At 60.9% G+C, this 56,256-nt stretch carries 59 protein-coding genes and 1 tRNA gene (1 of these 60 only partly in view); 37 read left to right on the top strand and 23 right to left on the bottom strand.

Features of this window, described 5'->3' with window-relative positions:
• Positions 1-237 precede the first annotated feature (237 nt).
• From C8264_RS17240 to C8264_RS17270, 7 genes are all read right to left on the bottom strand, one after another.
• Positions 238-990: a TSUP family transporter gene (locus C8264_RS17240; RefSeq protein WP_245893331.1), complete on the bottom strand. Its 753-nt coding sequence runs from the start codon at positions 988-990 to the stop codon at positions 238-240.
• Entirely contained in the window at positions 987-2,183 is a 1,197-nt protein-coding gene (locus tag C8264_RS17245; RefSeq protein WP_245893333.1) for a glycosyltransferase family 2 protein, read from the bottom strand. Before C8264_RS17245 ends, C8264_RS17240 begins: the two co-directional genes overlap by 4 nt.
• A gap of 139 nt (positions 2,184-2,322) precedes the next feature.
• A complete protein-coding gene (gene hisG / locus C8264_RS17250; protein WP_108462232.1) occupies positions 2,323-3,030 on the bottom strand; it encodes an ATP phosphoribosyltransferase in 708 nt (235 codons plus the stop codon).
• Complete coding sequence (locus tag C8264_RS17255; protein ID WP_162783720.1) at positions 3,027-4,091, bottom strand: ATP phosphoribosyltransferase regulatory subunit; 1,065 nt, start codon at positions 4,089-4,091, stop codon at positions 3,027-3,029. The genes hisG and C8264_RS17255 overlap by 4 nt, the downstream gene beginning before the upstream one ends.
• Positions 4,092-4,263: 172 nt before the next feature.
• Positions 4,264-5,760, bottom strand: a complete 1,497-nt coding sequence (hisS, locus tag C8264_RS17260) for a histidine--tRNA ligase (protein WP_108462234.1) — start codon at positions 5,758-5,760, stop codon at positions 4,264-4,266.
• 257 nt (positions 5,761-6,017) lie between these two features.
• Positions 6,018-6,278: a hypothetical protein gene (locus C8264_RS17265; protein WP_108462235.1), complete on the bottom strand. Its 261-nt coding sequence runs from the start codon at positions 6,276-6,278 to the stop codon at positions 6,018-6,020.
• Positions 6,279-6,742: 464 nt separating this feature from the next.
• The gene (locus tag C8264_RS17270; RefSeq protein ID WP_108462236.1) at positions 6,743-7,369 is read right to left on the bottom strand and encodes a DNA-3-methyladenine glycosylase I; all 627 of its coding nucleotides are present in this window, start codon (positions 7,367-7,369) and stop codon (positions 6,743-6,745) included.
• Between the two features lie 186 nt (positions 7,370-7,555).
• Here C8264_RS17270 and C8264_RS17275 point away from each other — a divergent pair, with 186 nt between their 5' ends.
• From C8264_RS17275 to C8264_RS17325, 13 genes are all read left to right on the top strand, one after another.
• Positions 7,556-8,179: a L,D-transpeptidase gene (locus C8264_RS17275; RefSeq protein WP_245893334.1), complete on the top strand. Its 624-nt coding sequence runs from the start codon at positions 7,556-7,558 to the stop codon at positions 8,177-8,179.
• An 18-nt stretch (positions 8,180-8,197) separates the two neighbouring features.
• Entirely contained in the window at positions 8,198-10,162 is a 1,965-nt protein-coding gene (locus C8264_RS17280; protein WP_108462237.1) for a TadE/TadG family type IV pilus assembly protein, read from the top strand.
• A gap of 244 nt (positions 10,163-10,406) precedes the next feature.
• Positions 10,407-11,723 carry a tyrosine-type recombinase/integrase gene (locus C8264_RS17285; protein ID WP_108462238.1) on the top strand — a complete coding sequence of 439 codons (1,317 nt, stop codon included), beginning with the start codon at positions 10,407-10,409 and terminating at the stop codon, positions 11,721-11,723.
• 86 nt (positions 11,724-11,809) lie between these two features.
• Positions 11,810-12,559: a hypothetical protein gene (locus tag C8264_RS17290; protein ID WP_108462239.1), complete on the top strand. Its 750-nt coding sequence runs from the start codon at positions 11,810-11,812 to the stop codon at positions 12,557-12,559.
• A gap of 113 nt (positions 12,560-12,672) precedes the next feature.
• Positions 12,673-12,897: a helix-turn-helix transcriptional regulator gene (locus tag C8264_RS17295; protein ID WP_108462240.1), complete on the top strand. Its 225-nt coding sequence runs from the start codon at positions 12,673-12,675 to the stop codon at positions 12,895-12,897.
• A gap of 58 nt (positions 12,898-12,955) precedes the next feature.
• The gene (locus tag C8264_RS17300; RefSeq protein ID WP_108462241.1) at positions 12,956-13,141 is read left to right on the top strand and encodes a hypothetical protein; all 186 of its coding nucleotides are present in this window, start codon (positions 12,956-12,958) and stop codon (positions 13,139-13,141) included.
• Between the two features lie 17 nt (positions 13,142-13,158).
• Positions 13,159-13,515, top strand: coding sequence for a winged helix domain-containing protein (locus C8264_RS17305; RefSeq protein WP_425430694.1), 357 nt, complete (start codon positions 13,159-13,161; stop codon positions 13,513-13,515).
• Positions 13,512-13,688, top strand: coding sequence for a hypothetical protein (locus tag C8264_RS22245; RefSeq protein ID WP_162783721.1), 177 nt, complete (start codon positions 13,512-13,514; stop codon positions 13,686-13,688). Before C8264_RS17305 ends, C8264_RS22245 begins: the two co-directional genes overlap by 4 nt.
• On the top strand, positions 13,685-15,106 hold the full coding sequence (locus tag C8264_RS17310; protein ID WP_108462242.1) for a replicative DNA helicase: 1,422 nt from the start codon (positions 13,685-13,687) through the stop codon (positions 15,104-15,106). Before C8264_RS22245 ends, C8264_RS17310 begins: the two co-directional genes overlap by 4 nt.
• Before the next feature lie 2 nt (positions 15,107-15,108).
• Positions 15,109-16,029, top strand: coding sequence for a DUF1376 domain-containing protein (locus tag C8264_RS17315; protein ID WP_108462243.1), 921 nt, complete (start codon positions 15,109-15,111; stop codon positions 16,027-16,029).
• Positions 16,030-16,150: 121 nt separating this feature from the next.
• Positions 16,151-16,315 carry a hypothetical protein gene (locus C8264_RS22250; protein WP_162783722.1) on the top strand — a complete coding sequence of 55 codons (165 nt, stop codon included), beginning with the start codon at positions 16,151-16,153 and terminating at the stop codon, positions 16,313-16,315.
• 11 nt (positions 16,316-16,326) lie between these two features.
• The gene (locus C8264_RS17320) at positions 16,327-17,439 is read left to right on the top strand and encodes a hypothetical protein (RefSeq protein WP_108462244.1); all 1,113 of its coding nucleotides are present in this window, start codon (positions 16,327-16,329) and stop codon (positions 17,437-17,439) included.
• 128 nt (positions 17,440-17,567) lie between these two features.
• Positions 17,568-19,472 carry a hypothetical protein gene (locus tag C8264_RS17325; protein ID WP_108462245.1) on the top strand — a complete coding sequence of 635 codons (1,905 nt, stop codon included), beginning with the start codon at positions 17,568-17,570 and terminating at the stop codon, positions 19,470-19,472.
• Here C8264_RS17325 and C8264_RS17330 read toward each other — a convergent pair.
• Complete coding sequence (locus tag C8264_RS17330) at positions 19,456-19,740, bottom strand: DUF3379 domain-containing protein (RefSeq protein ID WP_162783724.1); 285 nt, start codon at positions 19,738-19,740, stop codon at positions 19,456-19,458. The genes C8264_RS17325 and C8264_RS17330 overlap by 17 nt on opposite strands.
• A 25-nt stretch (positions 19,741-19,765) precedes the next feature.
• On the opposite strand from C8264_RS17330, the gene C8264_RS17335 reads away from it, so the two are divergent.
• The 4 genes from C8264_RS17335 (at position 19,766) to C8264_RS17350 (ending at position 23,152) form a co-directional block, all read left to right on the top strand.
• Positions 19,766-21,061: a cell wall hydrolase gene (locus C8264_RS17335; RefSeq protein ID WP_162783725.1), complete on the top strand. Its 1,296-nt coding sequence runs from the start codon at positions 19,766-19,768 to the stop codon at positions 21,059-21,061.
• A gap of 60 nt (positions 21,062-21,121) precedes the next feature.
• Entirely contained in the window at positions 21,122-21,496 is a 375-nt protein-coding gene (locus C8264_RS17340) for a hypothetical protein (protein WP_162783726.1), read from the top strand.
• Positions 21,497-22,272: 776 nt separating this feature from the next.
• Positions 22,273-22,761 (top strand): Panacea domain-containing protein, encoded by a 489-nt coding sequence (locus C8264_RS17345; RefSeq protein WP_108462249.1) that lies wholly within the window; start codon positions 22,273-22,275, stop codon positions 22,759-22,761.
• Positions 22,745-23,152 carry a hypothetical protein gene (locus C8264_RS17350; RefSeq protein WP_108462250.1) on the top strand — a complete coding sequence of 136 codons (408 nt, stop codon included), beginning with the start codon at positions 22,745-22,747 and terminating at the stop codon, positions 23,150-23,152. Before C8264_RS17345 ends, C8264_RS17350 begins: the two co-directional genes overlap by 17 nt.
• A 111-nt stretch (positions 23,153-23,263) precedes the next feature.
• On the opposite strand, the gene C8264_RS17355 is transcribed toward C8264_RS17350, so the two are convergent.
• On the bottom strand, positions 23,264-24,451 hold the full coding sequence (locus C8264_RS17355; RefSeq protein ID WP_108462251.1) for a COG3904 family protein: 1,188 nt from the start codon (positions 24,449-24,451) through the stop codon (positions 23,264-23,266).
• A gap of 4 nt (positions 24,452-24,455) precedes the next feature.
• Positions 24,456-24,785: an excalibur calcium-binding domain-containing protein gene (locus C8264_RS22405; RefSeq protein WP_205245722.1), complete on the bottom strand. Its 330-nt coding sequence runs from the start codon at positions 24,783-24,785 to the stop codon at positions 24,456-24,458.
• Between C8264_RS22405 and C8264_RS17365 the strand changes: the two genes are divergently transcribed.
• Positions 24,778-25,173 carry a thermonuclease family protein gene (locus tag C8264_RS17365; RefSeq protein ID WP_162783727.1) on the top strand — a complete coding sequence of 132 codons (396 nt, stop codon included), beginning with the start codon at positions 24,778-24,780 and terminating at the stop codon, positions 25,171-25,173. The genes C8264_RS22405 and C8264_RS17365 overlap by 8 nt on opposite strands.
• An 83-nt stretch (positions 25,174-25,256) precedes the next feature.
• On the opposite strand, the gene C8264_RS17370 is transcribed toward C8264_RS17365, so the two are convergent.
• The 4 genes from C8264_RS17370 to C8264_RS17400 all read right to left on the bottom strand — a co-directional run bounded on the left by C8264_RS17370 (position 25,257) and on the right by C8264_RS17400 (position 28,468).
• A complete protein-coding gene (locus tag C8264_RS17370; protein WP_205245723.1) occupies positions 25,257-25,583 on the bottom strand; it encodes a hypothetical protein in 327 nt (108 codons plus the stop codon).
• Between the two features lie 672 nt (positions 25,584-26,255).
• Entirely contained in the window at positions 26,256-26,540 is a 285-nt protein-coding gene (locus tag C8264_RS17380; RefSeq protein WP_108462254.1) for a hypothetical protein, read from the bottom strand.
• A 1,353-nt stretch (positions 26,541-27,893) separates the two neighbouring features.
• On the bottom strand, positions 27,894-28,217 hold the full coding sequence (locus tag C8264_RS17395) for a hypothetical protein (protein ID WP_108462257.1): 324 nt from the start codon (positions 28,215-28,217) through the stop codon (positions 27,894-27,896).
• 2 nt (positions 28,218-28,219) lie between these two features.
• A complete protein-coding gene (locus tag C8264_RS17400) occupies positions 28,220-28,468 on the bottom strand; it encodes a helix-turn-helix domain-containing protein (RefSeq protein ID WP_108462258.1) in 249 nt (82 codons plus the stop codon).
• Between the two features lie 88 nt (positions 28,469-28,556).
• Between C8264_RS17400 and C8264_RS17405 the strand changes: the two genes are divergently transcribed.
• The 8 genes from C8264_RS17405 (at position 28,557) to C8264_RS17435 (ending at position 31,630) form a co-directional block, all read left to right on the top strand.
• The gene (locus tag C8264_RS17405) at positions 28,557-28,880 is read left to right on the top strand and encodes a hypothetical protein (protein ID WP_108462259.1); all 324 of its coding nucleotides are present in this window, start codon (positions 28,557-28,559) and stop codon (positions 28,878-28,880) included.
• On the top strand, positions 28,880-29,047 hold the full coding sequence (locus C8264_RS22255) for a hypothetical protein (protein ID WP_162783728.1): 168 nt from the start codon (positions 28,880-28,882) through the stop codon (positions 29,045-29,047). The genes C8264_RS17405 and C8264_RS22255 overlap by 1 nt, the downstream gene beginning before the upstream one ends.
• Positions 29,048-29,110: 63 nt before the next feature.
• Positions 29,111-29,794, top strand: a complete 684-nt coding sequence (locus tag C8264_RS17410) for a hypothetical protein (RefSeq protein WP_108462260.1) — start codon at positions 29,111-29,113, stop codon at positions 29,792-29,794.
• Entirely contained in the window at positions 29,794-30,249 is a 456-nt protein-coding gene (locus C8264_RS17415; RefSeq protein WP_108462261.1) for a hypothetical protein, read from the top strand. Before C8264_RS17410 ends, C8264_RS17415 begins: the two co-directional genes overlap by 1 nt.
• On the top strand, positions 30,246-30,548 hold the full coding sequence (locus tag C8264_RS17420) for a hypothetical protein (protein ID WP_108462262.1): 303 nt from the start codon (positions 30,246-30,248) through the stop codon (positions 30,546-30,548). Before C8264_RS17415 ends, C8264_RS17420 begins: the two co-directional genes overlap by 4 nt.
• A complete protein-coding gene (locus C8264_RS17425; protein WP_108462263.1) occupies positions 30,545-30,880 on the top strand; it encodes a hypothetical protein in 336 nt (111 codons plus the stop codon). The genes C8264_RS17420 and C8264_RS17425 overlap by 4 nt, the downstream gene beginning before the upstream one ends.
• On the top strand, positions 30,880-31,092 hold the full coding sequence (locus tag C8264_RS17430) for a hypothetical protein (protein WP_108462264.1): 213 nt from the start codon (positions 30,880-30,882) through the stop codon (positions 31,090-31,092). The genes C8264_RS17425 and C8264_RS17430 overlap by 1 nt, the downstream gene beginning before the upstream one ends.
• A 133-nt stretch (positions 31,093-31,225) precedes the next feature.
• Positions 31,226-31,630 carry a hypothetical protein gene (locus C8264_RS17435; RefSeq protein ID WP_108462265.1) on the top strand — a complete coding sequence of 135 codons (405 nt, stop codon included), beginning with the start codon at positions 31,226-31,228 and terminating at the stop codon, positions 31,628-31,630.
• A 209-nt stretch (positions 31,631-31,839) separates the two neighbouring features.
• Here the strand turns inward: C8264_RS17435 and C8264_RS17440 are convergent, their stop codons facing one another.
• Positions 31,840-32,211, bottom strand: coding sequence for a hypothetical protein (locus C8264_RS17440; RefSeq protein ID WP_245893339.1), 372 nt, complete (start codon positions 32,209-32,211; stop codon positions 31,840-31,842).
• Between the two features lie 192 nt (positions 32,212-32,403).
• On the opposite strand from C8264_RS17440, the gene C8264_RS17445 reads away from it, so the two are divergent.
• Positions 32,404-32,745, top strand: a complete 342-nt coding sequence (locus C8264_RS17445) for a hypothetical protein (protein WP_108462266.1) — start codon at positions 32,404-32,406, stop codon at positions 32,743-32,745.
• A 1,062-nt stretch (positions 32,746-33,807) separates the two neighbouring features.
• Here C8264_RS17445 and C8264_RS17450 read toward each other — a convergent pair.
• A tRNA-His gene (locus C8264_RS17450) sits at positions 33,808-33,884 on the bottom strand.
• A gap of 365 nt (positions 33,885-34,249) precedes the next feature.
• On the opposite strand from C8264_RS17450, the gene C8264_RS17455 reads away from it, so the two are divergent.
• From C8264_RS17455 to C8264_RS17485, 7 genes are all read left to right on the top strand, one after another.
• A complete protein-coding gene (locus C8264_RS17455; RefSeq protein ID WP_162783729.1) occupies positions 34,250-36,700 on the top strand; it encodes a sensor histidine kinase in 2,451 nt (816 codons plus the stop codon).
• A gap of 201 nt (positions 36,701-36,901) precedes the next feature.
• Positions 36,902-37,948 (top strand): extracellular solute-binding protein, encoded by a 1,047-nt coding sequence (locus C8264_RS17460; RefSeq protein ID WP_108462268.1) that lies wholly within the window; start codon positions 36,902-36,904, stop codon positions 37,946-37,948.
• A gap of 179 nt (positions 37,949-38,127) precedes the next feature.
• A complete protein-coding gene (locus tag C8264_RS17465; RefSeq protein ID WP_162783730.1) occupies positions 38,128-39,699 on the top strand; it encodes an ABC transporter permease in 1,572 nt (523 codons plus the stop codon).
• 82 nt (positions 39,700-39,781) lie between these two features.
• Entirely contained in the window at positions 39,782-41,263 is a 1,482-nt protein-coding gene (locus tag C8264_RS17470; protein ID WP_108462270.1) for an ABC transporter substrate-binding protein, read from the top strand.
• A gap of 153 nt (positions 41,264-41,416) precedes the next feature.
• Entirely contained in the window at positions 41,417-42,370 is a 954-nt protein-coding gene (locus tag C8264_RS17475) for an ABC transporter permease (protein ID WP_108462271.1), read from the top strand.
• The gene (locus tag C8264_RS17480) at positions 42,367-43,206 is read left to right on the top strand and encodes an ABC transporter permease (RefSeq protein WP_108462272.1); all 840 of its coding nucleotides are present in this window, start codon (positions 42,367-42,369) and stop codon (positions 43,204-43,206) included. The genes C8264_RS17475 and C8264_RS17480 overlap by 4 nt, the downstream gene beginning before the upstream one ends.
• The gene (locus C8264_RS17485; protein ID WP_108462273.1) at positions 43,193-44,749 is read left to right on the top strand and encodes a dipeptide ABC transporter ATP-binding protein; all 1,557 of its coding nucleotides are present in this window, start codon (positions 43,193-43,195) and stop codon (positions 44,747-44,749) included. Before C8264_RS17480 ends, C8264_RS17485 begins: the two co-directional genes overlap by 14 nt.
• A 10-nt stretch (positions 44,750-44,759) precedes the next feature.
• On the opposite strand, the gene bglA is transcribed toward C8264_RS17485, so the two are convergent.
• The 6 genes from bglA to C8264_RS17515 all read right to left on the bottom strand — a co-directional run bounded on the left by bglA (position 44,760) and on the right by C8264_RS17515 (position 51,493).
• Positions 44,760-46,430 carry a beta-galactosidase BglA gene (gene bglA, locus C8264_RS17490; protein ID WP_425430693.1) on the bottom strand — a complete coding sequence of 557 codons (1,671 nt, stop codon included), beginning with the start codon at positions 46,428-46,430 and terminating at the stop codon, positions 44,760-44,762.
• Positions 46,431-46,544: 114 nt separating this feature from the next.
• Entirely contained in the window at positions 46,545-47,618 is a 1,074-nt protein-coding gene (locus C8264_RS17495) for an Mrp/NBP35 family ATP-binding protein (protein ID WP_108462274.1), read from the bottom strand.
• Between the two features lie 132 nt (positions 47,619-47,750).
• Complete coding sequence (fsa, locus tag C8264_RS17500; RefSeq protein WP_108462275.1) at positions 47,751-48,404, bottom strand: fructose-6-phosphate aldolase; 654 nt, start codon at positions 48,402-48,404, stop codon at positions 47,751-47,753.
• 84 nt (positions 48,405-48,488) lie between these two features.
• Positions 48,489-49,673 (bottom strand): amino acid aminotransferase, encoded by a 1,185-nt coding sequence (locus C8264_RS17505; RefSeq protein WP_108462276.1) that lies wholly within the window; start codon positions 49,671-49,673, stop codon positions 48,489-48,491.
• 135 nt (positions 49,674-49,808) lie between these two features.
• A complete protein-coding gene (locus tag C8264_RS17510; protein WP_108462277.1) occupies positions 49,809-50,735 on the bottom strand; it encodes an electron transfer flavoprotein subunit alpha/FixB family protein in 927 nt (308 codons plus the stop codon).
• On the bottom strand, positions 50,735-51,493 hold the full coding sequence (locus tag C8264_RS17515) for an electron transfer flavoprotein subunit beta/FixA family protein (RefSeq protein ID WP_108462278.1): 759 nt from the start codon (positions 51,491-51,493) through the stop codon (positions 50,735-50,737). Before C8264_RS17515 ends, C8264_RS17510 begins: the two co-directional genes overlap by 1 nt.
• Before the next feature lie 307 nt (positions 51,494-51,800).
• Between C8264_RS17515 and C8264_RS17520 the strand changes: the two genes are divergently transcribed.
• Together C8264_RS17520 and C8264_RS17525 are read left to right on the top strand one after the other, a co-directional pair.
• Positions 51,801-52,970, top strand: a complete 1,170-nt coding sequence (locus tag C8264_RS17520; protein ID WP_108462279.1) for a M20 aminoacylase family protein — start codon at positions 51,801-51,803, stop codon at positions 52,968-52,970.
• Positions 52,971-53,078: 108 nt separating this feature from the next.
• The gene (locus C8264_RS17525) at positions 53,079-54,149 is read left to right on the top strand and encodes an AbrB family transcriptional regulator (protein ID WP_108462280.1); all 1,071 of its coding nucleotides are present in this window, start codon (positions 53,079-53,081) and stop codon (positions 54,147-54,149) included.
• 103 nt (positions 54,150-54,252) lie between these two features.
• On the opposite strand, the gene C8264_RS17530 is transcribed toward C8264_RS17525, so the two are convergent.
• Positions 54,253-55,887: an alpha-glucosidase gene (locus C8264_RS17530; protein ID WP_108462281.1), complete on the bottom strand. Its 1,635-nt coding sequence runs from the start codon at positions 55,885-55,887 to the stop codon at positions 54,253-54,255.
• A 176-nt stretch (positions 55,888-56,063) separates the two neighbouring features.
• Between C8264_RS17530 and C8264_RS17535 the strand changes: the two genes are divergently transcribed.
• Positions 56,064-56,256 carry the 5' portion of a cupin domain-containing protein gene (locus C8264_RS17535; RefSeq protein WP_108462282.1) on the top strand. Its footprint extends 146 nt past the window's final position, so only the first 193 of its 339 coding nucleotides appear in the window; its start codon is at positions 56,064-56,066; its stop codon lies off the right edge, out of view.

Genomic DNA, 56,256 nt, shown 5'->3' on the forward strand with positions numbered 1-56,256 from the left:
GCAGGCTGCCGCGAAAATCCGATCTGGCAACCATCACCGACGAGCACCTGCAAACCATTGTCGCCCTCTACAACAACACCCCGCGAAAATGTCTCGACTTCCAAACCCCAAATGAGGTCTTCTCCAGCTTCTCTAACCGTGTTGCACTTCAAACGTGAGTCCACCTTCCCGCTTTCGCCGGAATGACGCGGTGGAAGCGAAAAGGACGGCAAACGTCCAAGGTAGACACTCCCGGCTTCAGGGGAAGAACAGCAGCTTTATCGCCATGCTGATGGAAATGACGACGACCAGCGGGCGGATGAGTTTGGCCCCGAAGCGGATGCCGGCGCGGGCGCCGGCATAGCCGCCGACCAGTTGGCCCAGGGCCATGGCGATGGCTGCAGGCCAGACCACGTCGCCGGCCGGAATGAAGATGACGAGCGCGGCCAGGTTCGAGGTGAAATTGAGCACCTTTGTGTGGCCCGAGGCGCGGGTGACGCCCAGGCCCAGCAGCGTCACGAAACAGATGGTGAAGAACGAGCCGGTGCCGGGGCCGAAAATGCCGTCGTAGAAACCCAGCACAAAGCCGATGGCCGGAACGGCAAGGGCGAACGGCAGGCGCGCGGTACGGTCGGCGTCCGACAGGCTGGGCGAAAACAGAAAATACAGCGCGATGCCGATCAGCGCGATGGGCACGGCAATTTCGAGCAGGCTGATATCGATACGCTTGACGACGAGGGCGCCGATCAGGCTGCCGCCGAAGGTGAGCGCGATGGCGGGCAGAAGCGAGCGGAGCGAGACATAACCGCGCCGCCAGAAGGTGACGGCTGCCATCGCCGTGCCCACGACACCCTGCAGCTTGTTGGTCGCCAGCGCCGAGACCGGCGGCAGCCCCACGAACAACAAGGCGGGAATGCCGATCATGCCGCCGCCGCCGGCGACCGCATCGACAAAGCCTGCCAGCATGCCGACGCCGGCCAGCGCGAGGAGAATCAGGGGATCGACGATCACAGTTTAGCCTGCTCGTTCGGCGCGTCGGGGACCCGGCGCTCGTAGATGGGGATATTGATGATGGAGGACATGAAGCCGCTCATCATCAACTGGACGCCACACACAAGGAAGGTCATGGCGAGGATTGCGGCGCGCATGGTGCTGGTGAGATTGAGCACGCCGAAATCGCGGATTGCCCATTGATTGAGGCCCCAAAGCAGGGCCGCAAAGCCGATCAGCATCAGCGCGAACGCCACCAGCAGGACGCGCTCGAGCGTGATGGCTTCAAGGATGCGATCATAACTGCCGGAGCGCGGAATGAAGCCATAGCGGGAGGCGAAGCGGCGGCTGATGATGGCGAAGGATATCGACTGCAGGCCAACGATGACGCAGAGCGAGGCCACAAGGAAGGTGTGTACGTCGAGCACCACGTGGCCATAGCGCACGGGGCCGGGAAGCAGGATGGCGCCGACGACGAGGCCCACCCAAAGCAAGGCTATGCCGGGATAGAGGAACAGCCAGCGCGGGGAGAACAGCAGGAGGAAGCGCAGATGGCGCCAGCCGTCGCGGAAGGACCGCAAATGCGGCGGGCGTGAGCGGCCGTCCTTGGCGAGGGTGGTGGGCACTTCGCGCACGTCGAGGCCGGCGAGCGTGGCCTTGACCACCATTTCGGAGGCAAATTCCATGCCCGATGTGCGCAGTTTCAGGGCGCGGATGGCGTCGCGCCGGAAGCCGCGCAGGCCGCAGTGAAAATCGCCGATCGGGGTGCGGAAAAACAGGCGGCCGGCGAAGCTCAGGGCCGGGTTGCCGATATAGCGGTGGTGCCAGGGCATGGCGCCGGGCGCTATGCCGCCCTGGAAGCGGTTGCCCATGACGAGGTCGGCGCCATCGCGCAGGGCGGCGATGAAGGCGTCGAGCCGGGAGAAATCGTAACTGTCATCGGCATCGGCCATGATGACGAAGCGGCCGCGCGCCGCTGTAATGCCGCCGCCCAGCGCTGCGCCATAGCCGCGCTCGGGGACTGGGACCACGCGGGCGCCGTTGGCTATGGCGATTTCGCGCGAGCCATCGGTGGACCCGTTATCGGCGATGAGGATTTCGCCGGCAATGCCGGTACGATCGAGGAAGCTGCGGGCCTTGGTGATGCAGAGGGCGAGCGTTTCGGCCTCGTCGAGGCACGGCATCAAAATGGTGAGTTCGAGTTCTTCCGCCAATTTGCCCCCCGCCGGATGGGCACTTGTGCCGTGATTTGGCGGGGGTGGCAATGGTTGGGGGCACGAGATCGGGGCCAGTCGCCCCCCACCCTTGATCCCTCCCCGCAGAGGGGGAGGGAGTTGACTGACGGATTAGAGGTCAGATGTGGGCGGTGGTGCCGAGCTTGGCGAGGAAGGTTTCGAGTTGGGTCTGACTGTCGGCCGAACGATCGGCCGTGCGCGATACGATGAGACAGGCTTCGCTTTGCAGCATCACGCCGTCTTCAAGGACACGCAGGCCGTTGGCGGCGAGAGTGGAGCCGGTGGTGGTGATGTCGACCACGATATCGGCAACGCCAGAGGCCGGCGCGGCTTCGGTGGCGCCGAGGCTTTCGACGGTGCGGTATTCGGCGATGCCGGCCTTGGCGAAATGCTGGCGGGTGATGGTGATGTATTTGGTGGCGATGCGCATCCAGCGGCCGTGGCGGGCGCGGAAGTCCGACGCGACGTCGGCCAAATCGTGCATGTGGGTGACGTCGATCCACGAATCCGGGACGGCGACGACAACATCGGCATTGCCGAAGCCCAGCGGCTTGGCGAAGGAAACGGCGCTTGGGCCATGTTCGCTGGTTTCGTGGATGAGATCGCGGCCGGTGACGCCGATATCGATGGTGCCGCGGATGAGTTCGCGCGCGATTTCGGAGGCCGGGAAGAAGCGCACGGTGACTTCGGGCATGCCTTCGACGGCGCCGAGATAGGAGCGCGCGCCGCCGGGGCGGGTGATGGTCATGCCGTTTTGCGAGAACCATTCGCGGGTGAGTTCTTCGAGGCGACCCTTGGAGGGGACGGCGAGGGTGATGCCGGTCATTGTGCGACCTCCGCTTCGAGCCGATCGACCCAGACCGAGCAGCCGGATGCAGCGATCGGTGCCGTGGCGCCGAGACGTTCCAGCAGGCGATCATATTGGCCGCCGGACGCCAGGACCTGTCCGTTGGCACCAGTCATTTCGAAGACGATGCCGGTGTAATAATCGAGGCGCGGCGAAAAGCTGGCGTCGAAAGTCACACGCGCTTCGCCCAGGCCATTGAGGTGACGGCGGATGGCGCGGATGGGCGCGCCGAGCATCAGCCGGTGCCGGCTGGCGAGCGCCTCGATCTGGGTCAGAGCCTGCAGCACGGGACCAGAAATAGCGAGGTAGTCACGCAGCAGCTTCAGCGTTGCTGCGGGCACATGCGCAGCATCCAGTGCCTGTTGCTCCAGGTAACGGTCGGCGATTTCCTCGGGCGTACGACCTTCCGAGAGGCTGAGGCCGGCGGCAACCATTTGCGCCGTGATGTCCTCGATCAGGGCGTCACGGCTGGGCTGTTGCTCGCGCGGCATGTCCGGCGCGGCCTCGAGGCGGGTCAGCAGGCGGTCAAGCGCCTCGGTGTGGCCGAAGCGATTGCGGATGCGCGGACGCCAGGCGTCGGGCATGTCGGCCTGGACCAGCAGTGCCTCGAAGAGGCCCACGCCGCCCAGGCGGACATGGGGCACGACGCCGAAAATGGAGAGAGCCGCACGGGCGAAGGTCAGCACCTGATCGAGCGCAATATCGCCATTGGGCTGGGCGAGGAGTTCGATGCCGGCCTGGTCGAACTCGGCGGGGCCGATTTCGCGCTGACGGAAGATGGGGCCCATATAGGAAAAAGCGGCGGGGCGCCCTACCCCATCGGCGATATAGGACTGGACGATCGGCAGGGTGAAATCGGGGCGCAGGCAGTGCTCCGCGCCGGTCGCGTCGGTGGTGAGCAGGAGGCGGCGGCCGAATTCTTCGCCGGCGAGATCGAAATATGGATCGGCGGAGAGCAGCAGGGGCGGCGTGGCGCGCGTGGCGCCCTGGGCTTCCACGAGGGATTCGAGATTGGCACGGCGGAGGGCGGCGCCGGTCATGGGGTAGCGCCCTTGGTGCAAATTGCTCTCCCCAAACTCGGTGTCGCGCCGGCGCAGGCCGGGGTCCATCCTGAGATGGTGACGGCTGCACTACCTTGTGGCCGTGGCGTGATCTCGGGATGGATTCCGGCCTGCGCCGGAATGACATCGTGATTGTGGATGGAGAGGAGACTCATTGCTCGCTCAGCAGTTTTTGCACCGCGCTGACGAGGTCTTCGCGCTTGATTTCGAACTGGCCGGGGCGGGCGGCTTTCCATTCGGCGTTGTCGGTGATGGCGGCGGCGGCCTGTTTTCCAGCTATCAGGTCCTTTACCTGCAGGATGCCCTGATCGCGCTCCTGGGAGCCTTCGATGATGACGGCGGGGGCGTTGCGCTTGTCGGCGTAGGCGACCTGCTTGCCGAAGTTCTTGGTGTTGCCCAGGAACATTTCGGCGCGAATGCCCGCATTGCGGAGTTCGGATACCATGGCTTGGTAGCCGGCCATCTGGTCCTTGTCCATGACGAGGACGACGACGGGGCCGACCGGTTCGGTGGTGCCGAGATTGCCGGTGAGTTTGAGGGCGTTGGCGAGGCGGGACACGCCGATGGAGAAGCCGGTTGCCGGAACTGGTTCGCGGCGGAAGCGGGAGACGAGACCATCATAGCGGCCACCGCCGCCAACGGAGCCGAAGACGACATCCTGGCCTTTTTCGTTTTGCACCTTGAAGGTCAGTTCGATCTCGAAGACCGGACCGGTGTAATATTCGAGGCCACGAACGACCGAGGGGTCGAGGATAACGCGGCCACCGAAACCTGCGGCGCTGACGAGGCCGAAGATGGAGGCTAGTTCCTGCACACCGGCAAGGCCGGTTTCGGAGCCGCCGATAAGACCGGCGAGCGCGTTGATTGTCGACACGACATGGGCGTTGCTGCCCGGTTCGACGCCATTGGCGGGAATGCCGCTTTCGACATAGGCGAGGATGGGATCGATCTGTTCGGGGGACAGGCCGGCGCCCTTGGTGAAATCGCCGCTTTCGTCCTTGCGACCGGCGCCGAGCAGGAGCTTGACGCCTTCTGTCCCGAACTTGTCCAGCTTGTCGATGGCCCGAAGCACGGTGAGCTTTTGCGCATCGGTGGTGACGCCGGCAGTGGCGAGAACGCCATCGAGCACTTTGCGGTTGTTGACGCGCACGACGTACTGGCCCGCAAGGCCCAGCGCGTCCATGACATCGGCCATCATCATGCACATTTCGGCGTCGGCTTCGGGGCCACCAGCGCCGACGGTATCGGCGTCGAACTGCATGAACTGGCGGAAGCGGCCGGGGCCGGGCTTCTCGTTGCGGAACACATAACCCTGCCGATAGGAGCGATAAGGCTTGGGCAGGGTTTCGAAATTCTCGGCGAAGTAGCGGGCGAGCGGCGCGGTCAGGTCGTAGCGCAGGCTCATCCACTGCTCGTCGTCATCCTGCAGGGAAAAGACGCCGGCATTGGGCCGATCGGTATCGGGCAGGAATTTGCCAAGGGTTTCGGTCAGTTCCAGAAGAGGCGTTTCAACGGGATCGAACCCGTAGCGCTCATAGACCTTGCGGATGGTGTCGATCATGGCGCCGACAGCGGCGATCTCGCCGGGCGTGCGGTCCTCGAACCCACGCGGCAGACGCGGGGCGATCAGCTTGGTCTTTTCGGTCATCGGATCGTCCTTGGAAGTCGCGCCGTTGTTAGCGGATAGAGGCGGTCAAAACAACACGTTGCAGGCGGCGTTCCCTGACTCTCAGGGAGAGGGGTGGTGAGGGTTCCCGGCTTGAGCACCGAGAGTGAACCCCTCACCCGGCGCAACGTGCCGACCCTCGGGTCGACGCCCGAGGGCAGGCTCTCTCCTCTCAGGGCCGGGTGGGGCAGTGGGCGGCTTAGGGAAGGAGGCCGGGATTTCTCCTGGCCTCCGAGCTTTTACATCCCGGGTCTCCGCAAGGGGGGCGGGATGGTCTGGTTGACCGGGATGTCGAGCCAGTGAGCCGGGCTTGCGGCGGGTGGCAGGCCCAGATCGTCCCGCAGGTAGGCGGGCAGATGGGCAGGCATCCGCGGGCGGTTCCACCAGGCGCTGATTGCCGCCCCGAGGACGGACACCAGACCGCGCTGGTGCACGGCGTCGGCGATGGAGAATTCAAGGCGCAGAACGACGCTGCCCTCGGGAAGGGTATTGTAGGACATGATGATTTCCGGACGCGTGGCGTGCGGCCGGCCTCTGGTTGCGGTGGGGATGGATGGGGCGGAATCAGAGCGCAGGGCGACCCGATTTCAGCACATCACGGTTGGTAGCTAGGTAGTGTCCACGGCAGAAACTGCCGGAGGGCGACGGGGTACAGGGACTTAGGCTTGTACGAGATGTCGCATTTTGAGGCCCTGGGGCGAAACGAACATGGCTGTCATGCGGTGCCTCCCTCAGGTTGGCGTTTGTGGACGGGTGTTTTCTAGCTCTCGTTTCCGTGATCCGCAAGAGCAGATGTGGCGGGATGTCGCAGACGGGGTTGGTTGTGGCACGAAGGCAACAGGGGGTTGGGGGTGGAGGCAATATCGGGGCTAAGCGTCCCCCCACCCTTGATCCCTCCCCGCAAGGGGGAGGGTGTCGACTAGAAACAGCGGCGCAGGACGCCCATGCCTCATAGGTGAAAGATTTAGGCGGGCCGGATCAGGGCCGCGCGCTCTGCTTCAACTTCATCGCGACAGAAGCATCCTTCGACGTGGTCGTTGACCAGGCCCATGGCCTGCATGAAGGCATAGCAGGTGGTGGGACCAACAAAGGAGAAGCCGCGTTTGCGCAGGTCCTTGCTGAGGGCGACGGAGGCTTCGGTCTGGGCCAGACGGCGCAGGTTTTCCCAGCTCAGATCGTTGGGGCGATGCTCCGGGCGGGTTTCGAAGCGCCAGAAATAGGCGGCGAGCGAGCCGAACTCCTCCTGCAGAACCAGTGCACGCTTGGCGTTGTTGATGGTGGCGGCGATCTTGCCACGGTGGCGGATGATGCCGACGTCGCCCAGCAGGATCTCGATATCGGTCTCGGTCATGGCGGCGACCTTGGGAATATCGAAGCCGTGAAAGACCTGACGGAAGCGTTCCCGCTTGCGCAGGATGGTGATCCAGGAGAGACCGGACTGGAAGCCTTCAAGGCAGATTTTTTCGAAGAGCCTGGTGTCCGAAGTCGCGGGGCGGCCCCATTCATGGTCGTGATAGTGCCGGTAGAGGGGATCATCGCCCGCCCAGGGGCAGCGCGGCAAAGCGTCTGGTGCTGGTTCGCTAGATGTCATGGCTGATCGCTCCCTGCGGCCTCGCAGGCTTAACCGAGGGCAAGCAACAGCGCAATCTTAGTGCCGCAATAACCATCAGCCTCGCCAATGGCTTAACCAATCCGCTTCACCGCTTTTTGCCAATTCCAGGCGCAGACTGCCCGCCAAAGCTGGCCCTGAGGCAGCAAGCAAAGCGAGGCGGTTGCGATGAAACCTGGTGTGGTGGTGCGGAGTGCCATGGCGCTCGTGTTGTTGGCGGCGAGCGTGATTTCGGCGCAGGCACAGGGGCTGCAGCCCGGCTGGCGCTTTCAGCCACCGCCGGGAATCACCGTCGTGCCGCCCAACCGGCCGCGGCACGGGCTGGCGCTGCAGGCTAATCTGCACGTCGATCCGGTGTTCCTGCGCCAGGTGGTGCGTTATGACACGCATGAGCGCAGCGGCACCATCGTGGTCGATACATCAGCGCATTTCCTGTATTTCGTGCTCGGGGATGGACGCGCGCTGCGCTACGGCATCGGCGTCGCCAAATCCGGTTTTGAATGGAACGGCACGCATCGCGTGACGCGCAAGGCGGAATGGCCAAGCTGGACGCCGCCCGCCGAAATGCTGCGCCGCCGGCCCGACCTGCCCCGGCACATGAAAGGCGGGCTGGACAATCCGCTGGGAGCACGAGCGCTCTATATCGGCTCGACACTGTATCGCATTCACGGCACCACCGAGCCATGGAGCATCGGGCAGAACGTTTCGTCGGGCTGCATCCGCATGACGAACGAAGACGTCGTTGACCTTTACGTGCGGGTAAAAATCAACACCAAAGTCGTCGTCCTTTGATAAGGATTATCTAGCACAATGACGCCCGGGCTCCGCATCGGGGGCGGGTTTCCATGGGTCGACGGCGTCATGCGTCACTTGCACAAATTGTTAAGGCGCTTTGCGCACGATGAAGGTGGCGCGTTTGCCGTGATCTTCGGGGTCATGGCCATTGTCCTCGTCGCGCTCAGTGGCGCGGTGGTGGACTATGTGGCGCTGCAACAGGCGCGTAGCCGGGCGCAAATCGCGCTTGATGCCGCGGCTCTGGCGTTGCAGCAGGAGATCTACACCACCCCCAAGAGCGAGTTGATCGTTCGTGCCGCCGCACTGGTCAGAGACCGCATTGGCGACACCCGGACCGCCTCGGAAATCAACGATGCCCAGGTAGATACGAAACTCGGCTTGCTGAGTTTTACCGGCGAGCTGACAGTGCCCACCATGTTTGTCAGTCTGGTTGGTGTAACCGAACTGAGCGCGAACATATTTTCGGAGGCCGTGCGCGGCTCGCTGGACGTCGAAGTAGCCGTTGTGGTGGACGTCACCGGGTCGATGACGGATACGGTCCCTAATGGCAAAGGCGGGTATGAGACCAAAATCAGTGCGCTCAGGACTGCGCTGAATCAGTTGATCGACATCGTCGTGAAGCCGGAGCAAACTCCGAGTTACTCCAAAATGGCCATTGTACCCTATTCGGTTGCCGTGAATGTAGGGGAAACCTATGCACCCGCGATACGCGGGCCAGTCATAGCGCCCACCGGGATTAGCAATATCAATTGGGCGGTGGCGAACAGCGCAAGGTCCATTAGCAACTTCTATGGCGACAAGAATAAGCCGCTGACCTTTACGACCTCAAAGCCGCACAGCTTGACGGTAAACGATAGGGTCTTCGTGTCCGGAACTGGCTTGTCTGCGGTGGATGGCAAAGTTCTCACCGTATCTTTGGTAAGCAGCACATCCAGCTTTCAACTCTCGGGCGTTGTAGCGAGCTCAAACACCAACACCAATATTAACGGCACGGTGGCCGAATGCCAGATTGCGACATGCGACTTAGTCGTCACATCAGCTAACCACGGCTTGAAGACTGACGACTACGCTTACATCCAAGGAACAAGCTTGCGCAATTATAGCAGCAATAACAACTATAATTGGATCGACAACAATACGTCTGAGTTCGATGATCGGTTTATCGTCTGGCAGATAAAGAACGCCAACACGAACAATTTTTCGTTGCCGGATACCGCGCCAAGCAACGGCCGGAACTACGGCACGCTGCCAGGTACGGGCGGCACCGTTTCCTGTGTGCTGCCGGGATGCCAGCATCTTTATTACGTAAACAAGCAGGGCGATGGACGCCGACAGGAAATCAGCACCTGCGTAACGGAGCGCCCTTCCCACGCCAAAGACCTGCCACCGACAGTAAGCTATTTGGGCCGCAACTACTCTTCCGACAACAATCCCTGCCTTTCCACCGAGGTTCAGCCGCTTACTGATAACAAGACCATCCTGCACGACTTGGCGAACGATCTTACTGCAACGGGCTCCACCGCTGGTCACATCGGCATCGGCTGGGGTTGGTACATGGTGTCTGCAAACTTCAAGGGCCCCTGGCCTGCTGCCAGCCAACCGGCAGTGGGCGACACCAAAAACGTCATCAAGGCTGTGGTGATTATGACGGACGGCGCTTTCAACACGTCCTACTGCAATGGCGTCATCGCCAAAGATTCTGGATCTGGCAGCGGAAACGAGGGCAATAAGATCAACTGCAATTCGCCGAACGGCGATGCATTTACCCAGGCTAAGGCGCTATGCGCCGCAATGCACGCAGAACGGATTCGCGTTTACACGGTGGCCTTCGACGTGGGCGGCATAGCGCAGGCTAAAGAGATCATGACGAAATGCGCCAGCGAGCCAGGATTTGCCTTCGATGCCACCACTGGCGCCGACCTGTCTTCGGTTTTCGCCTCGATCGGAGAAAACCTCTCGTCTCTGCGCTTAACACGCTAGCGGAAAACCAACTACTGCCTGAAAAATTGGTACCACCTCTCGGGATCGAACCGAGGACCTCTAGATCCACAATCTGAGGGGCCGCGTCGCTTCCTGTTTTACATCGGTGGACAGCACCACCTCAACCCGTTGATGTGGTGCGCGTTTCCTGATACGTTCTTGCATGGTGTTTCACCGAGTTCCCATAAGTGGTGGCGACCCGGTGGCGACCCGATTTCCGAAATGGCTGTTTCGGTAGGAAGCTATGGCAGGACAGAAAATCACAAAACGCGTTGTCGATGCCGCTGAGCCGCGCGACAGCCGCTATATAGTCTTCGATAGCTTGATCACGGGCTTTGGCCTTCGAGTGATGCCGACCGGTGCCAAGTCATTTATATATGAGTATCGGCCTGGCGAAGGCGGACGGGCACTGGCAAAGCGCCGCTATACCATCGGCAAGGCGACGGACCTAACCGCAGACCAAGCCCGCAAGGAAGCCGAACGGCTGCGCGCACTGGTGGCGACCGGTGGCGACCCGATGGAGTCTAAGTCGGATGCGCGGAAGGCTGCGACAGTCGAGGAAGTGGCCAGCCTTTGGCTTAGTTCCCATGTCAAAGCGAAGCGCAGCGACGGCACCCATGAGCATTACCGCGACCTGCTGGACCGGATCATCATTCCAGCGCTGGGCAATCTCAAGGCAAAGACCCTGCCCCATTCCAAGGTGGCAAGGCTTCATGACGATTGGAGCCACACCCCTTTCCAGGCCAACCGCATCTTGTCCTGCATCAGCGCCTTTTATAATTGGGCCGGATCGGCAAGCGTCGGCTTAGTACCCAAAGGCCACAACCCTGCCGACGACATTGAGAAGTTCGAAGAGCAAGGCAGGGAGCGCCCGCTTGAGCCAGACGAATTGCTCCGTCTTGCCGATGCCCTTCGGCTTGCTGAAACCACTGGCATTCCTTGGGATGTTGAGAAGCCGACCAGCAAGCACCTGGCAAAGGCTGATAAGCGGGTGACGGTCTTTAGCCCGCATGTCGTCGGCGCGCTCCGTCTGCTCATGTTCACTGGCGCCCGCCTCCGCGAAATCCTCAATCTTGAGTGGAAGCAAGTCGACCTTGCGCGCGGCGTCCTGCTACTGCCGAAGCACAAGACCCGACGCCTTACCGGGGTAAAGGTCATTGTCCTGAACGCCCCTGCTCTTGAAGTGCTGACCGGTCTGGAGCGCATCGGCAAGTATGTGATTGCCAGCGACAGCGCCGGAACGCCCGAAGAAAAGCCCAGACCCGACATCAAGAAGCCTTGGGCCAGCATCAAGCGCCACGCCCAGCTCGAAGATTTGCGAATTAACGATTTGCGCCACAACTTCGCGACTTTCGGCGTCGGTGGCGGTATGGGCCTTCCGATTGTCGGCAAGCTGCTCGGTCACACCAAGGCTTCCACGACAGAACGCTACGCGCACTTGCAAGTGGATCCGCTACGGCGCGCGACCGAAACAATTGGCGCGGACCTTTTGCGGGCTCTCGGCCACTCCGAACGTCAGCCCAACAATGTGGTTCCGCTGAAAGACGCCCGGAAGGGCTAACAGTTGCGCAGGGCTAGACCGGCCAGTCGAAAGCCGCCTCACCAGCAGTTGCCCTGCGCTCCTCATGGTGCTCGCGAGGTGAAGCGATGGTTATTCCGGCTGAACAGCCCTTTTTGATCGATCCCAACGATATTGACGCGGCAGAACTGCCCAGGGTCTTGGCCTTTCTTAATCACGAGTTTTCAAGAGGCAATCTGATGCCTATGGGGGCGCTGGAAGGTGTAGTTGGATTCGGACGCCGCGCTATGGAAGTGGCGATCCGTGCAGCCATGGATGCCGGAACTGTGCGCCAATATCCTGAGCACGCTGAGGATTGGAAAAGCACCGAGCGAGTAGCTCAAAAGGCAGTTCGCGCAATAACCGAACTCACCAACTACATGGCGTATGGAAAGCATCACACGAGCAACGCAGCGCCCATCTTGGACTTGCTATCACCTGCGCGCCAAATCCGGCGAATCGAAATGCCGAATATCGCTACTGAGCAGCAACGCATTGAAGGAGACAACTTAGCTGCCGCCCTGCTGGCCGGGCTGGATGCTGCACGGAGGGTTTCCTCTGCTGCACATATCAAACATAAAGAGGTGGCTAGTAGAATTGTCAACTTTGGCCAAGTTGAGCGAGCTGCATTCGCAACGATTTGGGCAGAGGCTTGGCTCACGTTTTACGGCAAGCGTCCAAGCTCCAGCAAGGGAGCAGCAAACGCCTTTACGGCGTTTTTGGAGATAGCTTGGGAGGACGCCACCGGTGTTAAAGAGGCCCCTTTCGCAGCCAGCCTATCTAAGGCCATAGCTTCTCTGCCGCCCAAACCAATGATCCCCTATTACCCCGACTGGTGAATATGGGACGAACCCCCCAGATACGAATTTTGCCGGTCCATCATATCTAAATGCGACCAGCAACCGCATCCTACTCCTCGCAACTGGATCAACCTAGAAAGGAGCAAGAGCGAATGACTACCGGAGCCCCCGCACATGTCCTGCTCAATACCAAGCAGGCAGCCGAATACCTAAACCTTTCAACGTCTGCTCTTGAGAAGGCTCGTGTCAGCGGCATCAACTGCCCGCCGTACGTCGCCATGGGCCGCGCCGTGCGCTACCGGGTGGAAGACCTGCAAGCTTTTGTAGCTGCCCGCATCCGCACCAACACCGGCCACAATCGCAGCATCGCCGCCTAGGCAAGGAAAAGCCCCAGCGGGCTCAACACCGCCAGGGCCTCAATAGGAATTCATCACAATGCAGCAATACCACGAACCCGCCTCGGCGGGCAACAATACCGGCTTGCCTAAATTTGGCCCTCCCGCAATCCCGAACGGCCTCACCAGCGGCGGCAAACTTGTCTATCGGCGCACGCTCCGCCCTGTCGAAACCTGCAACGCGCTGGCTGAGATTGCCGGGATTGGCTGCGGGGTGGTGAAATGACCGAAGCCCTTAAGCCAATCAAACCCAAGTTCGACTGCATCATTCGCCGCAATGGTGAAGTCGTGCGCACCACCACTGTTATCGGTCGCGTGGGGTGGGCTCTGCTCTCGTTGATCCGAGCGGGCGAGACCGGTTGCACCCCCATCACCCGACCGGCGCCGAGGTGGAGCGACTATGTGTTCCGCCTACGGGCTCAGGGGTTCAACGTCGAGACAATTGACGAGAACCATGGTGGAAGCTTCGCAGGGAGCCATGCTCGCTATGTGCTGCGCGACCAAGTTTCGGTTCTTGGCGGCAACCTGCGGGAATACCTGAACAGCCCAGAGGGGCGACGGGAGTTCGGCAACGCCTACTTTGGGAGCGCCGCAGCATGACGCGCGAAACCGTCTCTAACGCCATCAACATCGCCGCCACTTGGCTGGCTGCAAATTGGGAGAGCGCCGTTGCAGGCGCTCCCCTGACCAAACAGCTTCGGGAACAGTATGGCCTGTCCTTTGCTGATGCTGTCCGCGCCATTGCGGAAGCCAAGCGGAGGCTGGGTAAATGACCGAGAGCGGATTCGTTCCTGAAATCGAGCAGAACCTTCTTGGTGCTATCCTGTCTGCCGGCGACCATCGGGGCACCCTGGCGCGGCTCACGCCAGAGCATTTCATCGAGCCAGCACACGCTGAAATCTACCGGCTGGCGTGCGCTGCGCAGGAGCAGTACGGCACCGCCACCATGCCGACCGTCTTCAAGCTCGCATCGGCTGACTTCGTGCAAGGCTTTGCCGAACGCACCGGCACGCCTCTCGGCAGCTATCTGGCAGGCATGGTTACCAGCACACCTTTCGATGCCCGCAACACCAAGGGCGGCGCCAAGGCGGTGGTGAGCCAATGGGCGAGGCTAGGTCTCAAGGCAGAAGCCGAGGCCCTTGCACATGTTGCGGCGGATCCCTCGACCAATCCGGCTGAGCTTGCTCGCGCACTGGTATCCCGAGTGGATGAACTGGCTTCGCATCTGCGCAACTCGGGCGGCAAGGCCAACACCCGCCAGACGTTCGCAGAGGCGGCACAGGCGGCACTCACGGCTTCCATCGAGGCCAAGCACCGCAAAGGCCTTACAGGCGTCACCAGCGGCCTTATCGACCTCGACCGGGCAACCGGCGGACTGCAGCGCCGTGACCTGATCCTGATTGGCGCACGGCCTTCTATGGGCAAGACGACCTTGGGCACTTCCATTGCTCGCCATGCTGCTGCCAGCGGCGTGGGCGTCGGAGTGTTCAGCCTCGAAATGGACAATGCCAAACTGGCGGCTCGCATGATCAGCGACATTGCCCATGCTGAGCGATACCGTGTCCCGTACCAGGATCTGATTGCAGGCCATCTCACAGACGAGCAGGAGGAAGCGGCTGCGCTGGCTCTGGAGAAGTATGTCGAGCTGCCAATCCTGCTGGACGACGCCAGCGGGCTCACCATTGCCGAGATCAGGGCGAAGACGGAAACCATGCTTGAGGATGCTCAGGACCGGGGGGCACCGCTGGGCATGCTGATCATCGACCACCTCGGCAAGGTGAAGCCTTCGGCCCGGTATGCAGGAAACCGCAACAATGAGGTTGGTGAAATCACCGATGGGCTCAAGGCCTTGGCGCGTGAATACGACCTTGCTGTTGTCCTGCTTTCCCAGCTGTCGCGTCAGGTTGAGCAGCGGGAAGATAAGCGGCCGGTTCTCTCGGATCTTCGGGACAGTGGGAATATCGAACAGGATGCTGATGCGGTTATGTTTCTGCACCGGCAAGCCTACTATCTGGAGCGCGCAGAGCCGGCCGATCCAGATAAGCGCATAGACTGGCAAGCGGACCTCGATGCTTGCCGTAACAAGGGCGAGCTGGCGATTGCCAAGCAGCGTAACGGCCCTTGCACAACCATTGACCTCCACATTGATGTTGCATGTTCCGCCGTTCGGAACGCGGCCAGGAGCTATTGATCATGGCACAATTCCCCGCTCTTCCCCTCTGGACCGACGCTTATCTATCCGACACCCGCCACCTGTCAGCGGAGCAGCATGGGGCCTACCTTCTGCTGCTTATGGAGGCCTGGCGCCGGCCGTCCTGCTCACTGCCCGATGATGATGAGATGCTTGCCCGCTTAGCTTGCATGAGCGGGGACCGTTGGGCGCTCAACCGCGACACCATAATGACGTTCTGGAAACTCGACGGACGAAAAAAAGAATGGACGCAATCAAGACTCACTGACGAGCGGTCTTATGTGGCTGAAAAAAGCCGTTCGCAGAGGGATAAAGCTGCAAGCCGTTGGAAAACAAAGACAAAAGGTGATGCCGTGGCAATGCCGGAAGGTATGCCGGAGCATATGCCGGAAGCATGCCGGAGCGATGCCCCCACACCCACACCCACAGTAAGAGAAGATACTAACGTATCTTCTTTGTCCGAACCTTCGGTTGCGGACCCTGGGCGCACAAAGTCGGGTAAGCGAAAAGGCAACGGCTACACCGGTCCATACGAAGCCTTCTGGAAAGCCTATCCATCAACTGAAGGCCAATCCAAGCTCAACGGGTTCAAGGCGTGGCAGAAGCTATCGACTGAGCACCAAGCCCAGGCCATGGCCTCGCTCCCCTCCTACGCCGCTCTGCTCAAGCGCCATCCTGATCGGGCGGTGAAGCATGTCCAGGGTTACTTGAGCGGCCGCATGTTCGAGACGATGGGCGGCGCCACCGTGACGGAGCTTGAAACACCGGAGCAGTGGCGCAAGCGCCTTGGACATGCGCGAAACCGCCATGAGTGGTTCCCCGCGCACTGGGGGCCTGCGCCGGGTGCGCAGGGTTGCCGGGTGCCTGCTGACCTGCTGCTTCCAGGCGATGGAAGAGGGTGGGCCGAGAACAGGGCGGCATAGAATAAACAAAGGTTAAAAAGGCAGATTGGATCGATTAAGTGAACGACTGGCCATCAACAGTTGCCTAATAACGAACAATGGCCTATTCTGAGGTGATATTGTTCAGCTATGGATTACTGCCATGCAGACCAACCCACGCCGTCAACCCTTAAACCAGCACCTGCTTGTGGCCATGCCTGCGGACTTGAAGCAGAAGGCACACGAGATTGCCGCAAAGCAGGGAGTCACGGTCGCCCATCTCGTTCGCACTGGATTAGCTGCTGTTATTGAACAGTCGGCTGCATAGGAGCGCATGCCATGGTTTCCCCGATTGCACCAATGTTCACCTGGCAAGACGGAAAGCTTCGCAGCCCAGGCGAGATTGAACGCGAGCGCAAGGTCGCGGAAGGTTTGCTTAAGGCTGAGCCCCAGGGGAAGGGTTTTTGGGGCTTTCTTGGGCAGGCAAGTTCAGGCCTGGCGGGAGCTGTCCTCAATCATTCAGCCACCCAGGCAGAGCAGCAAGGCATCGAGGCCGGGAATGCTGCCTTTGCAGGCATTGGCCCAAGTTCATCCATGGATCAGATCATCGCGGCCCTGAGCAATCCATGGGTTCAACAGAACAAGGCGCAGGCATCGGTTGCGCAGGCACTGTTGGGCAACAAGATGGAGCAGTCGGATCCCTCCTACCAGCTCGACCTTGAGTACAAGCGGGCACAGCTGGACGCGCTGCGCAATCCGCAGGCCGATCAGCAGTCGCTTATGAACGTGGGCGGCGGGCTTATCTACAACCCCAATGACGGGACCTGGATTTCGCCCCCTGGCATGGAGGGCGGGGTTCCGGCGATGAACGTTGATGGCGAGAGCAAGCTCCGCAACGAATACAACGGCATCAACACCGTCAAGGATTACGGGCTCCAAACCCAAGCCTACCAGCGTGTTCTGGACAGCGCCACCGACCCGTCAGCAGCGGGCGACCTGGCGCTCATCTTTAACTACATGAAGGTTCTCGATCCGGGCTCGACAGTTCGCGAGGGCGAGTTCGCCACTGCCGCTTCGTCTGGTTCTATTCCTGAGCAGATTCAGTCGCAATACAACCGTATCTTGAACGGTGAACGCCTCGCACCTGAAATCCGCAAGGACTTCGTCACGCGAGCAAGCCAGTTGTTCGAGGGTGCTTCCGGCCTCCAGGAAAATACCAATGAGCGCTATTCCGGTTTGGCTGAGCAATACGGTTACGACCCAAGCCGGATCGTCGCCCCTGTTCCCCAGATTGGCGTTCTCGATCCCAGCTTTGACCTGAACAGGTTCCTCAATCCGCAGACTGGCGAACAGACCGCACCGCTGCCTGTCACCAACGATGCGGAATATGAAGCCATCCCATCGGGAGCGACTTTCGAAGCGCCTGACGGCTCAATCCGGGTGAAACCATAATGGCTGGGTGGAGAGATGCCCCGCTTGCATCCGGGACCGTGAACCCTAGCCCCAGCCCCAGCCCATCGAGGTGGCAGGATGCCCCCTTGGCTCCGGGAGCCACTCAACAGCCCGAAGCATGGAATCCGTTGCTGGGTCTCTCCCGCGATGTTGTCAACGGCATTCCCATTCTTGGCCCTGCCTATACCGGCGCAGTGGATGCGGTAACGACGCGCCTCGCCGGAATGATGACCGGCGAAGACCCGCAGGCCATCAAAGACCGCGTATATGGCCGTCAGGATCAATACGAGGCCGAGAACCCTGTTCTGTCCACAGCAGGGCAGATTGCAGGCGGCGTGGCTGCTATGGCCCCTCTCGGTATGACCGCCGCTGGCGCCAGGGCCTTCGGCGTTGCGCCTGGGCAGGGTCTGTTCTCCCGTGTCGTGAACGGCGGCTTTACTGGCGGGGCCGTCTCAGGTGCCGACAGTCTTGCACGCGGCAACAGCGTACAAGAAGCTGCCTTCACCGGTCTTGGAGGCGCTGTTCTGGGTGGGGCGGGCGGCGCTGCTGCTCCGCACATCGGCGCTGCATTCAGCAAGGCAGGCGAAGCCGGACGCAGAGCGCTCGGCATGGCCCCTAGTGCTGGCGACGTGGGCATCTCTCGCCCCGCTGCTGACCTCCTTACAGACGCTATGATGGCAGATGGCACACTCGGCACCCAAGCCGGGCTTAACATGTCGCAGGCTGGCCCCCGCGCAATGCTGGCTGACGCAGGCCCCAATACGGCATCGCTGTTGGATACGGCCATCCAAAGCAGCGGTCCCGGCTCGCGCATCGCCACCGAAGCAATCGAGGCCCGCGCGTCTGGTTCCTATGACGACATCGTTAAAGCTCTAGCACAAAACCTTGGGGAGCCCCGAGGCGTCTATACCACTTCTCAGGGGCTGCGGACCGGCACCGCCCCGGCCAGAGACGCAGCTTACAAAGCCGCCTATTCAAGCCCGATTGACTACTCCAGCGAGGCCGGCCGGAATATCGAGCAGCTCGTGACTCGTGTTCCGAGCAGCGCCATTGATGCCGCGAAGAAGATGATGCAGGCCGAAGGCGTTCAGTCTCAGCAGATGTTCGCCAGCATAGCGGACGATGGTTCGGTTATTATCAACCGCATGCCGGATGTGCGCGAACTGGACTATATCACCCGCGCGCTAAACAAGGTCGCCAACTCGACCGAGGGCACAGGTGCATTCGGCAAGATGGATGATTTAGGGCGGATTTATTCCGGTCTGGCTCGCGATATCCGCAGCGCGACCAAGGAGGCCGCTCCCGCTTATGCAACGGCTTTGGAAACGGCAGCAACGCCGCTCCAGCAGAAAGAGGCCCTGGAATTCGGTGCTAGCCTGCTGCGCCCTTCCATGGCCCGCGACGAAGCGGCTGATATCATCTCAGGCATGACGGGTCCGCAGCGCCAGTTCGCCAAGCAGGGCGTAGCTTCAGACATTGATGAGGCGCTGGCCAATGTTCGTGCGGTTGTCTCCGATCCCAACCTGGACGCGCGTGAAGCAAGGAAAGCGCTTCAAGACCTATCGAGCCGTGCTGCGCGGGAAAAGATTGCGTTGCTCATGGACGATGAAGCCGCATCTTCCGCTCTATTCAAGAAATTGGACGAGGCTTCCCGCTCCCTGCTGCTGCGGGCCAACACTTCTACGAACACCAAGACCTATGCCCGCACGGCGCTCAATGACACCGTTAGAAGCTACGTGGAAGACGGAGCGGTAAACCAGGCAAAGCAAGGCAAGCCATTCAATGCTGCGCAGTCCATAGTTCAAGCACTGACCGGCAGGGATGCGCGGGGCAAGAAACAGATTGCCGACAAGATTTATGCCGAGATTGCCCAGCTTCTAACCCAAAGCCCCGACGCTGGAATGGACCTGATATCCGGCCTGGCAACAAGGCGGGCTCTTGCGCGGAATCCCCGTGTAGGCGCGGCGCTGGTTCCGGGCGCAGTCAGCCCTGCTACTCAGTCAATTGCTGAGGCGCTCAGGGGCGGGAGGTAGGCCAGTGGTGGGGCTTCTCTGGATCGTTCAGCAAACCCTGGGGGTAAATCAGGACGACCACGTACGCAAGACCTGCGCCCGCGAAGACCAGGATAAGCGCTGCCCAGTTCCAGTTCGTTGCGGCCAGCCCCAGGACGATCAAAAACAAAGCACATGCTGCAAGGTAAAAGCGCGTCCAGGCCGGCTGCTTCAACAGCAGCATCTTCTTCCCATTCGGGAAAACGCAGACCGCGACTACATCGGCCCGTTCAATGGGCAGTTCTGCCATCTTATACCTCGCACGAGGCCGCACCGTGGCTGACCAAGACAAGCAAGATATCATCGACACCCTCATTGCGGAAGGCTTCGGCGAAGGATCCGAGGGGATGCGCCGCATTGCAGAATCGATCCTCAACCGATCCGATATCCGGGGCATAACGCCGGGTGAGGTAGTACGCCAACCGCACCAATTCACCGGCTTTTGGGACCCCGGCCCAGCAGCGCGTGAGGCTCAGCGCCAGCAAGAAGCCAGAGATGCTGCGTGGGCCGCTTACGAGCTCGCTCAGCAGCCCGGCGACCCAACGGGCGGGGCTGACCACTATTATGCTCCCGGCACTATCTCAGAACCCTACTGGGCCAGTTCCATGACGCCAACGGGTGAATATGGCGGGCACGCTTTCTTTTCATCCACAGGCGGGCGTGGCGTCGGCACTCGACTATCCACGGCGAATCCAGCCGCCGCTCCAACCCCCCAGACCATAGGCCCCGGTGCCATTGCGCAGCGCAATCAGGTAACGCCGCAAATCCCGGCATGGGCTGGCACGGGCATGAACAGCGCGCAGCCCACGGTTACGGCGCGGAATGATCCCATGGGTTCCGCTGCTGTCCGTGCGGCGCTCTCGATAGGTGCAAACCAAACCTATGCGGGGCATGATCGGGGCGGCACACAATCCCTCACCGGCAATCCCGCTGCTGATGCGGCTCGTATCGCAACCCTCAGCATCGGCGGCAATCAGACCTATGCCGGCCAGTCCGGCGCAGCGCCGCAAACAGCGCGGCAACCATCGGCGTTTGGTGCATTCCCGCAGGGCGGCAGGGCGCCCAACGTGCCTGACCGGCTCCAGCCATCCACTGGCATGCAGTTCGCTGGCTATCCGGTTATGCAGTCTGCGGCGATGCAGGCGCAGCGCAACGGCGTAGGTGTTGGCACCCAGCTTGCCACTGCACCGGGCAGGACCGCCCCCGTCCCATTTCAGCGCCCCAGCTTTGGCATGGGTGGACCCGGCATGCTCCCGGTCAACGCTGCAATGACAGCCATTGCCCAAGCGGCTCCGGTCGCGCCACGTTTGACCATGATGAGCGCATACGCTCCGGGGGCTCAACAAGTCGCTCCCGCGCCCGTAGCGCAGAAGCCTCCGGTGGGCGCCGTTCTCGGCCAAGCTGCCAATGGCGGCTTCATGATCCAGGGCAAGAACGGCGTGATGAACACCACCACGCAGAACAGCGAATACTGGAAAGAGGCCACTGGCCAGCAGGACCGCTACACCAGCAATGGTGATGGCAGCTTCCAGAGCGCATCGGGCGGCACCTATTACGACCGGCACCTCTGACGCCTTCCCGATCAATGGAGACTGACAATGCCCCCAGCGAGTGACGGACCCCGGAACCCCATGAACGTGTATTCTGCAGATGGCGGGCCGCTTATCCGCGACGGTAGACTTAATCTCTCCCCAGCGTCGGCCGAACGGCTTGGCGTTCCCGCGAGCCTTGAGTCTTGGCGGTATGAAATCGCGCAGGGAGCATTGAACCCGGAACGCTATTCGGAAATCCTAAAGCAGGTGAACAATACCAACCTGCATGCTTCGCTCTCCATGATGGATCGGGCCCAGGTGGTAGCAAGGCGCCACCCCGGAGTCATAGTCCCTTCAGACCTCGATGCAGACTTTCACGACATCCTAGATGACCTGCGTGCGCGGATAAGAGCGGAAGCGGCCAGCCGGGGCGTGGTACTTATACCCAGCACTAACGCACAGGTGCTGCAATAGCCCGCGCGGTCTAAAGTAGGCTGAAATAGATAGGGAGACGGCGCTAAGGCCCCGAATTCCGCTTTTCGCGAGGCAGTGTCCCCAGTAAAGTAGTGGAATCTACTGCATAGGGCATGACCCTGGTCTCTCCACGGGTCAATCTCGGATACGCTTGCCGGTGCGCCTGCCCAATAAACAAACGCGAAATAACGCCGGCCCTTGCGGCCCAAGGGGAGTCCCAACGGCATGCTTAAGGACCCCATCCTCTTCGGGGGGAGTTAAAATGCAAAAGACCAGCGCTCACAAGCGCTTAACCTAATTAAACTCCCCGAAATCAATAGCCACGAGGGGTTTTGTCACTCCCTAAAGGTTAGCGGCTCCTTGTTTCCCACCAGTCAGCTGCACAAACCCTTATAGATCAACGACTTTACGCATTTAGAATCGGGTTTAGTGCTATTGATCACAGCGGCTTAGTCCATTCTAAAATGGCTAGTGCCCATGTCCGAAGCACACCGATGAGTAATTTTCGGAGGCAGTCATCGCGTGACAACTGTTAACCAAAAGCTGGTTGATCTTGCGTGATTGTTCGCCATTGCCGCACAGTGATTCCAAGTGACCTTTTCCGGCCTTTGTTTTTGGTCATTATGCGGCTTTAAGAAAAGCCGCGCGGACCTATTCAGCGGGTGGAGAAGGTTGGGAATGTGGTAGTGCGGAGCAGCGCCACCAAGTCTGAGTTGAACGAATAGGGATTCCGCCCGTTCAGTCTGTGATGTATAAGTCCGCACAAAGGTGGACCGATGCGCACTTATCACGCCGATGACATCGCTGATTTCTTCATCGCCCGCTCAAATCCAGAGTTTGGCGACCTGATTTCAAACTTGAAGCTGCAGAAGCTCTGCTACTATGCAGCAGGATTGATCGCGGCCGTTCGCGAGGATGACCGTTGCCCGCTGTTTGCTGATGGAGTTGAGGCTTGGCAGCATGGGCCTGTAGTTCCTTCTCAGTACCGGCGCTTTGCGCAGCACGGGGCGGATAATATCCCTCCCAAGGACGACTTCGATTTCTCTCAGTTTGACGCGAACGACCTTTCGGTCCTTGATGACGTGTACAATTTCTATGGCCAGTACAGCGCATGGAAGTTGCGGAACATGACTCACGAAGAGCGCCCGTGGCTGGACGCGTACCATCGTTTGAATAAGACGATCACCACGTCCGAATTGCGTGAGTTCTTCGCCAATGAGGTGAGCCGCGAGTACGTCGAGTCCTATCGTGTTAAGGCCGCGTGATAGCAAGAAGCCGTTCGCCAATAGCGTAGGCTCCAGCGCGTCAGAGAACCCCGACACGCAGCCGCCCATCTTCTCATTTGAGAAGATGCAGGACGGTTCCGGGTACAGTGTGAACTGCTGCGAACGTGACGATCAGGCGGCTCTAGCGAAGCGGCTTTTTCTGCTGTCTCAGATGAACTGGCGCGATATCCGAAATGCGCCTCGTCATGGCACCGGGACGGAGACGATTGCCCGCAAGTCGTTGAAGACAAAGCTCCCTAGCTCAGTGACAGAGGATAGCACTATCCTGGCACTCCGCTTCAACGGCAAGAAGGCGATGATAGGCTATCGCGATGCCCGCGTGTTCTATGTGCTGCTATTGGACCACGATTTCAGTGCATACGATCATTAGGCTGCCCGCTGCCAATAGCCAGCCCAATTGCAGCTCACCGGATGTCGTTGCGCAACTAGCTGGCCAACAGGGGCCAGAACGTTCGACTAGCTGAGGCCTCGCAAGCTCCTGTTATTCCACCCATGACTCCACAACATCGCGAAACATGTCCGTGGCTGTATCGTCCTTCTCAAGCGTCAGGATGGCATTCCGCCCACTCTCCAGTACCAGCGCTAAGTCAAAGTAGCGCTCGGTCAGTAAGATGGAGTTCTCGGTTATATCGGCGTCTTGGCTCGATAGCGCGAACAGAAATTCGCTGCCTTGGACAACCGCTGACGCTCCGACTATCGGCCGTCCAACTGTCATAGGTTCAGCTTTTGCCAGCACGCCAGGCAATTTGCGAACCCTATCCGGTGACCCTGGACCGGCGTAACTGAAATTGACGTGCAGCATGGCATCAGCAGGCAGGCTGGCGTCCTTATTGTCGCGCCACGTCACCTTTGCTTCCAAGGTAGCAAACGCAAGCGGGACTGACACTTCGGCAACAACCATATCACCGCCATCCGGATCGGCAGTGCGTGTCCACCACACATGACCATACACCGGCACCGCACCATCCGGTCCACCTGCCGCGAGATAGATTGCTGCCGGCGAGGGTACGTCTGCCGGAATAGATGTCGTGGTACTCGGTACCGAAGGAGGTGGCAGGAGTGCGCTTTGAGGCGGAGCGGCAAATATTTGCACCGGTTCGCTTGTCACTTCAGCAGTGACTGTGCGGTTGAGGCCCAGTTTGGAGGCTTCCTCAGCGTCGTAAACCCGTATGTCTTCCGGCGCCGTCCTGAGCATTTCTGAAATCACCACTGGCGGTACGTCGAATTCCGCCAGGGTGTCGAGCATGTCCGATATAGCCACTTGAACGGAATATTGGTCACCCACGGCATTGGCCATCTGATGGACGCCAAGCTCACCCTCTACACTCCGGTTCTCACCGGCGAAGTAGATGTAGGCGCAGGCAGAATAGCAGCCGCTGCCCTCGCTTATGACAGTGTCGATTCCCCTGTCGAAAACTTCCTGGGCGACCAGCAACCCTGCAGTCACGTCACCCCCATCGCTATGCAGCGCCAAGAGCTTCACATCGGGGAATTTCCGCAATGCCCGCCGCAAATCAATTGGAGCATTCTGCTGGATAGGACCAACCAAGGCGAGCAGCTCAGGGTGGTCATCATAGATAACGAAGGACCCGAAACGCTGCATTTCCGCGCAGGCGGGTAATGTCGATGCGGCCAGAACTACTGCGACAGTTCCTAGCGCCTTGAGCATGCTGTTAGTCCAGACTTTCGCAGGCGATCCCGTCATTGTCCCGGTCCAGCCGATCAGGGTCCCCAGGCCCATGAGCCTCAAAATACGCTTGGGCTTCTCGCTGTAAACCGAAGTCCTTGCAATCCATATCTGCCAGCGCGGGCGACACGCTGGCGAGCGAAAGCCCTACCAATGCAGCCGCAAGTAAAACCCGGTTCGTTTTCATTGATGCTTCCCCTATGCAAAGCTCGCAGCCACGATAGTCTGAGTCAATGATTTCGAATAAACCCCACAATGCGGCGCGCTCCCTCGTTCGCACGTCAACCGCCGCCGGAATCTTGTTCATCTTGGCCATATCGGTGCTGCCAGCACTTGCAGGCACACCCAGTCTGGACATGTGCGGAAATCGACGCAACACGGCAGACAAAACCTGCTTGGTCGATGGGGATACCCTCTGGCTTTATGGTGAGAACATCAGGCTCAAGGACTTCGACACCCCCGAACCGCAGAGTTCCATCTGCGGTGGCGACGCCGAAGTTGAGTTAGCGCATCAGGCGAGCGCGCGCATGCTGGTGCTGCTCAATTCCAATGACTGGACCATCGAGCGCTTCGGGCTGGATAGCACCAGCAGCAAGCGCCGTTTGGCAACAATACGCATCAATGGGCGGGACGTGGGGGATATCCTCGTTGAGGAGCGGCTGGCGCGGCGATGGCCAGCTGGAAAGGAGTGGTGGTGCAGCTAAAGGCAGTCAGCTGCACCCGGCTGTTATTTAGTTACATCGGAAATGAACCGGTTGCGGATGAGAACTTGGACTTCTACGCGATCCTACTGCCCCAGCGTCGGGCACGAGAAGTAGCAGGGCTGCACGAGCTTTGGGGGCTCTGTTGCATAGGGATTGCTAGCCGAGTAGGGCGAATACTCACTGCCATACTTCCCGTAGGGGTTGTTCACAGAATCGGGGCTGTATTCACTGCCGTAGCGCCCATAGGGGTTCGAAATCGAATCTGGGGCATACTGGTCGGAGCTAAATTCACCCAGGTATGTGCCGTCTGGCGAAACAATGATGGGCTTCTGCCCAAATCCGAACTGTTGTGCATCAGCGGCAGAAGTAAAGGCGACAATGGCTAGAGTTGCGGCAGCAAGTCGAAGCATGAATCCCTCCCAGGACAGGGAAGGACATTGCTGGCTATTCTTCTTACAAGTCAATCCGCGCGGCTCGGTAGCGCCGTACGATTTGCAGACGATAGCCCGCCGTCACACTGATGAAATGGAGAGACACAGCGGGCGAGCCGTGCCTCTCCTGCCGTATTGCCTCCGGCGCAATGCACGGCATAAACCATCAGGGCTGAATCGGAATCTGCGGGCAACCTGCTCTATCGGCTTAGCTCAAAGTAGCAGTTTGGTACTTCGCCAAGAGCGACAAGCCGGTGTTCGTGGCATGTACCTTTGCCGGTGACCCCATCACCAAGCGGTCTGCCATTAGCATTTGGAGGATGAGGCTATCCTCAACGGCATGGGGGCTGTTGACCAGGCTCTTGAGTATGGCGACGGCCTCGGGAGTGAGTTCTCCACATGTACGCAGATGTTCTAGTCTCAACGCCTCGGGCTCAGCGGCTCGCCTTTCAACTCAGCAGCCTTGAGCGCCATCTCAACCTCATCCAGAAATCTTGTCCACATAGGGCGACCCTCGTATGTGGCGTCTGGCGGTATCGCATAGGCCTTACAGCGCTCGCGGCAGGCTTTCTCTCTTGGGTCTTCAGGATTGCGCGCGCGAGGGGCACGCTTCGGGCGTTTGGGCTTGCGGGCAAGGGCCATCGGTTGTCGCTAGTGCACTATCGGGTCATCGAACTCGAACTGCTCGATGCCGTCCTTAGCTAAAGTGGCAATGAATTCGCTGTAGGCGGCGCCATCGCTAGGGAACGTGTCCTCCCAAATAGTGGAACCGCCCAACCGGTTTTCGACCTCCAAAGTCCATTCGTCATTGGTCCCGGCAAGGCGGAAGATGCTGACTTCCACCTCAACGCCATTGTGCGAGTGAGGCCCGCTGTGGACAGAATATTCAATCTCGGGGTTTTCCGTTTCGGTCGGATCAATTGCCCTGTTCGTCATGCGCTACCCTAGGTGCCTCGCCTTCAATTCCCCGGTGAATGGCGAGCATATAGTTGAGTCCCTGCTTGTCGCAATTGCTTCCGGGGCAAAGCGTCAATGCGACCGCCACTCTGGCTGCATCAGAGACACCCCCATCGGCGCGGGGGGATAGACCATAGGGTGTAGTTGCACTCGCCCTCTTTATCATCATGATTTCGGCGGCGCGCCGAGTAATAGTCAGCCGAAGGGCCCGCTGCGCTAACGCATCGGCTTCCTGGTTCGTCGGGATCTGCCGCTGCCAGGCAGTTGAGGAAGCAGATGCCAAGTGACCGTGACATGCACGACTTCTACAATCGCACTCCTGGCACGCCCTATGGCGAGTATCGCACGTGGGTGGCTGATGGGGGCCCCAAATCCACAGAGACCAAAACGGGCGGTTTTTCCCCTAAACGTGGTGGCAGCGAGACCACAGGGGCCGCGCTCTGGGCCTTCGCAGTCTCTATGGTCGCAGCCTTCTGTTTGCTCAATGTATTGGGAAAGGCGGGCTACATAGCCGACCAAGGCGCTTTCAACGTATTGATCTTGGCGGCATTCGTATGTGGTTTCTGCGTCCTTATCGCCTACATGGGAAGCTGGCTCAATTTGCCGATTTACCTGTTCTGCGCTGTTGCCCTGGGACTGATGTATGGAGGATGGCCCGCTGCAATTATGGGGTCTTTTTTCGTCACCACAGCCTTCGCCGTTCGCTGGGCGCCAGTAGTGTACATTGGAGAGCGGCGACCTGGTGTCTTGCGCGTTGCAAGATGGGCCTCATACCTGAGTTGGGGCGTACTTGCCGCGACAATCTGTCTGCTCGGGTACCTAAACTTCCGATAGGGCCATTCGATGATGAGCGTTATGGCTTCGTTAACCATGCGACACGTTTCGGCCTGCGGCAAAGCGTCCGAACCCGATCCAAAGAGGTTTACTCCCATACTGCGGGAGAGAGCCTATGTCTTGCCAATTTCGATTTGTAATCGAACCAGATCCTACAGCTGTAGCTCTGCGCCTCTTCCTCGATGAGGACTACCCTCAAGGGGAGGTGACAGGCCCGTTGATAGGGGACTCACCCAAGTCCGTTTGCCGCCACGTGGACAGGTGCGTGTCTGATAAAGACACCGCATTTATGGCTGCCATCAGGATAGCCAACACGAACGACACTGAAGTTGTCGTATTAGGCGATCAAGGGCTATGGGATCCTCGCTGGGGCGTGCTGACGTGCAAGATATTTTCGGGGCAGCGGTGACAAAGCTGGCCGCACCTTGCTCAACTGCATGAAGTGCTCGGCCGGCTAAGGTCGAGCGCCCGACTGTGATGTTGTGGCGACGTGGCGATTTACCCTCTAACTATGAGCCAAGCCAGGCCCAATAAAATCGGCAGCAGCAAGCCCAAAATGATAAGCCGCAATTGGCGGACGCCCCGCGCGGCCGTGCTTGCAGCGTACACGGCATGGGCTGCGTCCTGCCGGGCATGGGCCAGCAACTTATCGCGGGTATCTTGATCAAGTGAGTAATCAGCTGACTTGGATCGAAAGTACCCAAGATCCTCGTGCAACACGTTCCGCGCAGTAGCAGCATCAATTTCCGGCTGACCCGCCCCCAGCTCCTTCATAGCTCTGAGCTGCATACGGAGGGCTTCGACAGCGTCTTGGTTGTGCATCGTCAACTCGCTTCGCGGGGCTTTGCCAGCCGCACACCCGCCCCGCCGCCATTCTCAGGGATGAATTCCACACCGGCCGACTCATAGACTCGCCGTATCGCTTCGATGGTCACAGGCTGCGCGCCACGCGGCCCCTGATCGTCCTGCTCAATGCGGCTGACGGTGTTGGGCGTTACCTTCGCCAGTTCTGCAACTTCGCGAACGCCGAGCTTGAGCAAAGCCCTTGCAGCTCTTGCCTGAGCAGGTGTCATGGGTACCTCGTATATATTTCAATACACCGTATTGACAACGATGCTGTACCGATATAGATACAGGGTACCCCAAAGGAGGGCAAACGAAATGCTCAATCGCTCCGAAATCCTCACCAAAGCCTGGGCCGACTACCGTCGCGATGTGAAGATGGGTTGGGGCGTTCGCCGGGGCGAAGCATTCAACCGCCAGCACTTCGGTTACTGCCTCCGCATGGCCTGGGCAGTCGCCAAGGAAGTTACGGCCCGCAAGCCCGCTCCCCAGCCGGTCGCCAAGGCCTGCGCCGATCCTGTCCGGGCCGAAGCCATCCGCACCGAACTCCGCGACATGGAATTGGCTTCCGACTTCATCAACTGGACGCAGCGCGCCACCCTTAGCGCCCAACTCGCGGCCCTGCACTCGGGAGCGGCATGATGAACACCGCTACCGCTATCACCGCCCGCCCGCCGCCGCCGTTGGCGCTGATCGAGGCCCGCGCCGAACTAACACTGCTCCTGATGTATGCCGATCAGGACGTGACCATCCACCGCGATAACATCGTGCGCGTCCTTTCAAAGCTGGAAGCGCTCGCCCCCGAGTAGCAGCGCGAGTCTCACCTAAGCACAGATTAACCCACAACTCCCTAGACGGAGAAAGGCGAAGCTATGTCTGAAAATCACGAAATCACCCGCCGTGCACTGCTGATTGCATCCCCCGCGGTTCTCGCCCTGACAGTGGCGCCTGCAGCAGTGCGAGCAATGGATGTGACGCCTACCCTGGGCGCGCTGATCGAAGCGCACCGGCAGGCATATGAGGCTCAGGAAGATGCTTGTTGCGCTGTGTTCGATGTCGAGAACCAGATCAAGCAGTTGCCCAGCATCTTGGCGCCAATCACGGTTTACCCTGATGGAAGCCCCGCCGAAATGCGGGATCTCAGCCTCTACGATCAATCGGACGTTCGGCAATCCATCATCAATCGTCATGCCGAACTGCGCAGAATTCATTGCTGCCCATGGTCGGAGCGGATGGCTCCTGGGTATGTCGCTCAACTGCGTGCTGAACTCGACGCGTCCGAAAAAAGAGCATTCGAACTGCTGGAGAAGGCACTAGCAGGGCGAGCGGAACTGGAGCGCCAAGCCGGATTGTACGAGGTCGAGGCCGTTCGTGATGCAGCGGCAGCAGTCGAGGTGCAGACCCGTATCGACCTACTGCTGTATCGCCCCAAGGACGCGGCTGAGGCAGAGGCCAAGGAGGGGTATATCGGCGGGTTCGTGCCCTTCATGGAAAGCTGGTACGGTGACGATGAGTTCACCATCGCCCTGATCAACCGCTTGGGCGAGGTGGCATAATGGACCGCCGCCAACTTCTCGCTCGCCTGCCCCTGATCGGTGTTGCCGCTGCCGCTCCAGTCGCTGCTGCCGATATGTTCAGCAACCCTTTGGAACGCGCCGAGCACTACGCCCACAAGCTGGCCGAAGCCATGCACGATATCCCGCATGCCATGGAAGTCACCGTTCACAGCGGCGACCGCGATCAGGACATGAACTTTCGCCTGATTGGCCCTGGCACAGGGCGTATCCGCCGCGAAGAACTCACCCGCCGGCTGATGTCGGAAGCTGAACACGCTGATCCCACCATCGAAGCTTGGCACGTGTGGACGCCATCCGCCGCCCAGCCGAATCAACGCCAACGGCTGCGTCTACAAATAAGTGCCATCTCGGATCTGGACCAAAGCGTTTCCTGGAATGACCACATGGGTGGACTGTTCCCTGCGGCGGACTTCAAGAGAGGGTGGGCGAAATGAATGTCCCATTCTTGCGTCCGCACGGATGCCCCAGCGGCCTCGATCCATCCGACTGGCGCAAGGCTCTCGCCGAGCGCATCGACCGCCATGCAGCCATCCTGTCCAATCTGATCGACGCTCTCGATGCAATGGACGGTGATTGCGACCTGGAGGCGAACGGCGATGCCGAACCGTGGCTCGGATGGACCGCTGGAATGGGCCACGCCAACACCCTCGACCTTGAAATCAACGATCAGGACGAGGCCACCTTGTCCATCATCAACACACACTCCGACGCCCGCCGGAAGGCCCGCAAATGAGCCCTATCCTTGTCCCCACCCTGGCTGAATTGCGTGTCGAGCTGGACCGGCTCGACGGGCAAAGGCGAGCAGCCAGCGCCCGCAACAACGCCGACCCGAATGATAGGGCGCTAGAAACGGCATGGAATGATGCCGCAACCGCCTGCTGGCACGTCCTAGATCAGATTGCCGCGCTGCCAGCGTCCTCCATTGCTGACCTGCGGGTCAAAGCCTATGCGTTCGACTGGTCCGCGCGCTTGCTCGATGGTGAGTCCTATTACAATCCCTCAGATGGCGAGGAAGCCATATTGCGCCAGCTCGTGTCCGGCCTGCTGGATGAGAGGATTGCGTGATGAAGCTGCAAGAGCAATGCCGTGCCCTCACCAAGAGGGACCTGCTCAACAAGTTGCAGAAGGTCGAACGGGCCCTCGGTGCCCAGGCCCAACGCGCCGACGCAGCAGAGCGGGAGAATAGCCGCCTATTGGCCGAGATTATCCGGCACCGAAACGGCGCACCCCAATTGCAGACGCGAGAAAACGCAGCGGAGGATATGGATAGGCACTAGACCCAGCGCCGACGCATCAACGTGGCGCGCACAGAGAAGGACCTGGCTGGCGATGCTAACTGAGGCTTTCACCTGCTATAAATGCTTTGTTTCCGGCTTTTCGCGAGCCGGTCCTAGGAGAGGCGAATTCGACATGAAATTGATCAATCAAAGGCTGCTGCTTGCCGGTGCGGTGCTAGCGGCGATGAGCATTCCAGCGTTCGCGCAGGAACCAGCATGCCCAGAAGGCGAAAGCCTCTACCGTCAGGACGTGGACAACGCCGTTGGGTGGAATCAAGTGCTACCCGTCGAGGAGGGGAATGCGGCAACCGTGCGCTTCTTTGGCATGATGGAAATGGAGCGCACCATCAACGGCGACAGCACCATCTACGACACCATAAGCGGAGGCACCGGCATTCGGTCGCGCGCTGCGCTCAATAAGGACAGAGCCACCGACGAAACCCTCACCTATACGTTCTATGACCTGCCAGAAGGCCAGGGAGTTTACGACCATTTCCTAATTGTGGACGGCGACCTGTATTGGCCGGTGTGCCTGTAGGCATACCCGGTAGGGTGTGGTTAAGCCTACTTGGACAAGCAGTGACATACTGCGTCTTTGATTGGGTCCAGCAATTTCGGCGGAGCTCAGGTTTGGGGAAGAATAGTACCGAGGGAAACGCGAAAGGCCCAGCGCTCTTGCTGAGCACGTGGGCCTCTCCTGCCGCGCTGCCTGCTGGGGCACGGCGCGCGGCAATGGGATAAAGGCGGCTACGATATCGGAGCGAACTGGATTCCGCAGTTCTTGATGCGATTCACCTGCTCAATGGCCTGCATTTCACCTTTCATACGCCCCACTTCTGCTGCTGCCGCGCCGTCGCCCTTCATAAAGAATGCTGCGGGCCAGAACAGGACCAGCGCAACACCGGTCATAGCAGCGTCTTGGCTGCGGTTCTTGTCCTGCTGGCCAAAGGCGGCAGCCGCCCGGTTGGAAACCGCCTGCGCTTCATTGCGAAGCTGTGGGCAGCTGAGGTTTTCATATAGGCCGGTAGACACGTAAGTTGGTGCAATGTCCTTTGGCGGCGTTGCGCAGGCAACCAGCATCGATGTCGCGGCGAGCGCGATTGCAATCTTTTTAAGCAATTGAAGTCCCCCAATTAGTGCGCGCAACTAAGCAGGGCTGCTGTAGTTCGACAAGGTAGATATTTACGTATTGTTAATGTTCCTGCACGCGGCCAACGCAGTGAAACTATAGCTGCCAACCATTCTGACTCCTGTTTCGCCTACCCTATCGCGTGGTATGGTCTCCACGCTTTTGCCCGATTGGAGAGTAAGATGCGCTCGTTAATTATCGCCGCTTTGTTGTTGGTCGTGCCGGCCGTGGCTCATGGGCAAACTGACCAGCAGATCCTTGTGGCTCGCTCTTTCGGATACGCAATGCAAGCACAGGGCTGGTGCGACGGCATGATGATCCACTTGCAAACCGAAGAAAAGCTCGCGCGGATCAATGGCGTGAAGCTGCGTGAGGGCGACTTGAAGATGGAATACCTCGCTGGTCTAACGCGCTTCATGGAAGACGAAATCTCCAATGGCGCGGAAGTAGCGTGCAAGAACGCTTGGGACCGTGTTGGCCCCAATGGCTCGGAACATGCCTTCATACTTATGGAGACCCCGTGAGTCCTGCTGCGGACATGACTAGGACTCATGCACGAAGTAAGACATGCGGTCGTCTGCACAGTCTAGCGACACCCTTCGCGCAGAGTTGTACAAGGGCATACACGGGCAGTTTGCTATGAGGATTCGGATGAGTTCTGCATTTCGACTTTGCGCGTTTTGGCTATTTGCTTTTGCGGGCACTGCCTTTGCACAAGAAGGGCCAATAACCCTGGACCCTTACCGGCTCTATGACATTCCAAGATCAATCGAAAGCATGTGTGTAAAGGCGCATTTGGCCCACCGATGCAGTCCGCCAAGGATGAGAGACGTTGAGTGGGTTCAGAAGCATGTTGACCGTTCGGTTTCAGTCGAGTGCATCGTCGGGGTGCGTGAGCGAGGCGGGGGACATTGGGATGCGCCCATCGGCTGCGTGGATGATTACCAAAAGACAATTTACTTGGATTTCGGCACCAATAGCTGGCCACGGGAACGCACTCAAGAACTCCGGGAACGGTGCTATGATGCTCGCCAGTACTACCTATTTCAGAATACACCCGAGTTTAACTCAAGGCTTTGGGCGAAAGGGGCGGACCAAAACGACCGTCACGTGAACGATCAATGCCGAGCCCAGGTATCAGGGGAATTGAAACTAACCCCCTCACGTTCTGGATTACACTTCCCACAGCTCCAGAATGTTCAGATACAGTTCCTGCAGGATTGGACCGTTCGCGTCCCTACCGAGCCGACCAAGGATGCGCCAGGTTCATCTTGGGGCCGCCGTTAGTAGCAGAACGTTACCTACCCAATGGGTACATCGTGCCAACACCCTGCGCATGAACGCAAGGCATGGCCGTCATGGCCACACCTTGCCAAGCGGGCACCTGCATGAAGCAGGTGTGAGGGACGATGAAAAGAGAAGGCCGGATAATTATGCTCACAACCAAATTCCGGTTGCTGCTTGGCCAAGTATTGTTGCAGCGCATTTCTCTTGGCCGTGGCGACCCGGTGGCGACCCGACAGCAACGGAAAGTTCACCCCTGCCGGGGTAAAATCCGAAACACGAGCATTATCAACACGAAAGAGTGGTACCACCTCTCGGGATCGAACCGAGGACCTCTAGATCCACAATCTAGCGCTCTAACCAACTGAGCTAAGGCGGCACATGGGCGTTTGGGGAGGCATCAAGCTCGTCCCGAAAGCGGGCGGAACATAGGGCGAGAATCCGGCGATGACAAGCACCGATTTCGTGCCTGTGGAAGAGTGACGTGGAGCATCGGGAGTGGGGGATTTCGTGCCAGCGAGGCAAGCTTGAGGATTCCTTATCGGTTGGGGTTTAACCATGCGGCGACAAGGACACCCCGCAAACACTGGGGATGCTGGACCCCCAGCGCTGCACAGGGTATTGAAGAAATCTTAAGGTCCCGGGGACAATTGTGCCGGATTGGCACGCCATGATGCCGCCTTCGACGGAGTAAATGAGTTTTCGATGGTTGGTGACTGGATCACATCGCCGAGCGCCCGACGCGTGCAACAGCACGAAACGGATTCGCGCCCGGCCTGGCTGTGGTCCCAGGATGGCCAGACGCTGCTGTGGCACAATTCGGCTGCGGAGCTATTTCTGGCCAAGCTCAAGAAGCACGGTTTGAAGCTCGCAGCGCCCGCCGTTCCGATCAAGGGGCAGGTGGCGCGCAATATCCGGCTTGGATCGATTGGACGGACCAGCCTTGCCCGCATCCAGTTCCTGGCCGGGGAAAAGCCGGCATCGAGCACCTGCGCGACAACCCCACTGGCCTGGCAGGATGGGCAGACCGCGCTGTTGATCGTGGGCGTCGATCCAATCGACGCCGATATTTTGCAGGCGGCTGCCGATTTGCGTGGGCCGGTATCCGTGGCCGAGCCGGAGCCGGTTGTCGAAGCGCCGGTAGAGGAATTTGCCGCGCCTGAGGAAGTCGGGCAGCAATCCAAGCCCGCGGTCGAGGAACCGGCCGAGGCAGTTGCGGAAGAGATTGCGCCATCGGCGGAAACTGACACGAGCGCCTATGAGCGTGAGTTGCAGAACTGGCGCGAGGCAGAGGGCGATCCTGTGCCGCCGTTCGAAATTGTGGCCGCACCGGACGAAGACTTGCGCTCTGATGAACCGGTGGAGGAGCCGGACCAAGTTGCTAGCGAAGAGGCCGGTGGCAGCAGGCTGAGCCGGCTGATGGACCGGTTCACCAATGACGAGACGCTGTTCAGCCCGCTGTCGGCGGAAGACGACAGCCTCCAGGGCGGGGAGATACCGGTCGTGGACGTACCGGCCGAGACGGATGCCGAGGCGGACATTGCTGCGCTGGAAAAGCTCGACGGAATTGCGGATGAAACCCAAGAGCCGGTTGCCCTGGAACCGGAGCGGCCCCTTGTCGATGAGGTTCCGGCCGAAGTTGCAGATGTGGAAGCGGTGGAGCGCGTGTCGCGCTACAATTTCGACGAGTTGTCGCGCATTCTCAATGACCGCGTGGGGGATGCGGCTCCCCCGCCTCCGCCGGTGGTCATCAATGAGCCGGCACGCAGCGGCTCGCTGATCAATCTGGGCGGGGAAACGCTGGTGCTCAACCGGCTGCCGCTGGGCATTCTGGTGTTCCGGGACCAGCAAGTGCTGTTCGCCAACCGGGCCATCACCGAAATGGTGGGGTACAATTCGGTAGAAAGCCTGCGCAAAGCGGGCCTGGCAGCGGTGTTTCCCGCTGCGGGACCGGAGGGGCAGGAAGCCGGACCGGTCAATCATCTGGTGCAGCGCGATGGAACGCTGGTGCCCGTCACCGCGCGGCTGCAGTCGATCTCCTGGCAAGGGCGTCCGGCGCTGATGCTGTCGGCGAGCGCCACGGAAGTGCGCACTGGCCACGAAGAGGCGGTGCGGGCCTTTGCGCGCAGTGCGGCCGAACTGCGTGGCGATGGCTTCTTTGAAGCGACACGCACGGGCGTCGTCAGCGGCCTCACCCCGCGCGCGGTGGCATTGCTGGCGGCCGCTGGACCGCTGGAAGGCAAGCCGCTTTCGGCTGTGATATCGGCTCGTGAACTCACTGAATTGCAGAATTTCCTGGAGCGGCCGGCGCGGTTTGCCGAGAGCGAGCGGCCGTTCCTGCGGCTGCATGCGGGCAATGGCAAGGCCGAGATCGTGTTGTTCGCGCAGGGGCAGGCCGGCGTCGTCACCGGCTATTTCGGTTTCGTGCGCGGGCAGGACGCGGTCCCTACCCGGCTCAGCGGTCCACTTGAAGCCGATCCGGCGCTTTTGGCGCGGATCAGCCGTGGGGTTCGGCGCCCGCTCAACACCATCATCGGGTTTGCCGAACTGCTGCGCTCGCAGGCGTTTAGCGGGCAGCAAGACCAGCCGTACGAAAGCTACGCGCAAGATATCGCCACGGCTGGGCAGGACATCGTCGCCCTGGTGGATGAGCTGGACAGCTATGCCCGGCTGCGCGATGGACGCTATCTGCCCGAGCGTTCGAGCCTGGAGCTAACGTCGTTGCTGGAGTCCTGCGTGACGCGCATCCGGCAACAGGCCAACAGCGCCCGTGTTATCGTGCGCAATGCCATTGCCGAGAACCTGCCCCGGGTGACGGCGGATCGCGCGTCGCTGGAGCAGGCGGTGCTGAACCTTCTGGCCAGCGCAATCGACCAGAGCCCCACGGGTGGCGCTGTGATCATATCGGCAAAGCTGGAAGATGAGGGCGGCATATCCATACATGTGCGGGATAGCTCCAACAACGCCGTGGACATGGCCGAGCGTTTCGTCGTGTTCCGTGATGGCATGGGACGCGACGGCCAGATGCTGGCGCCGGTGCGCTCCAGCGTCGGGCTGGCGCTGACTCGGTCGCTTCTGGCAGTCAATACATTCTCCCTGTCCGTGGACCCGGCAGGTGAACGCGGATTGCTGTTCACCCTGCTTATTCCGGCCGACCTCGTGGAGAAGCAGGCGTCGAGTGGCGTGGCCGAGTAGCTGGAGAGTGCCTGCTGCAATTTGTCGCAGCCTGCGGCGGATTCTTCGAGCCGAATGAATCCAGAGGCTTGTTCAAACCAGTCTTGAACCGTTCCAGACTGTGCTTGTTCGCTCCATCAGGATTTATTGACAAAGATAGTCATGATGCAGATGGCCTTGCAGCGGAGATCTTTCCTCTCTGGATCGCTTGGGAGAACAAAAATGACCAAGAACACTCGCCTTGCCGTGGCCCTTTTGGGGTCGATTGCCGTTTTCGGCATGTCTGCACCGGCTTTTGCCCAAAGCGGCGAAGTCAATATCTATAGCTATCGCGAACAGAGCCTGTTGCAGCCGCTGCTGGACAAGTTCGGCGAAGAAACCGGCATCAAGACCAACGTGCTCTATGCCGGAGACGGACTGCTGGAGCGGGTTGCGGCGGAAGGTGAATTGTCGCCGGCCGACGTGGTGCTGACCGTCGACATCGGCAATCTGGTGGGAGCAGAGGAACAGGGGCTGACGCAGGCGATCACCACGCCCGTTCTGGCCGAACGCGTGCCCGAAGCATTCCGGGATGATGACGGAAACTGGACCGCACTGTCGCTGCGTGCGCGCGTGTTCTACGTATCCAAGGACCGCGTGGATGACACGGCCCTCACTTATGACGACATTACCGGACCAGAATGGAAGGGACGCCTGTGCACGCGGGCGGGAGACCATCCATACAATATCGGCCTCATCGCGCAGCGCATTGCCGCGCACGGTCTTGATGAAACCCGCACCTGGCTGACGGCTGTGCGGGACAATTTGGCTTATCCACCATCCGGAGGGGACCGCGAGGGCGTCAAGAACATCCTGGCCGGCACCTGTGATCTGTCGATCACCAATACCTATTACATGGGCGCGATGCTCAACAACGACGCCGAACCCGAGCAAAAGGAATGGGCGGCGTCTGCCCGCATCATCTATCCAGATGTTGAAGGTGAAGGCACGCAGGTCAATGTTGCCGGCGGCTTCATTGCAAAGCACGCACCGAACCCGGAAAACGCCAATGCACTGATTGCATTCCTGTTATCGGATGAAGCGCAGGCGATCTACGCCGACACCAATTACGAGTTTCCGGTGGTGCCATCCGTTTCGCCGGCCGAGCTGACGCTGTCTTGGGGGACGCTGAAGCCCGTGGAGACGCCGTTGACCGAGGTGGCAGCGCACCGCGACGAAGCGGCGGCACTTGTGGATGAACTGCGGTTCAACGAAGGTGCGCAGAACTAGTTTGATGCGCCTGTGAAGTGAGTTCGCGGTGGCAATGCAAAATGCTGCCGCGAACTCCAATCCCAGACGGACCCTGAGAAACGATCGGTGGTTGTTTGACCGCGCTTGACCATACGAGGATGCGGAGCGCCGGGGGGATATCGTTCCAGTTCGGCCCCGCTATCATTCTGGCGGGTCTGATGGGCCTGCCCATAATCTGGTTGGCCTGGGGGGCGATTGCAGCACTGGGCGGCAGCAATGGGCTGAGTGCGGCCATGCTGCCCACAGCCCTGCGCGAAACCGGCATGTTGATGCTCAGCGTCGGTGTGCTGACGGGTGCAGTGGGCCTGGTCGCGGCCTGGCTCGTGACCCATTATGAATTTCCCATGCGCCGCATTTTCGATTGGGCGCTGGTGCTGCCATTGGCGGTACCCACCTATCTTGCAGCCTACAGCTATGTCGAGTTCCTGGGTTTTCCCGGGCCGGTGCAAACCGCCTTGCGGGGGCTCAATGGCGCTACGACCCTGCGAGAGTACTGGTTCCCTGAAATCCGCAGCGACTGGGGCGCGGTGCTGGTGCTGTCGAGCGTGCTCTACCCTTATGTCTATGTCGCGTGCCGAGCGTTTTTCCTGATGCAGTCGACCTCGCTCAACATTGCAGCACGGACGCTGGGCGCCGGTGGAATGCGCACGTTTTTTACCGTGACGCTGCCGCTGTCACGACCGGCGCTGGTGGTGGGCGTGACACTCGCCATGATGGAGGTAGTCAACGACCTCGGCGCCGTGCAGTATTTCGGGGTCAATTCGATCACGGCCATCATCTATTCGACCTGGATCAATCGGTCGGATTTTGGCGGCGCGGCGCAACTGGCCGTCATGGTGGTGCTGGTGATCGCCGTGCTGATCATTGCGGAAAACCGGGCGCGGCGGGATCGGGTTTATCTGGGGCGGCGCGATAGCCGCGTTCCGCCGGCGCGTGAGGTGCTACGGGGTGGGCGGCGGTGGCTGGCGTTTGCCGCATGTGCCGTCCTGTTGGCGCTGGGCTTCGGGATTCCGGTGGGGCAATTGACCTATCTTGCGTTTCGGCTGGTGCAGCCGCAGACGGTTGCCATGACGATGGCGGCCTTGATCCCGACGGTGACGCTGGCGGGACTAGGTGCGATCGTCACGGTGATTATCGGGCTGTTGGCGGCCAAGGTCGCGCATCGCTCCGGTGCGGGAGCGCGTGGCGCAATCCGGCTGGCAACCCTTGGCTACGCCATTCCGGGTACTGTGCTGGCGCTGGGATTGTTACAGCCGCTGGGGCAGGCCGATCTCTGGTTCAACCGGATGACCATGGCGCTGGCCGATTGGCGGCCCGGGCTGATCCTGTCCGGCTCGATGGCTGCGCTGCTGTATGTTTATGCCATCAGGTTCCTGGCGGTCAGCCATTCGACGCTCGACGCGGCGATGCGAAAGCGCGGCGATACCATGCTGGATGCCGGGCGGGTCCTGGGGGCAAAACGGCTTGAATTGCTGTTTCGCATCGACCTGCCAACGCTGACGCCCGCAATCCTGAGTGCCGCGACACTGGTGTTCGTCGAAATCGTCAAGGAATTGCCGGCAACGCTTTTGCTGCGGCCGCTGGGAATCGATACGCTGGCGACGCTGGTTTACGCCCGCGCCAATGTGGGACTTTTTGCGCAGGCAGCGCTGCCCGCATTGTGCATCGTGCTTGCCGGGCTGATCCCGGTCATTCTTGCTACGCGGCTGGGTGATCGTAGGAAAGTATAACAGCGGGGGCTGCTGTCATGTTAGTGGCCCTGCCCTATATGATGCAGTCAAAGCGCAAAGCCGCGCAGCGTGGGGACATACGATGGGTAGAACAATCAAGTCACTTGGGTTGGCCGTAGCGCTGGCGTCGGCAATGACGGGGATGGCGCTGGCGCAGTCCACCGAGGTCCGCATCGGAGTGGCGCTGGAGCCGCCGCTGCTGGACCCCACCGCAGGGGCTGCCGAAGCCATCGATATCGTGGTCTACCAGAACATCTTCGAGGGGCTGACCCGGATCGACCAGAATGGCGAAGTGCAGCCGGGGTTGGCGCGTGAATGGACCATTTCGGAAGACCAGCTGACCTACACGTTCAAGCTGCAAGAGGGCGTGACGTTTCATGACGGCAGCGCGTTCGATGCGGACGACGTGAAGTTCACCTTCGAGCGCATCCTGGCCCCGGATAGCGTCAATGCGCACCAGGAATTCTTTACCCCCATCACTTCGCTGACGGTGATCGATCCGCTCACGGTGGAAATGAAGCTCGACCATGTGGTTGGCCGGTTCCTGTTCGACCTGGGCCGCGGCGATGCGGTGATCGTGGCGGCGGAAAGCGCTGATAACAACGCCAATGAACCGATCGGCACGGGGCCGTTTGCCTTTCTGCAGTGGGACAAGGGTAGCCGGGTGGTCCTGGAAGCCTATGAGCCCTATTGGGGCGAGCCGGTGCATTTGAGCAAGGCAACCTATGTGTTCATCGGCGATACCGCCACGATGACTAATGCGCTGCTGGCCGGCGACATCGATGGCACCAATAATTTTGCCACCGAGGCGCTGGGCGTGTTCGAGGGCAATCCGCAGTTCAACATCCTGGTGGGGACTACCGAGGGCGAGACGATCCTGTCGACAAACAATCGGAAGCCGCCGTTCGATAATCTGAAGGTGCGGCAGGCAATGGCGCATGCGCTGGACCGGCAGGAGGTTATCGATGGTGCCACCTATGGCTACGGCACGCCGATCGGGGCGCCGTTCGCGCCGCATAATCCCTATTATGTGGATCTGACGGGCACCTATCCGCACGATGTGGAAAAGGCCAAGGCCCTGCTGGCGGAAGCCGGTTTTCCCGAGGGGTTCAGCGCCACGCTGAAACTGCCGCCGGTGGCTTATGCGACGCTGAGTGGGCAGATCATCGCCAGCCAGTTCGCCGAAGTCGGGATCAAGCTCGAGTTGATCAACATGGAATTCGCGCAGTGGCTGGATGAGGTTTACACCAATCATGATTTCGACCTGACCATCATCAGCCATGTCGAGCCGTTTGACATTGGCAACTATGCCAACCCCGACTACTACTTCGGCTACGACAACCCCGAATTCCAGGCGCTGGTTACCGAACTCAATGGCACCACAGATGAAGCCCGGCGCAAGGAACTGGCTATCCAAGCCCAGACCATCCTCGCCGAAGACGCGGTCAACGGCTATCTGTTCGAACTGGCCCAGACCGGCGTGTGGAACGCCAAACTCTCGGGCATGTGGCAGAATTCGCCGATCGAGGGACTGGTGCTTCGGGATATCCGCTGGGCGGAGTAGTATTCGCCATTTCGGGAGTGTGAGACCCCCACCTCGCCTCCCCCTGGGAGGGGGAGGGACGGGTAGAGTTCTGGGTTCCGTCTGGCCACAATTCGGCCCCTCCCCCCAATGGGGGGAGGATGGGAGGGGGGCCGATCGGCCCCTTCCCTCAATTTGATCCTCTTCGCCCTGCGCCGCTTTATCGGCTTTGCCGCCACGCTGTTTGTTGCGGCTCTGGTAATCTTTTACCTGCTCGATCTGCTGCCGGGTGATCCGGCGCAATTTATCCTCGGTATCAGTTCCACGCCGGAAAAGCTGGCGCAGTTGCGGAGCCAGATGGGGCTCGACGCGCCCGCGCATGAGCGGTTCTTCGGCTGGATCTGGGGGATGCTGCAGGGCGACTTCGGCACCAGCTATACGCAGCGGGCGCCGGTGGCCAAGCTGATCTGGGACCGTATCGGGGTCACGCTGCCGCTCGCGCTGTTTGCCATGGTGATCTCGATGGCCGTGGGCCTGCCGCTGGGCATCATCGCGGCGCGGCGGCGAGGCAAAGCAGTGGATACCGGCATCATGATACTGGCGCAGACCGGTGTCGCCATTCCTAATTTCTGGTTCGGCATGTTGCTGACGCTGCTGTTTGCCGTGGTCCTGCGCTGGCTCCCGCCGGGCGGATTTACGCCCTGGCATGAGGACCCATTGCTGGCGTTTCGGGGTCTGATTCTGCCAAGCCTGGCGCTGGCGCTGCCACAGGCCTCGATCCTGGCGCGGGTGATGCGCACGGCGCTGGTGGACGTGAGTGGGCAGGACTTCATCCGCACCGCGCGGGCGAAGGGGCTGACCATGGGCGAAGCGGTTTGGCGGCATGGCGTGCGCAACGCGCTGCTGCCGGTGCTGACGATCCTGGGGCTGCAGTTCGCGTTTCTGGTGGCGGGCACGATCATCGTCGAGAACGTGTTCTACCTGCCCGGGCTGGGGCGGCTGATTTTCACCGCCATCTCCGAGCGCGATCTGGTGCTGGTGCGCGGGGCGACGATCATTCTCATCGTTGCGGTGACCGCCACGATGCTGGTCACCGACATCGCCTATGCGCTGGTTGATCCGCGGCTGCGCGAAAGGGGCGCGCCATGAGACGCGTGCTGGCGCATCCAAGCCTTGTTATTGGCCTCGCGGGAACCCTGCTGTTTGCCGTGATCGGGCTGCTGTCGATGGTTTGGACGCCTTATCCGATCGAGCAGATCGTGGTGGCGCGGCGCTTTCTTCCGCCGTCGCCGGAGCATTGGCTGGGCACGGACAATCTGGGCCGGGACATGGCTTCGCTGGTGATGGCGGGAACATATACGAGCTTTCTGGTGGCGGCCATTGCGGTTGCGATCGGGGCCGGCATCGGCGTTCCCCTTGGGCTTGCCGCGGCTGCCTGGGGCGGCGCAGTGGAATGGCTGGTGCTGCGGCTCTCGGATTTCGTTTTCGCGTTTCCGGCCATTGTCGTCGCCATCCTGATCACGGCGCTGATCGGACCGGGGGCGGTCAATGCCATCGTGGCCATCGGCATCTTCAATATCCCGGTGTTCGCGCGGGTGGCGCGCGGTGGCGCGCTTAGCATTGCTACGCTGGATTTCGTGGCGGCGGGGCGGCTGGCGGGGCTAGGCAATGCAGCTATCGCCTATCGGCATCTGCTGCCCAACATCATGAGCCTTATCATCGTGCAGGGGACGATCCAGCTGTCGCTGGGCATATTGTCCGAAGCGGGGCTGAGCTATGTCGGCCTGGGCACGCAGCCGCCGGAAACCAGTCTGGGCCTGATGCTGCGCGATGCTCAGGGCGTGTTCTTGATCCACCCCTGGCTGACGCTGGTGCCCGGGCTGTGCATCGTCCTGATCGTCATCGCACTCAATATCGCCGGGGATGGCTTGCGCGATGCGATCGATCCGAGGCTGCGACAGGGGGAAACTCATGTCGCTTCTTGAGGTGAAGAACCTAGCGGTACGCTTTGGGCCCTGGGCTGCAGTTGCCGAAATCAGCTTTGCGCTTGCGGCCGGCGAGCGCTTCGGCATTGTGGGCGAGAGCGGTTCAGGCAAGACGCTGACGGCCATGGCAATCACCGGCCTGTTGCCCGACGGCGCAATAGCCGAGGGCTCGATCCTGATCGATGGCACCCCCCTGCCCCAGGATGAGCGCAGCATGGCGAGATTGCGTGGCAAACGCATCGGCATGGTGTTCCAGGAGCCGATGACGGCGCTGAACCCCTTGATGCGCGTAGAGGAGCAGATCGAGGAAGCGATCACGCTCAATCGCTCGGATGGTGCACCGCTGGACGTGCCCCATCTGCTGGAAGAAGTCGGACTTGAGCCCAGGCACGGCCAGCGCTTCCCGCATCAGCTTTCGGGTGGGCAGCGGCAGCGGGTGATGATTGCCATGGCGCTGGCCGGGCAGCCCGATTTGCTGATCGCCGACGAGCCGACGTCGGCGCTAGACCTGATTACCCAGCGCAGGATCCTCGACCTGATCGCGGAAATCTGCGAGCGGCGGCAGATGGCGCTGCTGTTCATCAGCCACGATCTCAAGGCGGTGGCGGCGCTCTGTACGCGCGTGGCGGTGATGCAGAAGGGGCGGTTGGTGGAGACCGGGGCGACCGAGGCAATCTTTGCTGCGCCCGGACAGGACTATACGCGAAAGCTTGTTGCGGCGTCACGGTTCGAGCCCCGGTCGGAGGGGCGAAGCCGTAAGGCCGAAACGCTGGTGGAAATCGAAAAGGTCACGCGCGATTATCGGCAAGGCGGGGTGCTGCCGTGGGGCAACAAGCCCTTGCGTGCGGTGGATGGGGTCAGCTTTTCTATTCACGCGGGGGAATGCCTGGCCCTGGTGGGGCCCTCCGGGTGTGGGAAGACGACGCTGGCCAAGATCATCGTGGGGCTGGATACGGCAAGCTCGGGTGCCGTGCGGCTGGAGGGCGTGAGCTATCGCGGGCGGGACCTGCCGAAGAGCCTGCGGCGCGATGTTTCACTGGTGTTTCAAGACCCGTTCGGCAGCTTCAACCCCCGGATGACCATCGCCGGCTCGCTCGGCGAGCCGTTGCGGCTGGAGCGGGGACTGACGCCCGATACATTGCGGGAGCGGGTACAACTGGCGATTGCCGCCGTGGGGTTAGAGCCATCCATGCTCGCGCGCTATCCGCACGAGTTCTCGGGCGGACAGCGGCAGCGGCTGGCAATTGCGCGGGCGCTGGTGACGCGGCCCAAGCTGGTGGTGCTGGACGAGCCGGTTTCGGCCCTTGATGTGTCGGTGCGGGGGGAGGTTCTGGCACTTCTGGCGCGGCTGCAAGCGGAGTTTGGGCTGACCTACCTCATCATCAGCCACGACCTCGACATGGTTCGCGCCATGGCCGATCGTGTGCTGGTGATGGAGGCCGGCCGGATGGTGGAAGAAGGCGGGCCGCACGAGATTTTTGCCCGGCCGCAGCATCGTTTAACTCAGGAACTGGTTACCGCACGACTGCCGGAAATCGCCTGAGGTCGTCGCTCTACAGCACGCCGATGTAAGCGCCGAAGGGCTCGAGATCGAGTTCGCCCTCGATAGCTGCAGCGGTTACGCCGGGGCAGCCTGCGTCGGTGGGCGCCATGCCCTGCGGGATGATGTATTCGGCGGCAGTCTCGCTCATGTTGAAGACGCAGAGCAGGCGCTCGCCCTCGTGCTCGCGGATAAAGGCGAGGACATTGTCGGGCGCATCGAGCAGGCTGATGCTGCCCTTGGCCAGCGCCGGATGGGCATGGCGGAAGCGCAGCATGGCCCGGTAAAATTCGAGCACCGAGCCTTCGACTTCGTGCTGGGTGTCGACGGCATGAGTGAGGTGTTCGGCGGGAACGGGAAGCCAGGTGCGCTCGGAGGTGGAGAAGGCGCCATTGCGAACATGGGCTTGCCAGACCATGGGCGTGCGGCAGCCATCGCGGCCCTTGAACTCTGGCCAGAACTCAATGCCGTAGGGGTCGACGAGATCGGCGAAGGATAGTTCGGCCTCCTTGAGGCCCAGCTCTTCGCCTTGATAGAGGCAGACAGAGCCACGCATGGATAGCAGCAGGATTGCAGTCAGGCGGGTGAAGGCGGCTTCCTGACCGTGCAAGGCCCAGCGGCTGACATGGCGCATCACATCGTGGTTGGAAAAGGCCAGGCAAATCCAGCCGTCGGGCGCTTTTTGTTCGGTGTCGGCGATCGACTTGCGGAAGTGCTCGGCAGAAAAGCCGCCGCCCAGATAGTCGAACGTATAGGCCATGTGCAGGCGGTCGTCGCCCGAAGTGTATTGGGCCATGATCTGAAGCTGGTGCTGGCTGTCGCCGATTTCGCCGACTGTCGTGCGGCCGGGATATTCGTCCATCAGGGCGCGCAGACGCCCGAGGAATTCGAGGTTCTCCGGGCGCGACTTGTCGTAGATATGTTCCTGGAAATTATAGGGATTTACTGCGGGGGCCGTGGAAGCATTGAACTCTTCCGGCTTGACCACCGGGTTGTCTTCAAGGCCCTGCGAGTGGAAATAGAAATTGACCGTGTCGAGGCGGAAGCCATCGACGCCGCGCTCCAACCAGAAGCGCATTTCGCTCAGCAGCGCGTCCTGCACTGCCGGGTTGTGGAAGTTGAGGTCGGGCTGGGAGACCAGGAAGTTGTGCAGATAATATTGCATGCGGCGGCTGTCCCAATGCCAGGCCGAACCGCCGAAGATGGAGAGCCAGTTGTTGGGTGGCGTGCCATCGGGCTTGGGGTCGGCCCAGACATACCAGTCGGCGCGTTCATTGGTCCGGGATTGCCGGCTTTCCGAGAACCAGGCGTGGCGGTCGGAGGAGTGGGAGATCACCTGGTCGATGATGACCTTGAGGCCCAGGGAGTGGGCCTTGCGGACGACGTTGTCGAAGTCTTCCAGCGTGCCGAAGCTTGGGTCGATGCCGCGATAGTCGGAAACGTCGTAGCCGAAATCCTTCATCGGCGAGGTGAAGACCGGCGACAGCCAGATGGCGTCGACGCCGAGGTCTGCAACATAGTCCAGCCGGCTGGTGATGCCTGCCAGATCGCCGATGCCGTCGCCGTTCTGATCCTGAAAGGAGCGCGGATAAATCTGGTAAATGACCGCGCCGCGCCACCAATCCTCGTCCAGTTCGACTGCCGGGTCCGGCCGCATTTCAGTCATCATGGTCACAGCGGACATCGATCTCTCCTTGGGCGTGGCGACACACTATTGGCTTGCAGTCAGGCGGGAAAAGGGCAAGCCCGGCGTGGGCTCAAGCTCGCCGAATAATTGCCCCAATGATCCGGCCCAAGCTCAGTTCCGCAGGTTTGGCGTGTTTTGCAGTATCCGGCGCGCGACCGAGCGGAAGGCTTCCGCTTCCGGCCCATGAGGCTGAGCGACGACGGGCGGTTGGCCAGCGTCCGAGCCTTCCCGGATGGCCATCACCAGGGGAATGGCGCCGAGAAATGGCATGCCCAAGGTGGCGGCGGCCCGCTCGGCCCCACCTGAGCCGAAGATGTCGTAGCGGGTGCCGGTATCGGGGGCGATGAAATAGCTCATGTTTTCGACCAGGCCCAGCAGCGGCACATTGAGGCGACGCAGCATGTCGATGGCCTTCTTGGCGTCGATCAGGGCGAGATCTTGCGGCGTCGAAACTATGAGGACGCCGTCGATCTCGGCCTGCTGAAAGAGCGAGATGTGAATGTCGCCGGTGCCGGGTGGCAGGTCGATAACCAGCACGTCGAGATCCCCCCAAGCGGTTTCGCGCAGCAATTGGCGCAGGGCGGAGGTCGCCATGGGGCCACGCCAGACGACGGCCTGATCCTTGACCAGCATGGAGCCGATCGACATGGCCTTGAGGCCGAAAGCTTCGTGCGGGGTGAAGATGCCGTCGTCACGAATGGCGGGGCGGTCTTCAATGCCCAAAAGCTTTGGCAAGGAGGGGCCATAGAGGTCGGCGTCGAGGATGCCGGTGCGCAGGCCTTCGGCTTGCAGGGCCAGCGCCAGATTGACGGCGGTGGTGGACTTGCCAACGCCGCCCTTGCCGGAGCCAACGGCGATAATGTGCTTGATGCCGGGGACTTTGGTCTTGCCGGCGGGCTGCGGTTTGCCATGCGAGAAGGTGGGGCCCGCAGGAGGCTTGCCGCCGGTAAGCGACACCATAATCTTGCGCGTGCCCGCAATCTGCTGTGCAGCTTGCTGCGCTTTTTCGCGGGCGGGACCGAACGCTGCTTCCATGCCAGGAGCGACAGCGATGGCGAATGCCACAGCGGATGGAGTCACGATGATTTCGGACAGGCCGGCATAGCTGGCCAGATCGCCGCCGCCAGGAATTTCGACGGAGGCTAGTGCGGATTTGATGGCGGCAGCGAGTTCGGTATCGGCCATGGGGGTGCCGCAACCTCAATGTCATTCCGGCGCAGGCCGGAATCCATCCTGAGATTTACCTCCACACGCGCATCTCAGGATGGACCCCGGCCTGCGCCGGGGTGACACCGCGTTTGTAGAGGCAAGCTAAGACTAAAGGATCGACTGGCCGGTGCCCTTCCAGTCCTTGAGGAAGCCTTCGATGCCGGAATTGGTCAGCGGATGATCGGCAAGCTTGCGGATCACGGCTGTCGGGATGGTGGCAACGTCGGCGCCGGCGAGGGCGACCTGGGTTACGTGGTTGGGCGAACGGATCGACGCTGCCAGAATTTCGGTGTCGAAATTGTAGTTGTCGTAGATCTGGCGGATGTTCTCGATCAGTTCGACACCATCAAGGTTGATGTCGTCGAGGCGGCCGAGGAAGGGCGAAATATAGGTCGCGCCGGCCTTGGCGGCGAGCAGCGCCTGGTTGGCCGAGAAACAGAGCGTCACGTTGATCTTGATGCCACGTTCCTTGAAGGTCTTGGTGGCCTTGAGACCGTTGAGGGTCAGCGGCACCTTGACCACGACATTGTCGGCCAGCTTGGCGAGAACTTCGCCCTCGGCGATCATGCCTTCGTAGTCGAGCGCCGCCACTTCGGCGGAAACCGGACCCGGGGTGACCGAACAGATTTCCTTGATGACTTCCTTGATGTCGCGGCCGGACTTGGCGATCAGCGATGGGTTGGTGGTAACGCCATCGACGAGACCCGCCTCGTGGAGCTCCCTGATGTCCTTGATTTCTGCGGTATCGACAAAGAACTTCATGGTTCCCTCCTGAATGCGTAATACGGGCCGTTAGGCAGATGGTTTAGCACGGCAGCGCCGCGCGGCAAGGCAGATTGCCCAGCGTTATTTGATGGCGCCGAGCAAAGCGTCGGCGAGGTCGCCAATGCGCTCTTCCGGTATGCCGGCGACGTTGATGCGGCTATCACCAATCATATAGATACCGTTCTCGGCTTTTAAATGTTCGACGACGCTGTTTTCGAGCCCGAGCAGCGAGAACATGCCGCGGTGGGCGGCGATGAAGTCGAAATCCTTGGAATTGGAGCGTTGGCGGATAGCTTCGCTCAGCTTTTCGCGCAGGCGGATCATGCGGGCGCGCATGGCGTTGAGCTCGGTTTCCCACTCGGCGCGCAGTTCGGCATCCTCGAGGATGGTGCGGATGATTTCCGCGCCATGATCGGGTGGCTGCGAATAGGCGCCGCGAATGATGTTGAGCAGCTGGGACTGGGCGATATCGGCCTGGGCGGCATCCTTGGCGACGAGGATGGCAGCGCCAACGCGTTCGCGATAGAGGCCGAAATTCTTGGAGCCTGAGAAAGCGACCAGCGCCTCGGGAACCGAGGACAGCACCTTGCGGGTGCCATAGGCGTCTTCGAGCAGGCCATCGCCGAAGCCGAGATAGGCCAGGTCGATGAAGGGCAAGGCGCCGGTGCGGGCAAGGCTTGCCGCGACCTGATCCCATTGCTCGGGGGTGAGGTTGGCGCCGGTTGGATTGTGGCAGCAGCCATGCAGCAGGACGACGTCTTGCGGGCCCAATTGGTCGAGCGCCGCGAGCATCTGCGTGAACTTCACGCCACGTGTCTCGGTGTCGAAATAGGGGTAGGTCTTGACGCTCAGCCCGGAATTCTCGGCAATCGGGTTGTGGTTGGGCCAGGTCGGATCGCTGACCCAGACCGTGGCGCCGGGGCGGGCGCGGTTGATCAACTGCATCAACACCCAGAGCGAGCCCGTACCGCCCGGAGCCTGGGCGATGCGGACGCGGGAGCGATCAACGCTATCGGCCAATGCCAGATCGAGGACTGCGGCGCCATAACCCTTATTGCCGGCGATGCCGAGATAGGTCTTGGTCTTCTCGTTTTCGAGGATGCGCTGCTCGGCCTTGCGGACGGCGGACATCACAGCCGTGACGCCCTTTTCGTCCTTATAGACGCCGACACCCAGATCAATCTTGGTGGGGCGCGGGTCGGCCGCGTATTCGCCCATGAGCGCCAGAATTTTGTCGCCGGGGGCCTTGGTGAGGGTCTCGAACATGAGGGGAGTCGTTCCGGTGGGGAGGCGGGAGTGGTTATAGGCGGGATAGAAGATTTTGCAATCTCATCCTGAGCTGGTGGGAGGGCGCGCGCCAGAGTGCCCGCCCTCGTGGTTCGACAGGCTCACCATGAGGCCTCATCTCACCCCGGCTTTGTCGAGTTCGTCGATCAGTTGGGGGATGATCTCGAACAGGTCGCCGATCAGGGCTGCGTCGGCGAGCTTGACCAGAGGGGCTTCGGGATCGGAGTTGATGGCGACGATCTTCTTGGCGCCCTGGATGCCGGCAAGGTGTTGCAGGGCTCCGGAAATGCCGATGGCGATATAAAGATCCGGGGCGATGATCTTGCCGGTTTGGCCGACTTGCCAGTCATTGGGCGCGTAGCCGGCGTCGACCGCGGCGCGGGTGGCGCCGATGGCGGCGTTGAGCTTTTTGGCGAGACGTTCGATGAGCTGGAAGTTTTCGGCGGAACCCAGCGCGATTCCGCCGCCCACGACGATCTGCGCGGTGGAAAGATCGGGCGTGTCGCTTTCGGTTCGGTGCGTAGCGATCAACCGGGCGACTGAGGCCGTGGGGCTTTCGACCGTCTCGATGGTCGCAGCGTTGCCCGTGGCGGCGGCGCGGAAGGCGGAAGCCCGCACGGTAAGGATGTGCCTGGGCTGATTGTCGGTGATTGTCTGGAGCGCGTTGCCGGCATAGATGGGCCGCACGAAGCGGTTGGGGCCGAGGATTTCGATAATGTCGGTGACGGGCATCAGATCGAGTCGGGCCGCGAGGGCGGGCATGCGATCTCGCCCGACGCTTCCTGCGCTCTGGACGACATAGCGATAGCTTTGAGCCAGTGTTTCGATAATCGCGAGGTCGGTGTCGGTTGTGCTGGCGGTCTCCGCAACCAGAACCTTTTGCACGCCGGCCAGCTGGGCGGCATCGCTTGCGACGTTCTGGGCGTTTTCGCCGACGACCAGCACGTCGATGGGGCCGAGTTCGGCGACCGCATGGACGATTCGGGCGGTGGCGGGCGAGAGCTTGCCCAGATCATGGTCGGCGATAATGAGGACGCTCATCACAGGGCCTCCATCTGCGAGACTTCGCCAGCAATGTAGGCGGCGAGTTCAGGGACGGAGCCGACGGTCTTACCTGCCACACGTTCTGGTGGCGGGGATATTTTCTCGACGGTCAGGCGCGGGGTGAGATCGACGCCGAATTCGGCGACGGGGCGGATGGCGAGGGGCTTGGAGCGAGCCTTCATCACCATCGGGAGCGCGGCGTTGCGCGGGGTGTTGAGGCGCAGATCGGCGGTGACAATGGCGGGCAAGGGAATGGCGATGGTCTCGCGGCCGCTGTCGATTTCGCGGGTGACTTCGAGCTGCTGCCCGACGACTTTGATTTCGGAGGCGAAGGTGGCCTGGGGACGGTTGGTCAGCGCCGCCAGCATCTGGCCGACATGGTTGCTGTCATCATCGACGGCCTGCTTGCCGAGCAGGACGATGTCCGGGCTTTCCTCGGCCACGACCTTGGCCAGCAGCTTGGCGATGGCGAGGGTTTCGAGGTCAGTGTCCGTTTCGATCAGGATGCCACGATGGGCGCCCATGGCAAGGGCGGTCAGGATCACGTCGGTGGCTGCTTTGGGGCCAATGGAGACGACCACGATTTCGTCGCCGTGGCCGGCTTCGCCCAGTTGCACGGCAGCTTCCACCGCGTGCTTGCAGAAAGGGTTCATGGAGATGCGCACGCCCTGCGTTTCAACGCCCGAACCGTCGGGGCGAACGCGAATGCGGACATTGTGATCAACGACGCGCTTGATGGCGACCAGGATTTTCATGTGCGGCTCCGGCGAGTTGGCGGTGTCATGACAAAATCGGGGTGGAGGGGCAAGGCGTGGGTGGGGAATAATGGGCTAGGCGGGGGAGGTTTGTTGGAAAAGGGTGCCTGGGGGTTGGTGGTGCCATGCTGAGAAATCGCGGTATGCCGAAGCATCGCACCCCTCACCCGGCGCTGCGCGCCGACCTCTCCCCTGAGGGGCGAGGTGAAGGAAGAGTGAGGGACCTCGCTCGGAAAAGCATGCTAGTGTTGACGGCATCGATTGGGACAGCGACACTGACCCAGAAGCGACTATCTCTGGATTTTTTATGCCTGTTATCAACCGCATTGCCGAATTTGCCGACGAGATTGCCGCGTGGCGGCAGGATTTTCATGCTCATCCGGAAATCCTCTACGAGGTGGTGCGGACGGCGGGAATCGTGGCGGAAAAGCTGACGGCATTTGGTTGCGACGAGGTAGTGACCGGAATCGGGCGGACGGGCGTCGTCGGCATCATCAATGGACGTCAGAATACGAGTGGGCGGACGATTGCGCTGCGGGCGGACATGGATGCGCTGCCGATGACCGAGCGGACGGGCAAGCCCTATGCCTCGACGGTGCCGGGCAAGATGCATGCATGCGGGCATGACGGGCATACCGCGATGCTGCTGGGCGCGGCCAAATATCTCGCCGAGACGCGCAATTTCGATGGACGAATAGCACTGATTTTCCAGCCGGCCGAAGAAGGCGGCGCGGGCGGCAAGGCGATGCTGGAGGACGGGCTGGTGGAGCGGTTCGCCATCGACGAGTTTTACGGGATGCACAATTGGCCCGGCATGCCGGAGGGGCATTTCGGCATTCGCGTGGGCGGCATCATGGCGGCAACGGACCGCTTTTATATCGACATCACCGGGCAAGGGGGGCATGCGGCGCGCCCGCATTCCACGATCGATCCGGTCATCGTGGCGGCCAACATGATTACCGCCATGCAGTCGATCGTTTCGCGCAATGTCGACCCGCTGCAGAGTGCCGTGCTGTCGGTTACGATGGTGGAGGCGGGTGAAGCGGACAATGTGATTTCGCAGACGGCCAAGATCACCGGGACCGTGCGGACGCTTGATCTTGGTGTGCAGGACCAGATCGAGGAACGCCTCAACCAGTTCGTGCCGCAGTTCGCCCAGAGCTTTGGGGCAACGGCCAGTGTGCGCTATGCGCGGGGTTATCCGGTGACGGTGAATACGCCGGAGCAGACGGCGTTTGCGGCTGAAGTTGCCGAGGATGTGGTTGGGGCCGAGCGGGTGGATGCCGATACGGCGCCATCGATGGGCGGGGAGGATTTCTCGTTCATGCTGGAGGCTCGCCCGGGTGCGTATATTTTCCTGGGCAATGGCCCGGGGGGCGAGTTGCATACCGAGGGATATGATTTCAATGACGCCGTTATCCCGGTGGGGACGAGTTATTGGGTTCGGTTGGCGGAACGGGCGCTTCCGGTTGGATAGTGCCACGACCTCGTGGTTCGACAGGCTCACCATGAGGCCTACTCATGCAGCAAATATCAGTAGACCTCACCCTGAGCCTGTCGAAGGGCGAGGTCGTGGCAGGCATCCATGAGTTCGAGCATCAGGCTCAAAGTGCAAAGCTTCCTCCCAGTCGCCCTCACCATATTGCTCGCAGCTATTGGCGGAGCTGTAGCGACCCTCCTGAACCTGCCTGCCGGGTGGTTGATGGGTGGGGCGCTGGCGGTCACGGTGGCGGCGATGATGGGGGTGCCGGTGGCGCTGCCGGGGCGGGTGCGGGATGCAACGTTTGTGCTGATCGGCATGTCGATGGGTGCGAGCGTGGCGCCGGACAGTTTGACGCTGTTGGCCAGTTGGCCGATCAGCCTGGCGGGGCTGGCGATCGAGTTGATGGTGATCATCGCGCTGACGGGCTGGATGCTGACCAAATTTTTCAAGCTCGACCCCGGCACGGCGTACCTCAGCTCGTTTCCGGGGCATTTGTCGTTTGTCTTGAGTATTGCCTCGACGGGAGTGGGGGATGCCCGGCAGATCGTAATCATCCAGGTGATCCGTATCCTGATGCTGACGATCGTGGTGCCGATCGGGGCGGTGTTTCTGCCGATCGATCATTTCGCGCCGCCAGCGCCGAGTTCATATCTGAGCGCATGGGAGTTGCTGGCGATTGCGGCAGGCTGCGTGGCGATGGGGCTGGTGTTCATCTGGCTCAAGATCCCGGCGGGGCTGGTGCTGGGGTCGATGGCGGCGGCAACGGCTGCCAAACTGGGCGGGCTTTATACCGGAAGCCTGCCGGGGCCGCTGGTGATAGTCAGTTTCATATTGACGGGGGCATTGATCGGGTCGCGCTTTGCGGGGATCACGCGCAAGGAATTCGTGACCGCAGCCTGGGGCGGCGTCATCGCTACCGGCATGACGGTGGGGATTGTGTCGGTGGTGGCGTGGCTGGTGAGCCTCGTTGTCGATATGCCTTATGGGCAGTTGTGGCTGGGACTATCGCCGGGGGCGCTGGAGGGCATGGGCGCGCTGGGGATCGCGCTGGGCTATGACACGGCGTTTATCGCGGCGCATCATGTGATCCGGTTGCTGATGCTGAGTTTTGCGATTCCGCTGGTGGTGGTGGTGATCCGGCGGCGAGAGGTGGCGGTGAAGGCCGGGGAGTAGGTTTGCTGCGGGTTGGGATGTTCTACTGAGCTGTGCACCCCTCACGCTAGCCCTCTCCCCTGAGGGGCGAGGGGACAGATCGAATGAGGGGCGAGGTCTGGGGCTATTTCGGGACAGCCACGTTCGTTCCTACCGGCAGGCTAACGAAGGCGTAGCCGTTGGGCTGCAGTGCGAGCGTGTTGGCGGATAGCGTGGCGCCGGTGGATATGGGGTCGAGTTCGGCGCCGTCCAGTCCGATCGCGGTGAGTTCGGGGGCTTCGGCGGACAGGTTGAAGACGCACAGCATGGCGGTGTCGCCGTTGGAGCGCTGGTAGGCGAGGATCGGTTCGTCGGTATCGATGAAGGCGATTTCGCCGGTGGCGAGTACCGGGTGGGCTTTGCGCCATTGCAGAATGCGGCGATAGAAGGCCAAGGTCGACGCCGGGTCAGCGTTCTGGTCGGCGACGTTCAGCATGGAATGGGAAGGCTTGACGGGCAGCCAGGGCGTGCCGGTGGTGAAGCCGTTGGGCGCTTCGCCGTGCTCCCAGGGCATGGGCGTGCGGCAGCCGTCGCGGCCCTTGTCTTCGGGCCAGAAGCGAATGCCGCGCGGGTCGGTCAGTTCTTCGAACAACAGGTCGGTTTCGGGCAGGCCAAGCTCCTCGCCCTGATAGAGGCAGACGGAGCCTTTAAGGCTCAGGACCAAAGCTGCGGCCTGGCGGGCAAGTGCTTGGGATTGCTGGCTGAACGGTGCCCAGCGGGTCAGATGGCGCGGCACGTCGTGGTTGGAGAAGCTCCAGCAGGGCCAGCCGTCGGGGCCGGTCCGGAAGAATTTCTCGATACGCGAGCGGAAGTGCTCGGGGTCGAATTCGGGGCCGAGGAAATCGAAGCCGTAGCACATGTGGAGCGTGTCGCCGCCGGAGGTGTATTCGGCCATCAATTCCACCGAGCGATGGCTGTCGCCCACTTCGCCGACCGAGGTGGCGCCGGGGTATTCGTTGAGCAGGCTGCGGACGCGGCGGAGGAACGCGACGTTTTCCGGCTGCGACTTGGAGTATTTATGCTCCTGCATGTCATAGGGATTGACCGCGTAGGCCAGGTGCTCCGGCAGCTTGTTGGGCGGATTGGAGCGAAGCTGCTTGTCGTGGAAGTAGTAGTTCACGGTGTCGAGGCGGAAGCCGTCGATACCGCGCTCCAGCCAGAAGCGCATGACATCGAGGACGGCCTGCTGCACGGCCTCGTTGTGGAAGTTGAGGTCTGGCTGTGAGGTCAGGAAATTGTGCATGTAGTACTGCCCGCGCGTGGGGTTCCATTCCCAGGCGCGGCCGCCGAACACGGCGGGCCAATTGTTGGGCGGGGAACCATCGGACAGCGGATCGGCCCAGATATACCAGTCGGCCCTGGCGTTGGTGCGGTTGAGGCGGGATTCCTGGAACCAGGGGTGCAGGTCCGAGGTGTGGCTGACCACCTGGTCCATGATGACCTTGAGGCCACGGGCATGGGCCTGCTCAAGGAGCGAATCGAAATCGTGCAGCGAGCCGAAGAGCGGGTCTACGTCCTGATAGTCCGAGACGTCGTAGCCCATGTCGGCCTGGGGCGAGCGGGTAATGGGCGAGAGCCAGATGCAGTCGACGCCCAGGCTCTGGATATGATCGAGGCGGCGGATGATGCCCGGCAGATCGCCCACGCCATCGCCGTTGCTGTCCTGAAACGATCGGGGGTAGACCTGATAGATCACTCCGCCACGCCACCACTCGGTCATGCTCGTCTCCTGCTTCGCGTGCTTGTCGGCGGCGACGTTACCGGGATGAGGGCCGGAAGGGAATCGCCGCGGGTGCAGGTAAGCTGTGCGAGCAAGGCAGGAAGATGGCGTTTCCGGCGTGTCGAAATGTCGGAGGGCGGCTCGTCGTCAGGGCAGAACAAGCTGAGGAAGACGTTATGGTACATGTATTGCGGGCTGTGGAGCGGGCGCCGAGTGCAAGCCGGACGATCCGGTTCGAGGGCGACAAATTCGGCACGGGAATTTCATTCTTCTCGGTGGATAATGAGCCCGGACAGGGCCCCGCCCTGCATGTGCATCCCTATCCAGAGACGTGGATCGTCAAATCGGGCCGGGCGCGTATTGTGGCGG

This window comes from Devosia naphthalenivorans, assembly GCF_003056355.1.
GTDB classification, from domain to species: domain Bacteria; phylum Pseudomonadota; class Alphaproteobacteria; order Rhizobiales; family Devosiaceae; genus Devosia; species Devosia naphthalenivorans.

Bases quoted from the DNA above. Each gene is read 5' to 3' on its own strand.
- C8264_RS17270 (WP_108462236.1), bottom strand. From the start codon at position 7,369: ATGACATCTAGCGAACCAGCACCAGACGCTTTGCCGCGCTGCCCCTGG.
- C8264_RS17485 (WP_108462273.1), top strand. From the start codon at position 43,193: ATGTCGCTTCTTGAGGTGAAGAACCTAGCGGTACGCTTTGGGCCCTGG.
- C8264_RS22405 (WP_205245722.1), bottom strand. From the start codon at position 24,785: ATGGCCAAGATGAACAAGATTCCGGCGGCGGTTGACGTGCGAACGAGG.
- C8264_RS17495 (WP_108462274.1), bottom strand. From the start codon at position 47,618: ATGGCCGATACCGAACTCGCTGCCGCCATCAAATCCGCACTAGCCTCC.
- C8264_RS17510 (WP_108462277.1), bottom strand. From the start codon at position 50,735: ATGAGCGTCCTCATTATCGCCGACCATGATCTGGGCAAGCTCTCGCCC.
- C8264_RS17480 (WP_108462272.1), top strand. From the start codon at position 42,367: ATGAGACGCGTGCTGGCGCATCCAAGCCTTGTTATTGGCCTCGCGGGA.
- C8264_RS17405 (WP_108462259.1), top strand. From the start codon at position 28,557: ATGCTCAATCGCTCCGAAATCCTCACCAAAGCCTGGGCCGACTACCGT.
- C8264_RS17380 (WP_108462254.1), bottom strand. From the start codon at position 26,540: ATGACGAACAGGGCAATTGATCCGACCGAAACGGAAAACCCCGAGATT.
- C8264_RS17400 (WP_108462258.1), bottom strand. From the start codon at position 28,468: ATGACACCTGCTCAGGCAAGAGCTGCAAGGGCTTTGCTCAAGCTCGGC.
- fsa (WP_108462275.1), bottom strand. From the start codon at position 48,404: ATGAAGTTCTTTGTCGATACCGCAGAAATCAAGGACATCAGGGAGCTC.
- C8264_RS17465 (WP_162783730.1), top strand. From the start codon at position 38,128: ATGGGCCTGCCCATAATCTGGTTGGCCTGGGGGGCGATTGCAGCACTG.
- hisS (WP_108462234.1), bottom strand. From the start codon at position 5,760: ATGACCGAAAAGACCAAGCTGATCGCCCCGCGTCTGCCGCGTGGGTTC.
- C8264_RS17415 (WP_108462261.1), top strand. From the start codon at position 29,794: ATGGACCGCCGCCAACTTCTCGCTCGCCTGCCCCTGATCGGTGTTGCC.
- C8264_RS17295 (WP_108462240.1), top strand. From the start codon at position 12,673: ATGACTACCGGAGCCCCCGCACATGTCCTGCTCAATACCAAGCAGGCA.
- C8264_RS17330 (WP_162783724.1), bottom strand. From the start codon at position 19,740: ATGGCAGAACTGCCCATTGAACGGGCCGATGTAGTCGCGGTCTGCGTT.
- C8264_RS17460 (WP_108462268.1), top strand. From the start codon at position 36,902: ATGACCAAGAACACTCGCCTTGCCGTGGCCCTTTTGGGGTCGATTGCC.
- C8264_RS17445 (WP_108462266.1), top strand. From the start codon at position 32,404: ATGCGCTCGTTAATTATCGCCGCTTTGTTGTTGGTCGTGCCGGCCGTG.
- C8264_RS22245 (WP_162783721.1), top strand. From the start codon at position 13,512: ATGACGCGCGAAACCGTCTCTAACGCCATCAACATCGCCGCCACTTGG.
- hisG (WP_108462232.1), bottom strand. From the start codon at position 3,030: ATGACCGGCATCACCCTCGCCGTCCCCTCCAAGGGTCGCCTCGAAGAA.
- C8264_RS22250 (WP_162783722.1), top strand. From the start codon at position 16,151: ATGCAGACCAACCCACGCCGTCAACCCTTAAACCAGCACCTGCTTGTG.
- C8264_RS17355 (WP_108462251.1), bottom strand. From the start codon at position 24,451: ATGCTCAAGGCGCTAGGAACTGTCGCAGTAGTTCTGGCCGCATCGACA.
- C8264_RS17310 (WP_108462242.1), top strand. From the start codon at position 13,685: ATGACCGAGAGCGGATTCGTTCCTGAAATCGAGCAGAACCTTCTTGGT.
- C8264_RS17300 (WP_108462241.1), top strand. From the start codon at position 12,956: ATGCAGCAATACCACGAACCCGCCTCGGCGGGCAACAATACCGGCTTG.
- C8264_RS17425 (WP_108462263.1), top strand. From the start codon at position 30,545: ATGAGCCCTATCCTTGTCCCCACCCTGGCTGAATTGCGTGTCGAGCTG.
- C8264_RS17290 (WP_108462239.1), top strand. From the start codon at position 11,810: ATGGTTATTCCGGCTGAACAGCCCTTTTTGATCGATCCCAACGATATT.
- C8264_RS17280 (WP_108462237.1), top strand. From the start codon at position 8,198: ATGACGCCCGGGCTCCGCATCGGGGGCGGGTTTCCATGGGTCGACGGC.
- C8264_RS17395 (WP_108462257.1), bottom strand. From the start codon at position 28,217: ATGCACAACCAAGACGCTGTCGAAGCCCTCCGTATGCAGCTCAGAGCT.
- C8264_RS17370 (WP_205245723.1), bottom strand. From the start codon at position 25,583: ATGCTTCGACTTGCTGCCGCAACTCTAGCCATTGTCGCCTTTACTTCT.
- bglA (WP_425430693.1), bottom strand. From the start codon at position 46,430: ATGTCCGCTGTGACCATGATGACTGAAATGCGGCCGGACCCGGCAGTC.
- C8264_RS17320 (WP_108462244.1), top strand. From the start codon at position 16,327: ATGGTTTCCCCGATTGCACCAATGTTCACCTGGCAAGACGGAAAGCTT.
- C8264_RS17530 (WP_108462281.1), bottom strand. From the start codon at position 55,887: ATGACCGAGTGGTGGCGTGGCGGAGTGATCTATCAGGTCTACCCCCGA.
- C8264_RS17285 (WP_108462238.1), top strand. From the start codon at position 10,407: ATGGCAGGACAGAAAATCACAAAACGCGTTGTCGATGCCGCTGAGCCG.
- C8264_RS17255 (WP_162783720.1), bottom strand. From the start codon at position 4,091: ATGACCGGCGCCGCCCTCCGCCGTGCCAATCTCGAATCCCTCGTGGAA.
- C8264_RS17340 (WP_162783726.1), top strand. From the start codon at position 21,122: ATGAACGTGTATTCTGCAGATGGCGGGCCGCTTATCCGCGACGGTAGA.
- C8264_RS17420 (WP_108462262.1), top strand. From the start codon at position 30,246: ATGAATGTCCCATTCTTGCGTCCGCACGGATGCCCCAGCGGCCTCGAT.
- C8264_RS17520 (WP_108462279.1), top strand. From the start codon at position 51,801: ATGCCTGTTATCAACCGCATTGCCGAATTTGCCGACGAGATTGCCGCG.
- C8264_RS17505 (WP_108462276.1), bottom strand. From the start codon at position 49,673: ATGTTCGAGACCCTCACCAAGGCCCCCGGCGACAAAATTCTGGCGCTC.
- C8264_RS17430 (WP_108462264.1), top strand. From the start codon at position 30,880: ATGAAGCTGCAAGAGCAATGCCGTGCCCTCACCAAGAGGGACCTGCTC.
- C8264_RS17265 (WP_108462235.1), bottom strand. From the start codon at position 6,278: ATGTCCTACAATACCCTTCCCGAGGGCAGCGTCGTTCTGCGCCTTGAA.
- C8264_RS17435 (WP_108462265.1), top strand. From the start codon at position 31,226: ATGAAATTGATCAATCAAAGGCTGCTGCTTGCCGGTGCGGTGCTAGCG.
- C8264_RS17525 (WP_108462280.1), top strand. From the start codon at position 53,079: ATGAGTTCGAGCATCAGGCTCAAAGTGCAAAGCTTCCTCCCAGTCGCC.
- C8264_RS17410 (WP_108462260.1), top strand. From the start codon at position 29,111: ATGTCTGAAAATCACGAAATCACCCGCCGTGCACTGCTGATTGCATCC.
- C8264_RS17470 (WP_108462270.1), top strand. From the start codon at position 39,782: ATGGGTAGAACAATCAAGTCACTTGGGTTGGCCGTAGCGCTGGCGTCG.
- C8264_RS17345 (WP_108462249.1), top strand. From the start codon at position 22,273: ATGCGCACTTATCACGCCGATGACATCGCTGATTTCTTCATCGCCCGC.
- C8264_RS17275 (WP_245893334.1), top strand. From the start codon at position 7,556: ATGAAACCTGGTGTGGTGGTGCGGAGTGCCATGGCGCTCGTGTTGTTG.
- C8264_RS17315 (WP_108462243.1), top strand. From the start codon at position 15,109: ATGGCACAATTCCCCGCTCTTCCCCTCTGGACCGACGCTTATCTATCC.
- C8264_RS17515 (WP_108462278.1), bottom strand. From the start codon at position 51,493: ATGAAAATCCTGGTCGCCATCAAGCGCGTCGTTGATCACAATGTCCGC.
- C8264_RS22255 (WP_162783728.1), top strand. From the start codon at position 28,880: ATGAACACCGCTACCGCTATCACCGCCCGCCCGCCGCCGCCGTTGGCG.